Raw genomic sequence first — 44,218 nt, 5'->3', positions numbered from 1 at the left:
CGGCGTAGGTAACTTCTACGTCAAGCGCATCTCGTCCATCGACTACACCGACCTTCCGGACACCACGACCCAGACTCTCGGCAACGACCTTGCGGTCATCACGACCGCCGCGACCGTTGCAAAGAATACGGCGTTTGGAGACGGCACGGTTCCGCCATCTTTGGCTGGGGCCAAGCTTGCTTCATTCGTTGTCCAAGGTGGAGTAGCGGAAGATGCGCGAATTTCAAGCGTGAAGCTTGATTTCGTTGGTGCTGACGACGCAACATCCGTTTCTAACCTTGTTCTTAAGGTGAACGACGTACAGCAGGGCATCGCGGTAGGCGCCCCGACAATGACGGGCAATACCTACTCGGTGAACATTAATGTTCCGAAATCCACACCGGTTATTGTCGACGTCTTTGGCGATGTGAAGGCTGATGCGGTGAAGGAAACCACTACTGCACAGCTTCGCATTCCGGCAGCGGGTCTTACGATGATTGGGCTTTCAACGTCCAACTCGATCACCCCGCCGACAAATGCGGAGGCTCTCCAGACGGTAACCTTTGGCGCAGGAACCCTTAAGATCACCAAAGACTCGTCAAGCCCGGTTGAGCAGATTCTCACTCCGGCAAACGGCGTTCTTATGGGAACCTGGAAGTTTGAAGCCAAGAATGAAGACTTGAGTCTTAAGAAAGTAACCTTCACGGTTCTTCGCGGCGATGGTCTTCCGGCTTCGAACGCACCAACTGGCAACTTCGGACAGCTATCCCTCAAAGATGGCTCAACGACTCTTGCTACAGGTTCGTTGGTAAACCAGAGCGTGGTCTTCAGCGGATTTAACCTGACGATTCCTGCCTCGGGTAGTAAGAATCTCTCGCTCTACTCGGATCTTACTTCATCGGGCACGCAATCCCCTGGTTCTATCGCCATGTGGACCATTGCAACCGATACCACCCCGACCGATATTGACGTGACCGGCTCTGCCGGACAGCTCACGAAAGCCAATATCGACGGCGGCACGAACTCGGCAGGAGCATCTGGCGCTGAATCGACGTTTGCCACCTCCACCCGCTTCCTGTATCACAACTCGAAGCCCGTGGTTGCAGCAGCGTCCAACACGCCTTCCGGCTCCAAGACCCCACAGTCTACCGACACGCTCTTCATCTTCACCATTACCAACTCGGGTACGCGTGATATGAGGATCTCGTCGCTCTCTGTGACGGTCTCTGTCTCGGGTAACATGACCAACGGCGCTTCAGTGGTCTCCGACATCGACCTCTACGACGGTACACAGAAGATCGGCGACAACGGAAAGAACTTCAGTGGCGCAGACACCTTCACCTTCCTTGGTGGCGCTTCCGGTACGAAGGAGTTCGTGTTCAACACTTCCAACGACACCACGAACAACTCGTTTGACAACTTCGTCATCTCGGCAGGCGCGTCGAAGACCTTCACCCTGAAGGCCGACACGTCCAATGTCCGCGCAGGTCTGACCACCAGCCTTGCGACCGTCTCAACGAAGGTCAACGGGACGACCGGATTCAGCACCGGAACGACGTGGAACGAGGGTGACGTGGAGTACTACTACACACCGGTGTTCGCAACCGAACAAGGCCCGTTCTCGAGTTCCGACTCGTACCCGGTCAACGGAGGCACGCTGACGTACTAGGAAAATAGTGTTATCATTAAAAATAAAGGGTAGTAACCCTTTGTTTTCAGCGCTCGCTCGGAAGTACAAAAGAGTACTTTTGTACTTCTCTCGCCTCGCTTGAAAATAATAAATCATGGTAACCTCGGTGACTTTCTGTTGCGGTAATACAGCAGAGAGCTTGCACCGAGGTGGCCAATATAATGTATGAGTCACGCTATCACCGATCCGCCTATTGCGCGGAAGATGTTCGGAGAGACTGGGTACTGGACCTGGGTATGGGTTGCACTACGTCTTTATATTGGCTATGCGTGGGTTACCGCCGGGTGGCATAAAATAGGTGACCCGAAGTGGATGGATGGCGGTTCCGCGCTGAAAGGATTTTGGGAGCGAGCTATCGCAGTACCTCCGGCTCCTGCCAAAGCGCTTATCACTTACGGGTGGTATCGCGATTTCCTTGAAGCGATGCTTGCCGGAGGGCACTACACGTGGTTCGCAAAATTTGTCGCAACAGGAGAACTTCTTATCGGCGTAGCACTTATTATAGGGGCTTTCGTGGGCATTGCGGCGTTCTTTGGCGCTTTCATGAACTTCAATTTTATGCTTGCGGGAAGCGCATCAACAAACCCCGTTCTGTTTTTTGGCGGGATATTGCTTATTCTTGCATGGAAAACCGCAGGGCATTGGGGGCTTGATCGGTGGTTCTTGCCTCGTTTGGGGACTCCATGGAACCGTAACGTCACTGAAGCAGGTCAGACTTTTCAACGAGGAAATGGTTCATCTTGAACGCGGGTCACGGCATACGGATGTACAAAAATAGGCCTGCAGATCAGATGCAGGCCTATTTGTATGCGCGCGTCCCGGATGTATGGTTTTCCACGAGTGCTTTGTATTCCATTGCTATATGTATTGCCGAATTGCTTTTTTGGAGATATGCTACGCATTGATTCTTATGTGCTTTACTGTTCCGCTGCGTGTTATAAAAAAGGATGGCAAGTGGGCGCTCCTGGATGATGGCCGCAAGGTTTTGCTGCACATGACGCCCAAGGTCCGCATTGGCGGCTGGGTGCTGGCGCAGGCTAATCTTGCGGTTGCAACCATCACGAAGCGCGAAGCGCTATCCATACGGAAGCTCATTAGAATTACTTCTAAAAAAATCACCGTATGACCCCACAAATAAAAACAGGTATTGCGCTTGCGCTCACAACAGCCCTTATTTCTGGTTTTTCGAATTTTTTGAGCAAGATTTCGGTGAGCGTTATGAAAGACGCGGTGCTGTTCACCACGCTCAAAAACATCGTTGTTGCATTAGCGTTCTGCGGCATTGTGCTCATGGCGCCATTTTTACGAAAACGCATACGGCTGCTTACCAAGAACGAATGGATAAAACTTATTGCTATCGGTGCGATTGGCGGCAGCTTGCCATTTGCGCTCTTTTTTACCGGTCTGCAACAAACTTCCGCGCTCAACGCGTCACTCATCCATAAAACGCTTTTCTTATGGGTGGCGCTGCTTGCCGTTCCGTTTTTGCGTGAACGCATCGGTTGGCTGCAGGGCGCGGCGCTGGCATTTTTTGCCATAGGTAATTTATTGGTGGGCGGGTTCCAGGGTTTTCGCTATAATATCGCAGAAGTTCTGATTTTTGGCGCAACACTTCTGTGGGCCATCGAACAGATTATCGCCAAAAAAGCTCTCGCAACGTTGCCACCCATGCTTGTCGCGGGAGCCCGCATGCTATTGGGATCGCTTATTCTTGCCGCATACATTCTTGTGCGCGGCGGAGGAGGCGCAACTTTAACGCTCACGGGCGCTCAATGGATTTGGACGCTGATTCCCGCAGCACTGCTTTTGGGCTACGTGCTTACCTGGTATGCGGCGCTTTCCCGGCTTCCGGCCGTGGCAACCGCAAGCTTGCTTGTGCCGGCAAGCCTTGTTACCAATATGCTCTCCGCGGTCTTTATTACCCATACATCGCCGCCATATGCCGTATACGTTGCGGCAAGTTACGTGCTTGCCATTGTTGCAACTATCTTTGCGCTGAGAAAAACCGCAGCGAACGTACCACGACCCACAACGGCATAATGCTCTATGAATGTTCGAGGACTGCTTACCTGTGCCCGGTATGCATTTGCGCCAAATTACCTCAAGTATTGCGGTCCCGATGAGAATCGGACCATTTTTCAATATTGCGCAGCACAGGACGCCGACGAAGGCCTGCAGCAGCTCTTGGAAGAATTCGGCACGCTCTATCCTTATCTGCGTTTTATCGCACAGATAAACGGTATTGAAGACCCGTTCGATCCGCGCGTGGTGGAGGCGTATTGGGTGGGGAACCGGTTGCTTGAAAGGGTTGGAAAGGCAGAGTTTGCGGGGCATCTGCTCGATACACAGCAGCTTAAAAAGCGGTTGAGTGCCAAATCGCGCGATTGGCTTCTCACAAAAATTCCACAGGGAGCATATCCCATTCATGCGTTTCATGTCCTTAATGTGTTTACACGCACGGGACATCACACCGTGCCCCACACTATTGAAACCATGGACCAATGCCGCATAGGGTGGGGGCGCGTGGCACGCAGAGACGGTGAATTTCTGGCTGTTATGGCGCGTTCTTTGGTGCTCGAGAACGGAAAACTCGCGCTTGGGAAACCCAAGGAGCGTTTGGTGCGGATTGAATATAAAAACACCGGCTTGCCGGTGCGCGCTAACATAGGCCAGTGGGTGTCATTTCACTGGGGGTGGGTATGCGATACGCTCACCGACCGGCAAAGGAGAAACCTTGCACGCTACACGATGCTCAATATGGAGCTTGCGAATAAAACCCTTTAAACCCCTATGAGAATTTATGTATTTGGCAATGCCGATCTGCAGAGCGATTCTCTCCCGCACAAGATCGTGCCGGCGCTTGCAAAACGATTTCCGAACATACAATTTATACCCACCGACCCCAATGAACTTGGGCTTGCGCCCGAAAACCCCTGGTGGATCATGGACACCGTAAAAGGCATTGAGCGCGTAACGCTTTTCAAAGACCCTTCGCGGATACGTGCCACGCGCCGCGTTTCCGTGCACGACTACGATCTTGGCATGCACCTGGCGCTACTTGGCAAGGTGCACAAAAATCTCTCCCTATGCATCATAGGGGTACCTCAGGGCATGAAAGAGGCGCAAGCGATTGAGGAAGTCGGGAAGGTCCTTACCAGTTTCTCCGATGCCGGCTAGCTAAGCCAATTCACCTCCAAAAAATGCGCTGCGCAGCTCATACACGGGTCGTATGCGCGGATGAGTTTTTCTATCTCGTGCGAGAGCGCTGCGTGCTCCATGGTAATATTTTCTTCCACGAGATGCGCGATGTCACGCTCAATGGGAATTTGATTCTGTCCGGTGGGTACGATCACTTCTCCTTCCCGGACTTTTCCGTCAGCGGTAAGGTACAGCTTATGGAATAGTACGCCGCGGGGCGCTTCTACCACGCCAATGCCCACGCTCTCGCGATATACAGGCTTTTGCGGCATCTCCGGGAGAAATTCGGTTTTGAGCACATCAAGCGATTCATCGATCGCCTGGAGAATTTCTATAGCTTGCGCCAGATTCATGTCATGCACGTTGTCCGATGGAAAAATGCTTATGGCCCCATTCGCATCGCGCTTGGTTGCAGGGTGTAGTTTTTCTTTTGCGAGGTTCATGCGAGAGAGAGCTCCCACACGATACATTTCACCCTCAAAAATATATGCAGAAGCCTCGGAGTAGGGAACAACCACGTGCTCCAAGTGTTCCCGCAGGTTTTGCTCGGGTATTACCACGCCTTTTGAATTATGGAGCTCTCCTTCAAGATATCCGTATGTGTCGCTCAAAAGCGCGACATACTGCGTTTTGCGCTCAAAAACGAACCTTCTGTTCATAAAAAGGTCGATAAGCCGCAGCACTGCCGGGCGCACTTTTTGTAACTCTTCAACCACTGCCGGTATGTCTTTTTTCTCGGGTGTGTGCAGGAATCCACCGATAGTAGGGTATGGCGCGTGCACGGAGCGTCCCGCAACGAGCATCGAGAGGTGGTTTCCCGCCGATTTCACCGCAAATGCATCATGTAAGATTTCGTGTTCTTCCGGGTTTTTTTCATCGAACTGCAGAAGCGAGTCGCGGTTGAATAAGTCGGGCATCACGAACAGATATAAGTGCAGTGCGTGGTCGCGAATAATAAGGCCGTTTACAGTAAGTCTCCGAAGCGCCATGGTCTGAGGCGAGGGTATTATGCCAAGCCCATGTTCTATAGCCTCGATGCTGGCCATGAGATGCGCATTGGAACAAGTACCGCAGATGCGCGCGAGTAGCTGCGGCACGCCCATGATCGCCTGTCCGCGGATCGCCTGGGTATAAAAACGTTTATACTCCAGTATTTGAAACTGGGTTTGCACCACCTTGCCGCCGCGTACGGTAATGTCGAGACGGGCATGTCCCTCTACTTTTGTTATCTCTTCCAGCGAAAGATTGAAATCAACCTGATGCATAAATAGTTTTACGGCACAATCCCGAATTCCTTAAGTAACCCCGCAAGCGTCGTCAAAAACACATCATTATTCATAGGGCAGCCGGGAATTTTATGGTCGACGGAAATAATCTCGTCGAGCCTTGCCGCTTTTTGGCGGTAGTTGAACTTTGTGAGAATGGGAGAAATTTCCGCAGTAAGCTGGGGGTTGAAAAAATTGCGCTGTGCGGCAGGCAGTCCCATCACCGCGCAACTGCCAATGGCAACCACTTTTTTTGATTTTTCCCGAATTTCCTGCACACGCCGAGCCTGCTCGTCAGATGAGATAGCGCCCTCAATGAAGGCCACGTCGAGTTCGTCGAGGATATTTTTTGACTGCAATACCCTGGCATGGCGAATATCGAGAAGCGGCAGCCACTCCTCAAAGTGGTCGTTGAGCAGTTCCGTGAACATAATGGTGCTATCCTCGCAGCAGCTGAAACTAAACCACCCGATGCGTAATTTTTTATGTTCTACTTCCATACACGCATCGTAGCACACAAAGCGTTTTTGGGGATAGCGTGGGTGTTGATACAAAATTTCTAAGAAACATCTTCCGATGAGAAGCTCGCCAAGATTTTGGCGGATTTTAATATAAACAAAAAAAACCTCGCGTTGAGCGAGGTTGCGGCGTTATCCGCTATTCTACAAGCCGGACGATGCCCTTTCTTAAAAATCCATAGCCGCCGGCCAGTATCTTCTGGCCAATAACGTACGACATATCGTCGTTATTCTTCCTGAGGCTTCTAAAGAGCTCTGCAATGCGAAGTCTTGCGTCCCGGCAGAACATATCCGCAAGTTCCGTGGGCTCTTTGCCGTGCGCTGCTTCAAGGCTTTTGGCGTAGGAGCAAGATACTGCCATTGCGTAGGACTCGACAAGTATCCAGAAAAAGCGATCGAGCGTGAGTTGTTTTTTCGGAAGTTTATCACGATATTTTCCCGAGAAGATCAAACCCCATCTCGCGCTTTTTCTTGCGCAACTTTCCACGAACCGCATGTGTTCCTCGAGCCGCGCAGGAAGGTTGAGTGCGGGAACGGGAATAGGCTCAAATAGGCCGAGGTAATCCGGAACAAAACCGATCGCAGTCAAAAACTTTTTGAAAGTCCGGCCTTTTTCGAGAAAGATGCGCCCTCGGTCGATCATACGGTCCCACCCTTCGCGCATGAACCATTGGCTCAAAATCTGTGTTGAGCCTTCAAATATCCTGTTGGGTCTTGCGTCCCGCCACATGCGCTCCACCGGCGCAGTTTTTTCTCGGCATGAGAGCGAAGCGTACGTTTCGTACCCTCTGCCGCCGAAAATTTGCATCATGTTGTCCACGATCGTCCAGGCCCGCTCCGATGTAAACACTTTGCATGCGGCAGCGGCAAGTCGGGCGTCTTTGCCTTTGTCGGTGAGCAGCGCGGCGTATTCGGTCATAGCTTCCATGGCAAGGATTTGGGATGCGGCAAACTCGAGCATTTTGGATATCGATTCGTGTTCTCCAATGGAACGACCCCACTGTTGGCGTTTTCCGGCATACCACCTAGAGCAATCCAGCGCCTGCTTGGCAAGCGCCACGCAGTTTGCGGCGATGGCGATTCTGCCGGTGTTTAATGCTTCAAGGGCAATGCGGAATCCCTTGCCCTCTTCGCCGATGCGCTGGGAAGCGTCCACAAAAACGTCCGTAAATACGGGGTTGGAGTTGGAAATACCGCGCATGCCGCTAAATTCGTTTCTTGTTCCGACGGAAACGCCCCGGGCGTTCGTTGGCACAATGAAAATGCCGTAACATTCTGAATTTTGAACTTCTTCGGGGCGATCCACGATACGCGCCACCACTGCCAAGTAGTCTGCAAGAGGGCGGCCATCATCAAGGACGGCATTCGTCGTATACCACTTTTCTCCGCAGATGCGGTATCCGAGGAGCTTGCCGCTTTCATTTCTTATGCGCAAGGCATGAGTTTGCATGCTCGCGGGGTCCGAGCCAACCAGTTCCTCGGTGAACGAAAATCCCGATGTCCACTTTGCAAGACTCGGCAGGTACTTCGCCTTTTGTTCCGATGTGCCGTATTTCAGTATTGCGAACTTGGCGCCGATGGTATTGTCTGCCGAGACAAGGATCATGATGGCGCTTGAGTAGCTTGCCAAAATTTCCATGAAGTGAATGTAACTCGTCTGCGACAGCCCCTTGCCCCCAAGACTTTCCGGAACTTTAAGGGCGAAAAACCCTCTTTGAGACATTTCCTGTATTTGAGGAAAGGGGATTTCCCTATTTTGATCGATGTTCTCCGAGTTGGTTTTACGCAGAAATTCAAGCAGGTCCGCGATGGCAAGTTCTTCCTTTTTTCGGTCTTCCCCCGAACGGTCCGGCCACGGGAAGATCTTCTGCCACTCGACGATTCCGTGGCACAGCTCTGCCAGAAATCCTTCATGCCGCCTTTTTTCTCGATGTTTTTCGGCGATCTTCACGCCCTGTCCCAATGCGTCAAGCGCCGACGATTCTTGTGCGCACATTTTTAATCTCCTTTATATGTTTTAATTGACAACGAACTTAAAAAAGTACTCTATCAAAAATCTTGATAAATGACAAGCCGGTAGCTATGGTTTCTTTAGCGCGCGGGTTGACACGTTTTAATCCTCGCATATACTGCAAGAAGCAAAAAATGGAGGGCGCATGGAACAACAGTTGATGATAGATCCTTGCAAATCGGATACCATCATTATCATCTACCCGGGTTACCGGGGAGATGCGGATGGGTACAACGGCAAGTACAAAAAGATCGCGCAATTTCTGATAGAAAAGGGAATCGGGGCGGTGATACGTTCAAGCAATTTTGCAGTTCCCGGCGTTGACTACGCACAATCTTTGAAAGAGCGGCTTCGGGAAGTTATTGCTTATGCCCTGAAACATGCGCAGGAAATCTCTTTTTCAGAACCCCCGCGTCTATTCCTTGTGGGTCTTTCCGCAGGAGCGGGCGCCGTTGCGGCCCTTGCGTCGGAGTTCCCGAGCGTTGAGAAGATACTGCTTATCGCGCCAGCCGCAGATGTGGGCAAAGATGCAATGCAACACGGACTTTCCGGGTACTCCGGGGAACTCTATATCACGGTCGGAGCAGACGACGCGGTGGCTGGAACCGAATTTCCCAACACCGTATATGACTGGGCGTCGAATACAAAAAACCGGGAGCTTATTATTGTGCAGGACTGCGACCACCAGTTCCGCGGAGAGGAAAACGGAAAGATTTTGAGTAAAGCATTTTTGTGGGCGTTTGCGGGAGACGACACCTATCCAAATCCCGATGATGGTATCAAGCTTTATGAATGATGGATCGGAAAGGGCTTACGCAAAGTTGCGCGATAGCCATTCTCGAGAACCCGCTCCGTGCACGGAGCGTTTTTTTATTTACCCCCACACCTATGGTCTGCTACCGGCGCTCCGCGCCGCAAGAAGAAATTCGTTGGAGAAAAACTGGTCGTCCTCAAAAAGCCATTTCGTTATAAACGCATGTCGTTTTTATTGCAGACCATAGGTGTGGGGGTTTGCGTGTACATATGTTTGTGATAGACTTGCTCTGATGTTGAAGCTTTAAAATACCAAATGCAGAGTTTAAAGAGTTTAATATGTAATTTTATTACTTATTTATGGACATACAAACTGAAAAATTTTCAAGACCCAAGGCGTCGCCCAAAGATGTGTTTATACATCTTCTGATGATTGGCACGCTGTATGCGAGCGCCGTAAGCTTCATCGCGCTTTTGTGGCAATACGTGAACAGGTTCTTTGCCGATGCGCTGGAGGCGCCATACGGAGATTACGGCACAGTCAATGCTATACGCTGGTCGCTCTCGTCGGTCGTCATTCTCTTCCCCGTGTTTTTGTGGGCGATGCGGTTTCTGGAGCGCGATATGCTGGCAAATCCGGAAAAGCGCACGATTGCCATTCGGAAATGGCTTTTGCACCTCACGCTCTTTGTTGCCGGCATCACCATCATCGTTGATCTTATTACCCTGCTCTATAATTATTTGGGCGGGGAGTTGTCGGCGAGATTTTTTCTGAAGATCCTTGTCATTCTTTTTGTTGCGGCGGCTATTTTTACCTATTATATTTGGGAACTTCGGCGCGATACTTCTTTACTGTCAGAAAAGATGCGGTATCTTGCCTGGATGATTGTTGGGGTTGTTGCCGTAGCAAGTGTAGGAGGGTTTTTCATCGCAGGCTCTCCGCAACGCGAGCGCATGAGACGGTTTGATGAGCGCAGAGTAGGGGATCTACAGTCCGTGCAATATCAGATCATTGATTATTGGCAGAGAAAAGAGAAGCTTCCGGAGACGCTTTCAGATCTCAAGAATGATATTTCTGGATTTGTAGCACCCCAAGATCCGGAGACGCAAGTGTCTTATGGGTACCGGCGGACGGGGGATTTGTCGTTCGAGCTTTGCGGAGTTTTCTCGCTTGATGTAATAAGCATTTCTGATTCCCGATATCCCAAAGTCATGTCCGTACCAGCGTATGGGCCTTACGGAGAGACTGGGATGCAGAACTGGGAACACGGGAAAGGAGAGAAGTGTTTTTCGCGCACCATTGACCCGAAACTCTACCCCCCCTATCCGAAAACGGAAAAAATACCGCCACCCATGCGCTGATCCCGTGTATGAAGAAAAATCCCCCGCTCCGTGCACGGAGCGGGGTTTTTGTATTTGGTTTGTATCAGGAATTTTGTGCGTCTCGCGATTCAACCTTTTTCTTGAGTTCATAATATCTGTCGGTGAAATAAGGTGAAAGCATCGATTCACGCAGGTCAAATCCGAACGCCCGCTTGCTTACCACCACTACCGGGGGCGCCTGAACTCGCTTGAAGTAGGACCCAAAAAACTGTCTCCACTGATTCTCCAGGTCCGTGACAAACGCTTGGGCTATCGGAAATAGGCGCCGCAGCGTTCCTTTTTCCAGTTTAAGTTCCGTTTCAAGCGAATCAAGGAGGAAGCACTCCAGAAACCACTCGGGATTCTTCCGGAATTCAGTGAATGCGCGGATCATCTCGTCGTGGTATCCGCGGCGCTCAAGGTTTCCGTAATCGAATGGGTCTTGCTGTGCGTCCGCAAGCTCCGCAGTCGGAATTTTCTCGAAACATTCGCGCGGTATCACCTCTCTGCCGTACACAGCCCGGTTCAAATACTCGGCAAGTTGATATTCTTCTCGTTTCACAAGGTCTCCTAAAATTGCAAGAGCCCCTGCGATGTCGGCGTAGAGCGTGCCATATCCCTGACCACCCTCCACCTTGTTCCAGTTGGCGGAGAATACACCGCCCATGTCCTGTGCCATGGCGGCAAGCACTTCCATGCGGGCGCGGGCCTGGACGTTTTGGTAGGAGAGCGTTCCGGGCTTTGCGCCGGTTGCCTCACATATTGCTTTTACGATGCCATGGATGGGTTTTACCACATAGTGAATCCCGAGATTTTCCGCTACTTGTTTGGCAAGATTCGTGCTGTCCGTCTGGGTAAAGGTAAAGGGCATGTGCACCCCGATGACGTTTTCCGGTCCAAGCACGTCTGTAAAAAGCGCTGCGGAGAGGCTTGAGTCGATGCCGCCGCTTAAGCCAATCAGTACCACTCTCCGTTCGGGCGGAAATGCTTGGAAGAATTCGTGTATCGCGCATCGGATTGCCAAATACATTTCTTTCGTATCATCCTGCGGAAGTTCTGCAAGAGCCGGCATGGACCCAGAAAGCACGACGTCACAAGTTCCCTTCCGATACGGCGGAATCTCAAAGACGATCCGGCCGTCCGGATTGTACAGGGTGGAACTTCCGTCAAAAACTATAAGATTTTTGCCGTTGTTCTGTAGGCCCGTATTATTCACATAGCAGAACCATGCGGGGTTTTTGTCCAGGAGCTTCTTTACGACCCGATGGCGTTTGCGGTTCTTTTGCCAGCCCCAGGGAGAGGCGGAGAGGTTGAAGATAAGTTCTGCGCCGTTTTCCATAAGATATTGCGTGGGGTTGAAAGCGTAGTCTTCGTGCCACATATCCTCGCAGAGTATTATGCCTGCACGAAGTGCGCCGATGCGCGTTTCAACTTCGAAAACCGGGAAAAGGCCATGGATATCGGGCGCGGATTTTTCTGTGCATCGAGCCCGATCCATCTGTTCCATGAGTTTTTTCCGAAGCGAGAAAAAGTACCGGTCGTCATCGAAGAAGCGGTAATTCGGCTGCAGAAATTTATGGGTACGGTGCAGCCATTGCCCATTTCGCGCGACCAGGGCGGCGTTCGACTTACGCAGTCTGCCGTCTTCCCCAACCTTTCCTTCCGTGATGTCCGTGCTTCCAAAGATCGCGGTGATGCGCTTTCCGAGAGTTGCTTGGCAGAAGCGATCGTTCTGGCGGGCAACGTCGCGCAAATATGCTTTGTCGTCGTAGAGATCTCCTTTGAGATATCCATCGACCATCTCGGGAAAGACGATAAAGTCCGCTTCTCTTTCTTCGGCCGCGCGCATTTCCTCGATCATGTAGTCGATGTTATGCCGCGGCTGGCCGGGCAGAACCGGCATTTGGCACATCGCGATTGTAAGTCCCGTAAGGTTTTTCATAAGTTTGCATCCTTTATTTCTTCTCTCCTGCTATTTATTCTGATTTCAACGACCTATAGGACTGTTGCCGAATAACCATTCAGCTGCAATTGAAAAATTTTTGCTGCAAATTCGGCATAGCTCGTTGCCGTATTTTAATCAAATACGCCGCCTCGCTCTTCCGAATTTTCGCTCAAAATTTTTCAATTTCGCTCTGAAAGCCTATTCGGCAACAGTCCTTTTCCTTCTTCAAGCTTCGCAAACGCTTGTGAGCGTGCGGAGCTTGAGAAAAGACCCCACGGCACCGTATATTCGATGCGCGTGGGGATATGATTATGGGTCAGCGAACTTCCGTTATTGGGGCTTCCCGCTCTCGCAGTTCGTGCAGGAAGTGGTATAGCCCGTCGCTGACCGATACCTTATAGGGTGTCGGATTAAGCTGTCGGACATGATCTTCCCGCAACATCCCAATCTGCTCTTTGGCGTACGTGCGGATGGCGTCCAGATCCGGCAAGTTGGGCATGGTGAGTACTCCGCCCCATACGAGCTCGTGTAGCGGTATAACCCGAGAAGGTGTTACATACATGCGCTTGATCTCGTTGAACGGATGCCGGCACAGAACGCGCGCGCCTGCTTCCGGGGGCTTTTCCCCGACACGGATAAGGAGGTCCGTAATAGGTGCTCCGCGCGTATCCAGAAGCCGGTAGGCTTCTTTTCTTCCGGGAATCGTCATTTTTTCCGGGTCTTGGGAAAGTTTGATGCACGGCTCGCCATTCATTTCGACGAGTTTGTAGACGCAGCCTAGGGCAGGCTGTTTCTGGCAAGTGACCAAATGCGTGCCAACCCCAAAGATATTGATCTGGTGGCCCTGTTCCTTCAGGGCATACAGAGTCTCTTCGGTGATGTCGTTCGACGCGGCGATGACAAGGTGTTCGGCAAAATTAACGGAAGCAAGTCCGGTAGCGGCCTCCCCGAACATTCGCCGCGATTCTTTCGACAAATACGCCAGATCTCCTGAATCAAGACGGATGCCGATGGGCTGATATCCCAAAACATACAACGCCCAGGCCACTGCAAGGAAATTCGGAACTCCGGAGCGCAGCGTGTCGTAGGTGTCGACTAAAGCCAGGAAACCCCTTGGAAAAGCCAGCGCGTAGGCGGTGAAGGCGGCAAGCTCCCCTTCGTTCGTTCCGGAAAGCCCGAATATCCCGCAGACGCGCCTATGGGATTCCCGAACGAGATCTACGAAGTTATACGGCTTGCCCGTTACTGCATCCGAAATGAAGCGGTTCTTGATGTTCTCGAACTTTTTTGAAGCAAAAGATGAAACGTAGGCATGGGCATGGGTTCCTTTGACCGGAAGACCGAATAAGGCGCCAGCCAGAACATTGCTTGTTCCGTCAAACCCCCCGATATAGCTTGCCCGGGAGGCTGATATGGCACCATCCGGTCCTTGTGCCCGGCGGAGACCGAACTCGAGTAGTGTTTTGTCCGGGTCCGCAGCAATCCGGAAACGAGCCGCATTTGTTGCCTCAAGACTCGGGTAGTTGGTGAGATTCAACAAGGTCGTTTCCAGAAGCTGGGTTATACCAAGCGGACCTTCAACTCGCATGAGTGGCACGCGCGGGAAGGCAAGCGAACCTTCGCGCAGCGCATAGAGCCTGACTCGAGAGCAATCAACCGTCTTTAGCCATTCGAAGAACTTCTGATCGCAGTCTTTTAGCGCCGGCATTGAACGTAAGTAGGCGATATGCTCATCCGTGAACCGATAACTTCCCAAAAACTTTACAGACTCTTCCAGACCGGAGAAAAGCGCGAATTCTCCGTCAAACGGACAGTTGCGGAAGAAAAGATCAAAAACTGCCTCATCGTCCTGCATGCCGTTCTTCCAATAGGCATACGCCATCGTGACCTGGTATAGGTCGGTCAACAAAGGATTTACCAAATTGTTTGTCGGATTCATGGAAACCTCCTTTTTTCTGCTCTAAAACCTATCTTCCATGCGGCTTACGGCACGCAGGTCTTCGGTAAGTTCTTGACTCCGCTTTTTTGCGCGTTCTTTCAGGAACCACTGTACGAGCGCGAAGGTCTTCAAATCCTGTAAGGGTGTCGTTTCCAGTGTCGAGACCGGCACGAACTTACGCGTGATGCGTTCCCCCTCGCATGCTAACCCGAATTTTTTCTTCGCACGGTCCAACTGACCGGGCCGCAACTCGATAAAAGCAAGCGCTAAGAGCTCCGATGTCCAGCCGGGTGAGACCGCGACCATTTCTTCCTTGTTGAGCATTACGATCTGGTTTTCGGATATGGAAGCACCGAGTTCTTCGGATGCTTCGCGCGCGATGTCTGCCCGGATATCCAGGCCCTCCAAATGCCCCGCGGATACTTCGGTGGTAAGACCGTTGCGGTTTTTCCGGCTTCTCATTGCTTCGCGTATCTGCGAGACAAGCACTACCGCGTCTTGTGCAGGATCGTATACCAAAAATGCAGCGGCATTTTTCTTTTGCACGATCTCGCGCGTGAACCACCTGTGGCCTATTTTGACTTTTTTCACAAAAACCTTGAGCAGTTTCCCCTTGAACACCCGCCGTATTTTAGGCGATTTTCTTTTTTTTCGTTTCATGAATCGCTCCTGTTTCCCATTACTGAGATGGTATATAAAGGTACTTTCTATCCCCGTAAAGGAGATAGAGAACTGTGTCCATGCGTATCAAAATATTCACGCATGGATACAATTCTCTATATCCTAATTTGTATCGGAAAAAATTTCCGGAAGGGGATTACCTATTATAACCCCCTCCGGATGATGTAAAGAACTATGTCGTCAGAGCCGCTTTGCAGAGCGCTTCACCGAGCCCGAATGCTTCCTGAAATTTAGGATTAAAGCGTATCCAGTCTTGGGGGATAGCTTCTGCTCCGCAGTTTGCGCCTATCAAGGCGCCCACGATGGACGCGTTGGAATCCGTATCCCCGCCCGCGTTTATCGCCTCAAGCACCCCGCTTTTGAAGTTCGTGGGATTCAGCAGAAACGTCCCGATAGCAAAGGGCCCTGATTCAAGCGCGAAGCATGCCGTACCTATTTCTTTCCGGAGCGCTTCCCTATCATACACAAGTGCATCTCCGTCCACAGAGAGCCTTCCCAGTCGCCACGAGAGCGGATCATCCGAAAATTGGGAAACGCCGTACATAAGACCATCCTCGATATGTGTGATCTCCTGGGCAAGGTCGCCAAGCAAACCATCCACATGCCAGTCGTATTTTGATGGGGACACGCCGGGGGACGGGACTGGGTCATGTAATACCGTCGCAATGATACGTGCAACCGCATATGCGGCAAGCGAGGCTCTCGGGTCCGGATGCGTCATGCGCCCTAATTGCATCACCTGCATAAAAAGCGGTTCCCGTTTGAATCCGTCGGAGAAAGGTCCGTGCGTAACGGCATGAAAGAGCGCAAGTCCCGATACTTTCATAATGACGCCATTGCCGCTTCCCTTCCCCGGCTTCATGTCCGGCGCGGGTGTTAAGGGATCGCGGCCTTCTTTGAGGCTTTGCAGTCCCGATCTTGTTGCGCGACCCATTCCGAATATCGGTCCTTCAAATGCGGCTAGATGCTCTCTTGCAGAGTCCCCAAGATCGAACCCCTTGCATCGGATGAGCGAGCGCACAACAACATCGGTAAAAATCGTATCATCCGATATTTCGCCAAGCGCCAAGTCCCTCATCTCCTCGAAACGGCGGTTTTTGGAGTTTTGGAATCCGGTTACGCCCTTGCCGCCGGTCTCTTCCATGATCTGGTCTCGGGCGTACATCTCCCACGGGACGCCCATGGCGTCCCCGATTCTGACACCGAGAAGACATCCTTGGATTCTTGAAAGCAGAGTTGGTTTGTTCATGCGGCTCCTTTCTGTTGGGCAAGCTCCCACTCACTTCGCAACAATGACATGTGCACCATGTCGTGCCACTCTTCGTTACCATTCTTGTCCGTCAGCAGGTAGTGGCTACGCAGTACCCCGTCTTTCCGGAAACCGAGTGCCGTATAACGCTTTTGTGCCCGCTTATTCTCGACAAAAACGTTGAGATGCAGTTTACGAAACCTCGTATCTCCAGAATAATTGAGTGAGACATTGAACACGAATCGAACGAAAGATCGAAGAGCCTCGCTCGCATATCCATTGCCCCAGTTTTCCTTGGAGAAGAGGGAGATACCCAGCCGCGCGTTGCGGTTTACCATGTCCATGTCGTGCATACCTATGGAACCGATAAGCCTTTCGTCTTCTTTGCGGAATATGATGTAGAGCAAGTCCGATGGGCTCTCCATTATTTTTTCCAAATACTTTCGTTCTCGCTTGAGCGTTAGCGATTTCCTGAAGAATGAAAAGTTCTGCAGGTCGGACGCATGAATAGCGTTTACGATGTCTTTCGCATCATCTGGAACCGCCGGACGCAGAAGCAAGCGCTCCGATTCGATATTCACCGTTCCTGATCTTCTGCTCATGTCTGTTACCTCCCTCGCCGCTCTCAAAACGGCTTATTCGACAACTGTAGACTTTGTAGTAAAGGTACTGCTGTCTCGTTTATCCCGTTAGAACATCTCCATAAATGGTTGACGGGAGTGTTATATTCCGATCAACTGATTGTGAAGTACCCGTTCTAGCGGGGTCTCCAAGACAGAGATTTTGAGCGATGCGTGCTCGCTCAAGGTCTCTGGTTTGGAAAAAGATCCGGATAGGAGTTGTCTTAAAACAACTCCTATCCGCGTTGCGCCTCCTATTTCCTGCGCCGCTCTCTGAATGCCTCGTTGGGCAGAAAGAGAATGATCGCTTTCTCGGCGGATGGTTCGATATCGAGCGACGTGACTCCGTCGACTTCTTCATTGTCCGCAATGCCCACCACGGGATACTGGAAATCCATATGGATGCGCTGTTCCCTGATGACATGCCGGAGCGAGGAACTCATAAGCACGATGCCCGTCAGCGCCCAATTGTTATGACCTTCGCTGCTCTCGAGGGGCAAAATCGCCCCACCTGCGGCGTTCGTGTAGGCGGTACTGCCCTGGGGAGATGCGACGATGATGCCGTCTCCCTCCGCCTCGAACACCCCGTCAAATTCCGTCCGAATGGTCATTCTGGCCACGCCGCTATACTTTCTCGATTTCACGTACACGTCGTTGAACGCCAGACGTTTCATATCCCCGGCCTGCGTATGAAATGTTACGGCGATCAAGGACAGTGCGATGGGGACGCAATCGGAAAGTTTTCGCGGAATGTTGTTTGGATTCCTGATCTCATTGAGTAGGTAGTTTTTCGTTCCACGTCCGATGCCAAAGAACGGTTTTCCGAATTTTTGCAATTCGTGGATAGCGTCAAGCAGCGTTCCATCCCCGCCCGCAATCACCAGGACGTCGGCGTCTTTTGGGTCTTGAGCGAGCACGTCATTCTTCCAGAATTCTATCCACCCCTTCACATCGTCTGCTCTGCGATCAAGCGGATTTTTCGGAAAGTAAAAATGGTATTTCATAGCCTCTCCTTCCAGCCGTAAAGACCATGCCTTTTGATGTATGCGGCAACGCCAGGCGCCACCAGTTCCTCAAACGGCTTGCCGAATGCGATGCGTTGCCTGATCTGCGAGCTTGAACCAGAATGTTCCGGTTCGAATATGCGATGGCGCGGAGGCAGATCATCCGAATCGAATGGATAGTTCTGTCGTACGATAATCGCGAAATTACATACTTCCCAAAGAGCTTTTCCATTCACCCACTCTCTTTGTATGACCGATTCTCCATGTCTTCCGCCGCAAATAAGATCGGTGCCCGCAACATGCCACACTGCGCCTTCTCTGTGGAATCTTTCATCAAGGTCCCAGGTGGGGGTGAATATATGTCTCTCCAGGTCCGACAGATCAATACGGACGGGGAGTTCCTCAAAGGCGAGGCGCACCATTACGGCACGGTCCTCATTGCTTACCTCGTCCAAAGAGGGCTTGTCGCGTCGAGCAGAACCGCAGGGAAAGATGATTACCTCGTCGAAGTAGGGAATAAGGGTACGGACGATCTCAACGTGGTGCTTTCCAGGAGGATGCAAACTTCCGCCAAACAATACAATATTTTTTGGCATATGTCTCCTAAGATATGTTAAAAAGGTACGCTGTCTCGCTTGATTTGAGACAGAGAATCAAAGCCGATGCCTTCCATCAGTTACAATTCTCTATTTCAAAAAAAGTCCGGAGAGGAGTGTGATACGTTGTTCACCCTCCTCTCCCCTTGATTCCAAAGAACATCAGAATATGAGGTCGTTTGCCAAGATAGCCCCACGCGAGGCCATGAAGTAGAGCCCCATGTAGTGTGTGAGCTCCCGCGGATGCGCCGCAAATTCCGGAAGTCCGACTGCGATAGCCGTCTTAATCGGTAAGTCGTATGTCGCACATGCCGGAACAAGTACAACAATGTTCTTGAGCGTCGGCATGAGTCCGTAATCGCGGCAAGGAAAACGGTGATTGCGTGCCGAGAGCATGGTGACCACGAAGTCAAGAACGCAGATGTCCGTGCAGATGCCGGTAATCACGAGCGTCTCAATGTGCTCTCGGTTTACGAAATCCGCTACCACATTGCTTCCATCCTCCCGAATGCCCCCAACGAATCCATTGATGCAATCCTTCTGCAGGTGATTGGAGCTATAGCTGTAAAGCCATTGCAGTCCCGGGACAAGGATTTCCTCACCCGTTCCGCGTTCACAATGCGGCGGATAGGGTGGCTCGGGAACGCCGGGCTCATGCGTATCTTCAAAGGCAAGGATCGGAAGATCTCTTTTTCCGAATCCTTCCCTTGCCACCGCAACGGTTTTCGACACCATTACATCGATAGACGCGTCTGCAATCTGCGGCGCAAGGTTTCCCGCGCCGACCGTACAGAAGCCATTCACCTCGTCGATGATGACAAGGCCCGCACATTTACCCGCCAAGTCGTACTGCGGGACGATATTAAGCGGGACAGCTTCTTTAAGCCGTTCCATGATGTACGAATCCATACAGTCTCCATTTCTCAAAAAATTTAAGGTACTGGCCAAAATTCCACAATAAAGCGACTAAAAAATATAGCAAGTTCTCCTTTAAAAGTCAAATTCAAACACCTTCTTAATATAGGTATTAAATTACAAAGAACTATACTACAGAATCTCAAGAATCTTCGGTTTTCGGGAGATAAAACGATATAACATTGCCGGGCGGTATGCGCCACGTACGGCGTATGCTCCTACGCTCTTCACAAGCCCTATTATCAAAATTTTTTTTCTGAAATTCCGCTTATCAAGTTTTTTTCCCAAGATGGCTTCATACACCCGCTGAAGTTCGGTAAGAGTGAATTTTTTTGGAAGGAGAGACCAAGCGATATTCGTATATTCTAACTTCCACACCAAGCGTTTTTTTGCGTATGCAACGATTTGATCGTGGTCATAGGCAAGTCTCGGAAGGCGCGAGAAATCCCACCAGCGCACATCGGCATATTTTGGAATGGTGCGGAGCGTTACGTCTCGGGAGGGGATGAGCGCAAGATATGCCGTGGAGGTGACGCGGCCGAAAGGGTCGCGGCGGGGCTTACCGAACGTATAGAGCTGTTCAAGGTATACGTTGGATAATGTCGTTTCTTCTTTTAAAATACGCAACGCCGCATCGTCCAGATTCTCGCTGTTGCGGATAAGCCCGCCCGGGAGCGCCCACATGTCCTCGAAGGGCTTCTTTCTCATCTGAATAAGCAGAACGAGAAGCTTATTGCCCTGGACGGTGAAAATACAATTGTCCACAGCGACGCATATGCGCTGCGTTGCATGAAGCGCATGCGCGGTATTATGAAAATTGGCTTTCTTATGGGGCATTTGAGTAGTGGGAATCTACTTAGTGTATTATATACACATACTATTCTTGCCAAGAAATTTCGTCAAGAGCCAAAAAAAGAGCAGGCTGTCCACCCGCTCAAGCCGCCTGGAGTTTTCCGGAATTCACAGATCCCGAGTTAGAGCTTTACAATTAACGGTCCGTAAGCTTTTCCTGCTTCTCTTTATCGAGAATTTACCCCGTTCTCTCCCTCAGAGCGTTTTATATATAATTTCTTTAGGGAGACGAGTCCTTGCAAATATGCCGCGAACGTCCACGAGCGTTCCCCGGCCATTCCGGAAGAGTTTTATTATTTTTGCTCCGGATAGCCCCATGAATTCCCGATGGGCGACAGTTACAATTACGCCATCATACAGAGCCTTGACGGGAATTTTTTTCAGAAACGTGCCGTCAAATTGTTCGTGTGCGAGTGCGGCGGGGGTTACATGCGGGTCGTATGTATCAACAAGGTATCCTCGGCGCTTGAGCGATCGTATCAAATACTTTGCGGGGGAGTTGCGCGTATCCGGCACATTTTCCTTGAACGTCAAACCCAACACCAGAATTTTTGTTTTTTGCTTAGCCCGCTTTTGATGGGTGTTGTTATTTGCTTGTCGCAGGCCTTCTTCCAAAAAGGTCGCGACGTATTCCGGCATCGCATCATTTATTTGGCGCCCGGCAAGTATCACCTTAGGATTGTAGCCGACGCGGTGCGCGAGCGCGGTAAGGTAGTAGGGATCTACGGGGATACAGTGTCCTCCAACGAGTCCCGGTGCATATCTGCCAAAATTCCACTTGGTAAAAGCCGCATCCAGCACGTCGCGCATGGGAATGCCAAGTCGCCGAAATAGCATGGCAAGTTCGTTCATAAGGGCGATATTTAAATCACGTTGGGTGTTTTCAATGACTTTTGCGGCTTCGGCGGCGCGGATGGATGCGGCTTCAAAAACACCGGCTTTGCAGATCTCGCGATAGAGTTGCGCTACTCTTTTTCGCACGGAAGCGTTCATGCCCGCCACCACTTTTATAATATTCTCAAGTGTATGTTCTGTGTCTCCGGGATTGATGCGTTCGGGAGAATAGGCGATGAAAAAGCCTTTCCCGCACCGCATGCCGGATTTTTTTTCAAGGATCGGCACGCAGTATTCTTCCGTAAGTCCGGGCCACACGGTGGATTCATAAATCACCACTGCCCCGCGGCGCATGTTCTTGCCCGCGATTTCCGACGCAGAATGCACCGGGCGCAGATCCGGTTCTTTGCTCTCATGTACGGGCGTTGGCACCGCGATAATGACAAAGCTTGCCTTCTTCAGCTGTGAGGCGTCGGCGGTGTAGGCAAGCGTTTTTTGCTTCAGTTTCCGCGCATCAACCTCTTTGGTGCGATCTTTTCCGTCCTTCAATTCCTCGACCCGCTTCTTATCAATGTCAAAGCCGATGACTTCAAACCCAGCATTGGCAAACGCTACGGCAAGCGGCAAGCCTACGTAGCCAAGGCCCACAACCGATACGACCGGCTTGATTGTAGATTTATTTCTCATAATGACGCAACCCTATTTTATTCCACAATTCGAAAATAGCATAGGCCGCAAATAGAATAAGATATGGATCCATGACGGGAAAGCGGTACCGGTGATAGGGGACCGTGAGAACGTGCATGGCGGTGAACGCAAAAAAGAGCAGTAGGAAGAGCAACGGCATCGTCCATCCGAATTTTCGCGCGTAGCGGTAGAGACCCCAGATGCCGAGCACAAAAAACGAGGTCGTCATTGCCGCATGGAGCATGCGAACAAAAGCCGAGGATGAATTTACGAAGGGACTGAACCAGTAGAGAAGTTTTTGCCATGCAATCTTGGCGATGAGCAGAGGATGGTCTCGAATTTCAGTGAAAAATATCTTATATCCGATGCGAGCAAATGCTTCTTCGTCAAGATCCTTATAGGGCGCGAGAATATCACGGTCGGAGATGCCCAGTGGCTCGAGTATGGTTTTATCCCATGCTTCGGCAAGACCCCCTCCGCTTTTGTTAGAAAAGGTAAGCGCATGGAATTGCACGTAGTTGCGCGCAACCCACATGCCGGTGAGTGCTACAAAAAGGAGCAAGCCCGGAAGGAGCTTTGCTATTCGGGAATTGTCCGCCACCCACCACGCCCAGCCTATGAGCAGTGGCGCAAAATATAACGCCGTAGGGCGGGTAAGCGCAGCCAGGGCCAAGATTCCCATCGCCAGCGTAAGATCGCTTGTTTTCTGAGATCTGTAAAATCGTACCGCGAACCAGAACATCGCCAGGATAAGAGCGGTAAATATCGTCTCGGTGAGTATGACCAGATTATACACGGCAAATCTCGGATGAAGGGCGAGCGCGAGCGTACCCAGATGCGCTCCCCATATGTTTTGCAGGACTGCGCGCGCAAAGAACCAAAAAAGCGCAAGCGCGGTGATCGCTATGCCGATCTGCACAATGCGTACCGCGGATAGATTTTGATTTCCAAATAGTTTATATACGCCGGCCAGAAAGAATACGTATAACGGCGGACGGATCGAAGTAGCCTGTCCGTGCAGTGTAAAACCTTGTCCATCCGCAAGGTTTACGGCAATGGCACTATATTCTGCAGCATCGCCACCCTCTCCCGAGTACCAAGGGGCAGCATAAAAATCAATCGGAGCAATACGAGAAAGTCCCAAAAGCCGCACGGTCAGCGCAAGAGCAAGTATGCCAATAAGAATTAATTGATGTCGCTTCATCCCGTTAGAAATAGGACGCGGACGCAGAATGTCTCGCATCACAAATTATTATTACTAAAGTTTTTTTGAATCCCGTTAGAGATAGGCCGCGGCCTCCCGCAGATACGACTATATGATGATACGTTGATAATTGTTTCATATTATGATATGTGCGCCTTTCAGAATTTGCGGTCGCGATCTCTAACGGGATGAACGAAATTCGTATGTAAGCTATACGCGTCCACGATTTCTAACGGGATCATAATTTCTTCCCAACGCAGATAACCGAAATGCCAAATGGTACGCTCAGGGCGCGCTCAATGCGCTTGAGCATGGGAACAAGAAATTCAAGAATTTTCACGGCCCCTTCTCCGGGTTCGTCTTTTTTAAGGATCGTATACGTCCATAGCCAGCCCAAGGCTCCCAGCGCATTAAAGTATTGCGCGTGTACCACCGAAAAACCGGCGCTTGCAAGCAATGCACGCGCAGATTTTTTTGTGTATCTTCGGTGATGTCCGACTGCGTGGTCGTAGGGGCTCATCAGCCATTCAAAAGCGGGCACAAGCATAACGAAATGTCCGCCGGGTTCCAGAATAGTAAAGATGTTTTTGACGGCTTCCGGGTCGTCTGCAATATGTTCTAAAACATTGAAAGCAATGACCGTGTCAAGCCGGTCCTTTGCAAGACGCTGTGTGGTGAGCGGGTCCATGATGTCTCCCGAATCTGCGCGAAAATTCTTATTTGCGGCAAATCGTTTTTGAATATGCTCAAGGTATGACGGCTCGATATCGATCCCATGCACGTAGGTGCGGTCGAGAAAATTTACCGTCACGTTTCCGTGGCCGCATCCAATGTCAAGAATGCGCCTGCCAACCCAGGGGGACACAATCTCGGCAAACCACCGGTAATATCGTACTGCGCCCGAAAGCTGTTCAAAGTTTTTGAGTTGAGGATTTTCCGTCATCTTTCCAGTATAGTGACTTTTTCAGATTATACCAACCCGGTTAGAAATGGCGTCCCGTTAGAAATTTACAATCACCCAGACCATATATAGTGAAAGTAGAAATAATCAGTAAGTTTAATGTCTATAGTCTCGTGAAGTTATATTTCTAACGGGACTATTTTTAACGGGGCAAACAGCGTATTCTTGCGAGCACGAGTGGCAATCGATGCAATTTTCGCCTATCAACCTTTGACACTATAAATTAATATGGTATGCTCAAAACTGGTTTGAGAGGGGATATCATCACATCGGAAAATTCATGAAAAATCAATCTTCGCATATCACCGTTATCGGCGCCGGGTATGTCGGGCTCATCACTGCCGTGGCTTTTGCCAAGTTCGGGCACCGCGTCACCTGCATTGATATTGATGGGAAAAAGATCGCGAAGCTTCGCCGAGGCGTCGTTCCCATACACGAACCCGGGGTTAAAGAATTGCTGAAAAAGGGCCTCGCCGAGAAGCATCTTTTTTTTACGACGCACTATGAAGATGCGTTTGCGGTGCATCATCCCCAATTCGTTTTTTTGTGCGTCGGAACTCCGCCAAGAAGAAATGGTTCCGCCGATCTCTCCTATCTTGAGGATGCCGCTCGTGCTATTGCCCGGCACATGACGCGGCCAACGGCCATCATTATCAAAAGCACGGTTCCGGTCGGAACCGGGCGGCAGATCCAGCGCGTCATGAGCCGTTTTACAAAGATGCCGTGCACGCTTGTTTCAAATCCCGAATTCTTGCGGGAAGGAAAGGCGCTCTACGATTTCATGTATCCTGATAAGATTGTGATAGGTTCCGACGACAAGAAAACGTTGGACGAGGTGAGCAGGCTCTATGCCGTTTTCAAAAAACCCATCTTTAAGACAACGCTGGAAACATCCGAACTTGCCAAATACGCCCAGAACGCGTTTCTCGCGACCGAGATATCGTTCGTCAATACACTTGCCGAACTTGCCGAACGCTGCAATGCCGATGTGCGCACTATTGTAGCATCGCTCAAGCTTGATAAGCGCATCGGTCCCAATGCGTATTTGGCTCCCGGTCCGGGTTACGGGGGTTCGTGTTTTCCCAAGGACGTTAAGGCACTCATTCACTTCGGAAAAAAGGCCGGCGTGCATGCTCCCGTGCTTCTGGAGTCCGTTGAACGGGTCAACAATAAACGTCCAGGCGCTATGATAAAGAAGGCAGAGTCTATGCTCGGATCTTGCAAGGGCAAGCGTGTGACGTTTTTGGGGATCGCATTCAAGGCAGGAACGGACGACGTGCGATTTTCTCCGGCCGTTGCTCTTGCACGGGCTTTCATATCTCGCGGCGCAAAACTTTCGATATACGATCCCATGGCGCTTGGCGGAGCACAGAAAGTTCTCGGTACCCAAGTCTCGTATGCCCGAAACGCATACGGCGCCTTAAAGTCAAGCGAGCTTCTGGTCCTCGCTACCGAATGGCCGGAGTTTGGTCGGCTTGAATTTGGGCACATCAAGCGCATTATGAAAACGCCGAATATTCTTGACGTCCGGAATTTTCTTCCTGCGGAAAAATTACAGAATCTCGGCTTCAACTATTTGGGGGTCGGCATTCCCTATCTGCGGGGGATGCACGCGTCATGGCTAAAAATACTTGCCAAAGATGCGCGCAAACTGAAAAAATTAAGCACGCATGAACTCCGACAGCTTAAAGAAGGACTTGAGGTTTTGGGCGAACAAAGCCAACTTATCCCGGAATTGCAGGAAGTATAAAGACAAAATCAAAAATCAAAAGTCAAAAATCAAAATTAAGGAGTGAAAGTTTTTCCTGCAAGAAAAACTTTCACGATATTCCAAAATTTTGCATTTTGAGTTTTGCATTTTGAATTTGCATCATGCGCTACCTCGTTACCGGCGGAGCCGGATTTATCGGATCAAATCTTGTGCGTCAACTTCTCGCGGACGGCCACGAGGTGGTTGTTTTGGATAATTACGCGGCGGGGAAAAAACCCGAGCGGTTTTGCGAGGGAGCGGAATATGTTGAAGGAGATATTCGTGACACAGAAATACTTGATAAGGTATGCGTCGGCATTGACGGCATTTTTCATCTTGCCGCCCTGCCGCGTATAACACTTTCGCTCGAGCATCCATGGGAGACGCATGATGTGAACGTGAATGGCACCAAACGCGTTCTTATGGCGGCCGCCAAGCATCATGTAAAACGCTTTATTTTCGCATCATCCTCGTCTACCTATGGCGGCTCGGACGGCACGCTCTATAAAGAAGACGGAGTGATAAAGACCCCTATTAGCCCCTATGCCCTACATAAATACGTTGGCGAACATTATTGCCGAATTTTCTCGGAACATTATGGCCTGGAGACCGTGAGCCTCATTTTTTTTAATGTATACGGACCATATCTTGATCTGGATGGAGCTTACGCACTGGTGATCGGAAAGTTCTTAAAGCAGATGAAAAATGGGCAGCCGCTCACCATTTGCGGAGATGGGAGATACTACAGAGACTATACTCACGTGTCCGATATTGTCCGTGCGAATGTACTCGCCATGCAGTCACAAAACATAGGGAAGGGTGAGAAGTTCAATATCGGATACGGCAAGCCGCGGACGGTTCTTGAGCTCGCCGGCCTGTTTGGAGGCCCATATGTATTTATCCCTGAACGTCCGGGAGATGTTCGTTTTTCTGGCGCGAACAACACGAAAGCAAAGGAAGTGCTCGGCTGGGAGCCGAAAGTTAGTCTGGAGGAGGGTATCGCGCAGTTGAAAAAAGATTGGGGAATTAAGTAAAATTTTTTTAGGCCAACTCAAGAAAGCTCCCGGCATATGCCGGGAGCTTTTCTAGGACACAGCGTATAAAACATTTTTCAGCGGTCAATACGAGGCGCGATAAATCCTATCGCAAAGACGAGAATGGCAGTAAAGATGCCCACAAGCCCTCCCAGTTCCCAGACGGCGTTCTGCCGGAGATACCCCGACAGAAGGAAAAGAATGGCAAGTCCTGCGGTACAGATGCCAAGCAGCAGAAAAAGTTTGACGGGATTATAGCGGGCGATAGTTTCGGTGAGAATTTGCATCGTCTGCAAGGCATCTCGAACATGCCTTACCTTGGATTTGCCGATGCGCGCATGATACGGAATGGGCATATACGCGACCAAATGCCCCCGGCTCATGAAGATAAGCGTAAGCGAGGTGGTGAAGGAAAAACCCAAACACGTTTCCATAAGATATTTTTTGGCAAGCGCGATGTTGAATACCCGAAGACCGGAGTTGATGTCGGGTATGCCTCTGCCTGCGGTGTATTCCGCAAGCCATCGGAACACCTTGCGAGAAAAACTTTTTACAAGGCTTCCCTCATAGAATTTTCCTTGCCGAGCTCCTACCACCATGGCAAATCCACGGTCATACTCTTTGAGAAGTTTTGGAAATTCTTCAACCGGATATGTTCCGTCCGCGTCGGTGATGGCAATAATGCCGTAGTGGGCTTCCAAAATCCCTCGGCGCAGGGACAGGCCATAGCCTCCATTGAGGGGGTTTGTGATAACTATAGCGCCTGCGTTTTTTGCCAGCGCTCCCGTTTCATCCGACGAACCGTCATCAACCACAATGACTTCGAACGGACGGTCTAAGCCGCGGAAAACAGCATAGACGCGCTTGAGCGTGTCGGTGATCGCGCCCTGTTCGTTATAGGCAGGAATGATGACGCTTACGCCTTCGTTAGACATATTGAGATAGTATGATGGAGTTAATGGATTGGTCAATTATTATCTCATCGTTCCTGGGCAACTCCCTATTTGTAAGAGACAAGGTAAGTTGCCCGCGATAAGCTCCCCCGGAGCTTATCGCCCCTTCCTGCGAAGAATGATGCTCAACGTTTTCAATGCAATTGCAACATCGAGGAAGAACGATCTGTTTTTGATGTAAAAAAGATCGTATTCCAGTTTTTCATAACTCTCCTCCACGCTCTGCAGAGGGTTATTTATCTGCGCCCACCCGGAAAGGCCGGGCCGTACCAAATGCCGCAAATTATAGAATGGGATGTCTTTTTCAAGTTTTTCTACGAACTCGGGCCGCTCGGGCCGGGGCCCGATGAATGAAAGATCTCCTAAAAGCACGTTCCAAAGTTGCGGCAATTCGTCCAGGCGCGTACTGCGCAGGAACGAACCGAACATGGTCACTCTCGGGTCGTTCTCGCGCGTCCACTGGGGTCCGCCCGCCTCCGCATGTTCTATCATGCTCTGGAATTTGAGAAGCCGGAACATGCTTCCGCCTCTTCCCAGGCGTGTATGCGTGTACAGCACTCGCCGCCCGTCTTCCAGTTTAATGCCCAAAGCGACAAGCGCCATGAGCGGCAAGGTAAAAACACCAAGCACAATAGCCCCCGCGATATCAAAGGCGCGCTTGAGCTGTTCATAGAACTGTTTCTCTCCCTCGCTTAGGTTTTCCAGGAACCACGATTCAGAAACTTCCGAAAGAGGAACTTTATGAAAGACCCGTTCAATGAACGTGGGTAGCGCTTGAAATGTGACGTGGCGAGAAAGAAGCGAGAAAAACGAGAGCGCGTGTTGCGTCGTGCGGTCCGGGCGCTCGCTAAAGATTACCCGGGCAATGCGCAACCCGCCTTCTGTTGGCGGCCCGCCTGGTTGGCGCTCGGCATGCTGCATTTCTTTTTCAAACATCTGAACCGAAAGGACGGGAATATGGGCAAGGTCTTGCGGCAGGATATATGTCTCATCGGTCACGAAGCAGGAAACGCGGTATCCCCATGCGGGCTTTTTTGCAAATTCCCTGGCAAGTTCAATATGCGCCTGAGAGGCTCCTGCAAGAGCGATGTCCTGCATGAGTTTTTTTGCGAGCGCCCGGTTAAAAAGAAAACGCCAGGCGCAGAAAAGCAGGCCGGAAAGGGCAATATCGACAAAAAGAACGGTGCGCGGCGCGATGGAAACGTACGGATTGAAGTAAAAGAACGCGATGGCAATGAGCGTGTTGAGCGTAAACGCGTGCGCCGCAAGATTTAAAAATGAAACGGAGCTGTCCCAGTACCGCAGGTCGTAGAGGCTATAGATATAGAAGACAATGAGCCAGATGAAAAAAAGCCCGCCGAAGGGGATAAAGTGAATGTAATAGAGCTCCGGGTCTCCCATGCGTCCCTGGTGGCGAATTGCCATGGCGGCAAGTAACGCAAGGCAAAATACGACAAGGTCCCCTGCCACGAGCAGTATTTTTTTGAATATCTCGGAAGAGCCCATAGGGTTTGATTATCCCATATTTTCCTTTATTTGCCTACCCCAGTCATCCTATCCACACATGGTGTTGTGTCACGAGCCAGAAAGCCTATACTGGGTAGTATAGATGTTGTTTATGGATATCAATCTTCTTCAAAAAGACCATCCTGGTCAAGGTGCGCTTAAGGCAAAGCTTCCGCTTATTGCCATCGCGGGATGGGTGGTAGTTCTTGTCATTGTTATCGCGCTCGCGCTTCCCGAACGGGAAAAACCAGGAATACCGGTTCTGCGACCCGCAGTGCTTGAGACACGAGAAGATAAGCTTCCCAGCCAGTTTCCGGCAGAACTTCCGCTTGAAAAAAGCGAGCCGGGGTTTGAACTTACGCAAAGCACAGGGTCACTCGACTATCTCGCAAAAACCGCAGGTTACGTCGTCGCGTTCAAGTCGCCCTGGTCAAAAGACGAAGCCGTCAGGCGCTACGGAGATTATCTTAAAGACAACGGTTATAGGAAAGATTTTCAGAATCAGGTAAATGGAAACACCGTTTTTCTCCAAGGATCCAGTGACCAAGAGTCCGTCTCGGTGACCATTACGGAAGAGCGGCCTGTGGTGCCGGCGGACATTTCTGAAGCGGCTGCGGCAGGCCTTGCCAAAAACTTTCCTCCGGCCGTGCGTATCGCTATTTCGTACGCAAAGCAGTAGCATGAAATGACTTCCGCCATGCCAGAAAATAATTTCCCACCAGAAAATTTTATCCCGCCGGGAAATTTTGGCGCTCGTTTTTTTTTGAAGGCTCTGTTGTTCCTGATGTTGACCGTCTCGGCTTCGTTCATCTTTCCCGCATCGCTATCAGCCCAATTCTGCCCCGTCTTCGGCCAGCCTTGCGGTTGCGTTTCTTGCGGATGCGGAACTTATGATTTGTCCTGCGCGTGTATAGGCATGCCCACCATAACATCGTGCAATACCGACACCAACTGTGGCGGATATTCCTGTGATGGAGGTCCGTGCCAAAGCTCAACCAACTGTACGCTCACGGGAATGATATGCAGCGGGGGAGTGTGCGTGCCGCCGCCGGTTTGCGGGGATGGCACCTGCAACGGCTCGGAAACCTGTTCGAACTGTGTTGATTGCTATTCCCCACTTAATGGGAATTTTTGTAATTGCAATGCGTGCACGGACAGCGCATCTACATGTTCCGGAACCCGTAATTCTTGCGGAGTATGTTCGGGTCCGTTACTCCCTCTGTTCCCCAATCCGGCCTGCTACGGCACGGCATGTTATAAGTATAGTTCTTGTGAAAGTACTTGTGCGTATGGAACGGCTGGCTGTCTTACAGCCCGCACCTCCGGAACATCCGGGTGCGATTCCAGCAACAGCTGTACCAGTGCAACATGCAGCGCTACACCGCCGTCAAATCTTTCCCCGTACAATACCAATTGCAATGCCGATGGACAGGCATGCACCTACGGGCTATACAACTGTCTTTCCGCATGCGTGGAAACGCAGGAGACGGCAGACATCTCGGTGGCCTTTGATGGGTTTGCCGGAAGCGCCACATTTCCTTGGACGGCCCGAAACCTCCGCGGCTCATGTTCCGGAACCGGGGCGACAACATGTGGTCCCGTGCCGGTCAGTGCAGGAGGGAGTACGCCGGATGCGTCAAGCACGTATTCGCTCGATTCTTACTTCGGCATTACGCCAACGTACTCGGTGACGCACTCTTTAACTTGTAATTCTGCCGGACCTATTTCCCGCGGTACGGCAAGTTTTTCAACTGTCCATTACCACGTAGGCACGGTGTCGGTGCAGGTGCAGTTGGGAAGCGTCGTGTCGTGGAGCCTTACCGGTCCCGGGGGATATGTATATGCTGGAGCCGGCACGCTTACGCTTGATAATGTTCCTTACACGGGTGCTGCAGGAGAAATTACCGTTGTTGGGAATCCCGGAACGTTCATATGTGTGTCCCTTTCATCCATTTCTCCAGGAAACTGCACGGCATTCTCCGGCGGCGCGGGAGAGAACTTCGGCGTTGGCGGCTCATACGGACTTCCGGTGCGGTTGAGCGTTCCTATTCTGCACCATGTCACGCAACCCGTATATATTTATTCGCAAACTGCGCCGACACCGGCCATCTCATTAACTGTGCCATCGCCATCAAAGCTTTATCAAAGCTCGCCCTCCGTAACGCTTACCGGCGGCACGCCGCGGGCGTATGTTCTTACAACCATACAAAAATCCGGCCCCGGGGGTACTGCCGAAGGCAATGTTGACGACTGTGCCGGTCTTACGACTCTCGCGCCCTATAACACCACGATACTCACCAACAGCAGCGGTAATTACAGCGGTTCGCTTTTTGTCTTTGGCGATGCAGGGCCGGTGCTTAACCAAAATGCCATTGGCTGCTGGAAGCTGGGCATTGCGGTAAATAACGTGCCGTCATCCCCTTCATTTCTCCCAGCAGGAGGTATTAAAGTTTATGCCGGGATACTTGCCATCAAACCCGTCGTAAATAATGGCGCCAAATCCGGCGGTGTTGCGGTCATTGAACCTATGGCCACGCGTCCCACGGCGACATGGACATATCCTACGGGACTTGCGACAGAAAATTGCGGGGCATCGCCTTGCACGGGGTTTAGCATTCCGGCGGGAAGTGCGGGGTATGTTGCGGACCCGCTCAAGCAGTCAGGTTCCAGTGCCCCAAATCATGATATTGTGTTCCCCGCAGTAAATCTTACCCCGCCCTATTTCCCGCCCTACAACAATGCGGCAATGTTAAATTGGGTGAATAAGTGCAACGATACATCGCTCACCGTTTCAAAAAAAGAAGCAAAGCAGGGCATGCCGGCTACCGGGTGCGCAGCGCCTGACAGGGGGAACCTCCAATACAACTGGCAACTGATCAATACGCGCATACGGGTGCGGGCCACCGTCAATGGAGGTCCGTTCATAGGCACTCCGCCGGGAACGACCGGCGGCACATCGTCGGGAAACGGGAATGGTAGTGTTGCATTCCCCACCACCCCAATTCCCGGACGGTATACGATCACGGGACCGGATACGCGGACCGGAACTACCGCCGAAGGCCTGCATTGGGGAGTAAGATACTAATAGGCATGCAAATTTCAAATTTCAAAGCTCAAATGTCAAATCAAATCCAAAATCCAAATGACAAAAAGAAGTTCGATCTTGGTGAACGTACAGCAAAATTCGGAGAACTCATCATTCGCTTTGCTGGTACCCTGCCCGAGACCCCGATCATTCGCCCGCTCATAAGCCAGCTTGTACGATCCGGAACAAGCGTTGGGGCGAACTACATGGAAGCTGATGGCGCGGAATCCAAAAAAGACTTTCGGCACAAAATCGGCCTTTGCAAGAAGGAGTCAAAGGAGACGATGCATTGGCTCCGCATGATCGCGGAGGCAGATCAGAAGGAGAAGGACGCATGCAGGAAGCTTTGGCAAGAAGCGCACGAGTTATCACTTATATTTTCTTCCATTTATAAAAAGAAATAATTTGGGCTTTGAGCTTTGACATTGATTTGATATTTGGATTTTGAAATTTGGACTTGTATGCAATAATAAAGCGGAGGGGTGAGCCCTCCGCATGGATGGAATGTTCGTTGATGTTTCGGTTTCAGAAGGTGAACCCGATGCCCGCCTCCGCAAAGCCGCCATTCAGGTACCCGGCGGCGGTTCGTATCACAAGGTGCTTCGTGGGGTAGAAGTTAACCCCACCGATGCCTCCCAAAAGGAATGTTTTCACATCCGTTGTGACGGATGGGAGATCGAACTGAAAGTCCGGGCGCAACCTGGCAAACTCCGGGTGGAGGTACGTCTGATAGTTTTGGACGATCTTCGCCAGTCCCACGCCGCCGCGGAACCCCAAGAACGGCCGAACGCGGCTGTCGTCCTTTCCGAAGTTGTAGTAGAGCGTCCCGGTAAGCTTTTTCATGTCGCTTACCCGCGCTGTGCGGTCGGTCGACGCAAGCTCGACGCCAGGCATTTCTACCAGTACCAGGTTGCCTTCTGCGTCGAGATACTGGAAGGCATCACGGAGCACAACATGGTGCACACTTTGTCTTTCGAACTTCAAGGTCGAGAAACCGGCACCGAAAGAAACCCTACTTCTCGGCTTAAAAACAATTTCGCCGCCCGGGTTGATGCCCGTTTTCAGGGAGAACGACTGAAGGTCGCTTCCGCCGAATTTGGGAGCAAAGTCACTTCGGAACGTTCCGGTCACCAAAACCGCCGCGTTGTTCTGGGCATGGTCGTTGGTTTGGGCGAAAGCGACATCCGAGGTGAACAAAACAACAGACAAAAACGTGAAAACCACAAGCGAAAACCTTGATTTCATGATAGTATCTCCTTGTCAAAGATTTTGACTATACAGCGGATTTTGCTCGATGTGTAGCCAAGAACTCATACTACCATAATAACTGTAAATTTGTCAAGCGCCCACACTCCATATATGAGAAACTCCGAACAAATTAAAAAAATCCTTGTTTTGTTGGCAATCGCTTCGCTGTTCATTGGAGCTGGCCTTTTGTTGTATCGCGCAACGAAGCAGGGACAGACAGTGTATCCGGAAAGCACAAATCTTACCCGATCGCAAGAGAGGCCGGTTTATGGGGTTTCCGAATCGGGGAAGCTTGTTGTAGAGGCCGATCGACCACCCGTGCCGGAAGCTGTGTTTTCAGAATCGGGCGCCCTGCCCGCCAGCTTCCCGAATGATCTTGTAGTTGAGAATGATGTTATTTTTACCCAAAGCTATCGCCAGGATTTTGCCGCCGAACACTACACCTATCTTTTTGTGGAATACTACTCCCGGGATTCTTTCAAAAAAAACATAAATTATTTTTCAGAATATCTCAAGAGCCGTTCGTGGAATATCATTCGTTCCACCGACGAAGAGGGGATTTTTGTGGCAGAAGCCGTGCGGAACGAGGACGGCGTGAAAATCGTTCTTACCGATATGCCCCAAGGCGTTAACGTACAGCTCTCTTACTACGTATATGGCGCAGCCATACTCAACAAACCGCAATAACGAGGCAAGAAATATTTTCGCATGCCGAACTGCCCTTGCGGCGGGTTTTACGGCATTGGCTTTCTTTTGGATTGCAGTGGTGCCAACAAGTGCGCTTGCGCAAAGTGCCGGGAGTGTAGAAAACGTTGGGGTAGGAAAAGTGCTTACGGAGATCGGCTACGGGTCGGATGACCACGGAAGCTGGATGTATGTGCAGACCTGTGAAATGAACGTTGATGGCTCCACCGATAACTGTTCGGGATGGAAGAACGGACAAAACTCTTGCAACACCCAGTTATCTGGCTCATCATCAGGATATTGTCCCGACGACCAGGTGCTCGTCGGCTGGTCATGGTCGGGAGACACGGGCGGCGGCGGAGCGGGGGATAGATGCGGTAATGATAGTAATCCCGGGAACGAATGTTATTACCAGGGATATCAGTCGGTAAACCCTGCTACGAATCTCCGCACGACGCCACAATCGGGGTGGGGCGCCCCCAATGACGGGACATGCTCTGAACGCGACTACGGCGTAGGAGACCTAAAAAACTTCAACAGGGTTGTTGCCAATGATGCCACTCATCCGTACCTTATGCCAAGCGCCATATATTTTCAGATGGGCGACGATGCCGGGGTGGACGCAGTCTATGTTGCCTGCCGCCGTTTTGCGGCGATTCCCGCCCCCACGCTGCAAAATCCTCCAAGCCATGTCTGTATCGCCGGGAGTCCCATGACGGCAAACGTGACGCTTACCTGGGATAATCGCGGGACAAACCGTTATCAAATTAAGATCACCGATGTTGCGGCAGGAACCAGTTCGATCCAAGATCGCCCTACGCTAAACTCCAATGTAGGAGAGCCGGTGACGGCGATAGTACTTGGCCTTAAGCCGGGGGTTTCTTACCAATTCAAAGTAAAAGGATATTATGATGGCGTGGGACCTGATTCCCGGAATATCACCGCTGGTGGCGCTTGCACGGAATATGAGAATATTTGCGTCTCGTATATGTATGGTGACTTTGGACCGTGTATGCAGTGGGAAAATCAGTGTGTCGCCTATGCCGCCGATACGGATGTTTCCCGCTGGTCAAATATCGTCACCTATACCGCTGCCTGCTCTCCGCTTATCTGCGCCGGCACTATTTCGCTCGCACCTGGCGGAGCAGGCCCGCTGTACACATGTCCCGGCCAGGCAGGAAGCACCACTCTTACATGGAACTCCACAAACTGCGCGAAGCGAGAGATCTTCAGGAGAAAAAACGGTGGATCGTGGACCTCTGTAACCAGTGATACCAATGATCCTACGGTAAATCCGCAACCCACAGGCAGTACCATCTCGGCGCTATCTACTTCCCCGGATTCAAATTATGAATTTGAACTGCGCGGAACGAGTGTGCCATCGGGTGCTGCACTTTGGCCGCTCGATATTGAAACGGTGAACATCACGGACCGGGTATGCCTAGCAAGCGAAGAGTGCTCCGGCGCATATCCGGGCGCGATTTGCTATTCCAGTTCACTTAGTAATAACGCGGTTGGGAATACCGCATGCGTGGGACAGACAATCACCTGGACGGGAACATCAAATCCCTCCGGGAATCCCGCGTATTGGCACACAACGGGTCCTGTTACCGAGAACGATATTTTTGCCGGCAACACGCCCGTTACTCAAAATAAAACTTATACGGTGGCTGAAATAGGAAACTACGCGCGGTATATCCATGTGCAAGTGTCAGGTACGCATTCGGGTCCTAAGTACAGCACGTCGAATACGGTCAATTTGAACGTGGTGGATGGTTGTTTCATCGGTGGAGCGTGCTATGCAAATTGCGCCCTAGAACCTCCAAGCGGGCCCCGGGTATGCGACACGGCTATTTCCCGAAGCGCATGGACCACTCTGCCGGGGTCCGGTCTCTGCGTCAACTCGAATTATACGATTTCCTTTTCCGGGCCCGGACCCGAATCGGCTCCCGGAAAACAGACATGGTTGAAACAGGCAAGCGGCGTGGCTTCTCTTGCGAGTGGAGGCGCGGGCCCTGTCTGCTCGTCCGCATCTTCGCCGCCGAGTGCAACCTGCGCTATGGGGCTCGGGAGCGAGATCCTTTATACGCTCAATTTTTATGACCCCTTCACGATTTCGGCGATAACATGCGTGGGGCCGGATGCCCCAACCATCGCCGATAATTGCGCGGTGCTTCCGGGCCAGCCTGCAACATTTTCCGTAACGCTGAATAACGGAACGAATGGTTTTACCGGGGTCGTGGATCTTTCGGCGGTTGCGTTTGGGATTTTCATTCCCACATCCTGGCCGGGTGGAGCGCAATGCAACTTCACTGCGCCGAATCAGAATTGTGTAAGGACTTTTCAGATCACGCCAGACCCGTCGTCTGTCGCGGCGGATTACCAGCTTTTTGTGCGTGCAAGTATTCCGGGGTCGGCCACTGTTGACTCAAGCTCTCGGACGTTTAAGGTATGGAATTTTGACTTTGAGATCCTGCCGGCCTTTCAGACGGCCAACTACATGCAAACGATCTCCTATACCGTAAATTCTTCCGGAGTAAACGGGTTCACCAAAGGCCTTGCCTTTGACGGTGTTTCCATCATACCTGCCGGTTCTTCGTTCGTTCCTGCCACAAATCCGCTTTTCACGCTTCCTGCAACACCGGGAAGTGGAACATTTCAAGTTCTTGCCAACGGCATATGCGGAGTCTCTTATACGCTCACGGTGCGCGGGAGAACGACTGCCAGCACCATCATACAAAAAGACCATACCGCAGAATTTGATATTCTGGGCGGCGGAGGCGGCGCGCCGGTCTTAAGCCTGTTTGGCCCTCCAACCTGCTCTGTCGCTACGCCACCCAAACGCACGATCTCCCTTGCGTGGAGTTATCCCCCAGTAAACCCCGTCACGCTTCAGCGTTCGGTGGATAATTTCGCAAGCATTGAAAAAAGCTATCCCATAGCTTCGGGCGTCATAACCTGCGTGGATGAAGATGGAAGCGCATGCGGAGTCGGAACGGGCAGCGGCCTTGCGGCCCGTGCTTCCAGCGGCCAGTCGTATTCTTATCGTCTTGTCGGCCCTGCGTGCGGTGCAGTGTCCGTTACTTCCAATATTGTCTCAGCACCCTCTCCCGATTGCGTGCCTTCGGTTTTAGCAAATTCCGCAACTTCTACGATCACCTCCTGGTGTTCGAGCGGCGGAGGATCGGGTTCTGTAACTCCGGGCGTAGGAGGAAATGTCAGATGGGATTTCTGTGATCCAGATGCGCCGAATTGGTCGGACTGCGCTGCAGGCCAGACAGCTCCCACCTACGCTTTCGATTCGCAGTCGCATTATTGCGTCCAGATATCTTCCGATCCGAATTTTCCCGCAGCGGCCGGATTTAACGCGGACGATGCGAGCTTTGCCGGTGTAGACACGTGCGGGAACGCAACAACTTGCGGCGCCTTGCCGGGCGGGGTGACCGGTTGTATAAGCGGCGCCAAGACGGGCTCCACAAAAACCTGTTCATGGGGGAGTGCGGCCTCCTGCATGTCCGGGACGTTGACATACAATCAGCGCTACTATTATCGCGTAAAAGTTAGAGATGCCGATGCGTGGGGCGGGGCGCCAGGACCGCAGTGGTCGCAAAACTGGAGTTGCACTGCGCCGAATTGTCCGTCGTTCATGCAAGACCACTATATTGGCGACGTCACCCTGACCCCGGTGACGGTTCGTGCCGGCGTAAATACAAGGTTTAGTGCTACTGCCTCACTATATAACGACGATGCTTCAAGTCCCTTTCCGCGCGCGCTGTACTATCCCGCATCCGAGGTTAATACCTGGACGTTCAGGTTCTGCGATACCGGATCGGATGTGAATGCGTGCAGTCCTTCCGCATTGCAATCGAGTACCGGGACCACTCCCACGCTGGCTCCTCCTTCTGCGTATTCCGCCGGGGGCTGGCCGGTGTACTGCACTTCAACCGACACGGCGCTGTGCCCGGTCGGCGCAAACCGTTCGGTTTCGAATCGTGGAGATTATACCTCGAGCGGCGTGAAGCATACCTATCCCAACGAGGAATTATTCGGAATCGGAGTAACAATACTGGATAACGAAGGGCATGCCTGCGTCTACAAAAATACCGTGCAAGTGAAACAGCGCGTTCCGCTGTGGTATGAGATAGTGCCGAGACAATAACAAAAATATCTAATACCTAATGTCAAATATCAAATGAAATACATCGGCGGCCTTAAAGCCGCCGATTAAGCTTTATTAGGAATTTGATATTAGATATTCTATGTTTGCCGTGATATGATAGCGCAATGTCGAAGGCCATTGTTTCGCATCTCAAACGCATTGACCCCCACACCTATAGCGTGTTGACCCCCACACTCATTCTCGGTAGACAGAGGTAAGGACTTGCTTTAAGAGAAGCATTCGTCTATGCGTAAATCTGATTCTTCATACCCATCAGCATGCCGCTTTCGCGGCATGAACCGAGAATGAGTCGTGGGGGTTGACGGCGCGGAGCGCCGCGAACAGCACCTGTGGCAAGATAAGAATTTTCGTAGAAACATAACTTGTAGTACACGCATATATGTCCCGCATACGCACTATAGGTGTGGGGGTTGACTGGGTCTTGCTTGGCTCATGCATCGCGCTTGTTGGCTTCTCCCTCCCTTCTTTGTGGGCGCTGGGTAAAAATCAGGCGATCCCTGCTGCGCTTTTTTGGAAGCAATTATTTTATGGAACTGCGGGCATAGGCATTGCACTTCTCGTCTCGCACTTTAATGTCCGTATTTTTCAAAAACACGGCAATGTCGCACTTCTTGGATATGCGTTATCTTTGGCGGCTCTTGGAGGGATTTTTTTATTCGGAGAGACCGTCCATGGCACCAGGGCCTGGTATCACATTGGTCTATTTAGGATAGCCCCGGTCGAGTTCGTTAAAATCGCCCTTCTTATTCTCCTTGCAAAATTTTTTTCCGATCGGCACCGGGATCTGTACACCATCCGCCATATCGGCATATCACTGCTATACACCCTTCTACTTGTCTTGCTGATTGTTGCTCAGCCCGACGCGGGCAGTGCCCTGGTGGTCATCGGTTTGTGGCTGGGCGTCGTTCTTTTTACGGGAATCCGCGCCCGGTGGGTGGCCATGCTGTGCCTAGGCGCGGTGCTGGCTCTGGGTCTTTTGTGGGCATACGGCTTGAAGTCCTACCAGCGCGATCGTATCACGGCTTTTTTGGATTCCCAGCGCGAAGCGCAAGGCAGCGGTTATAACGTTCTGCAGGCAAAAGCGGCTGTCGGGTCAGGAGGATTTTTCGGAAAAAGTCTGGGAGAAGGCTCGCAAAGCGCGCGAAGGTTTTTGCCGGCAGCTCCCACGGACTTTATGTTTGCTGCGATTGCCGAAGAAGGAGGTCTTGTACGGGTGCTCGCGCTTTTTATGTTTTTTGGTCTTTTGTGGTACCGCGCCATCTCGATCGGTATTCGCGCCGGCCATAATTTCGGACGCATATTCGCGTTCGGATATGCGTGGCTTCTCGCCATTCATTTTTTCGTGAATGTCGGCATGAATCTGGGAGCGTTTCCAGTTGTCGGAATATCCCTTCCTTTTGTCTCGTACGGCGGATCGCACATGCTTGCCACCTTCCTGGGACTGGGAATTCTTCTTGGCATAGGACGAGAAACGGAAAAGGATCGGGGTATCATCATCGCCTAAGCGAAGAGATTCGATATCAATTCAAGTGGAAATTAAGAGAGTGCTTTTGTTTTTCCGAACAAGCACGGCAAGGCCCCCACTTGACAACTTTTTCTCACCCTGTATACTAAACTCTTGAAGAATTTCAGAATGTAAAATTATCCGCGCGTTTGGCGCCGGAGTCCCTCTTTTTTGTATATTTAAGCTAAAAAGTAGCTATTTCCCCTTGGCTACCTTTCCGTCGCAATTCCTGAAATAAGTTTTCCACAGACCCTAAAACCATCGTGTGTCATAGGGTGCTTTTTTTGATGTTTTGTCCCCGCCAAGGCGGGGCTACAAAACGAAACCCCGCCCTCTATGCGGATAGATATGTGTAGGCAATGGCTGGCTTGGTGAGGAAGCGGGAAGAACTTCCAAGGCTATCCCGGCAGCTTAGAGGGCGGGGTACTCAATGTGATGGCTAAATTTTTATGCCTCGCATTGGACTCGGCTTAAAATTTAGATCACATTGGCATGCCTCTTCCCTACAAATATTTTTCAAAATATCGCGCGCCCGTAATCGAACCTCCGCATCTCGTTGAGCTGCAGATTGATTCGTATCGCTGGTTTCTGGAACGCGGACTGCAGGAACTTTTCGACGAGGTCTCTCCGGTGAAAGATTACACCGGCAAAAGCCTGGAATTGATCTTTTCGGATTATTATCTGGATGAACCCAAGTACGACGAGAAAAGCGCCAAGCACTACAATCTTTCGTACGAAGCGCCTCTGCGCGCGCGCATGCGACTTGCTAACAATCAAACGGGGGAGATGAAGGAGCAGGAAATTTTCATGGGAGATTTTCCGCTCATGACCCCTCGCGGAACATTTATTGTAAACGGCGTGGAACGCGTTGTGGTTTCTCAGCTTATCCGTTCTCCGGGAGTGTTTTTTACGGAAGAGCGCATCCGCGGGCGCAAGACGCACGGGGCAAAGATCATTCCTAACCGCGGTGCGTGGCTCGAATTTGATACCGACATTGACGGGATTATTTCCGTAAAGGTGGATCGTAAGCGCAAGATGCCCGTTACAACCCTTCTTCGGGCGTTTGGCCTGGGGACGGATGACCAGATCCGTGCGCGCTTTAAGGATTTGGATGCAGCCAGCGAACGGTATTTGGAACAGACGCTCAAGAAAGACTCGGCACACACCTCCGATGAAGGGCTTCTTGAAGTTTACAAGCGCATTCGTCCGGGAGATCTTGCCACCGTTGATAATGCGCGAGGCCTTATTGAAGGCATGTTTTTCAATTTTGAACGGTATGACCTTGGCAAGGTCGGGCGGTTCAAAATGAATAAGAAACTTGGGGTAGCCATGCCCGAGCTTACCAAGAAAAACCGCGTTTTAGCTTTGGATGATCTTGCGCGTATTCTTCTGCACATCATTGAGCTCAATAACGACCCGGATGCCTCCGGGGACGACATCGACCATTTGGGCAATCGAAGGGTGCGTGCGGTTGGGGAACTTCTGCAAAACCGGCTTCGTGTGGGGTTGGCGCGCATGGAGCGCATCATCCGCGATCGCATGTCGACGCTCGATATTACCACCCTTACCCCGTCTCAACTCATAAACGCGCGGCCTTTCATGGCGACCCTGAAGGAGTTCTTCATGTCAAGCCAGCTTTCACAGTTCATGGACCAGGTAAACCCCTTGGCCGAACTTGAGCATAAGCGCCGGATCTCGGCAATGGGACCGGGAGGGCTGACGCGTGAGCGCGCTGGATTTGAAGTTCGCGACGTACACCCGAGCCACTACGGGAGGATCTGTCCCATCGAGACGCCCGAGGGACCTAACATCGGCTTGGTCGGGCATCTTTCCACCTATGCGAGGGTCAACGATTACGGCTTTATCGAGACACCCTATCGCATCGTGAAAAATAAAAAGGCTACTGACGTAATACAGCTTTTTGACGCTGCCGAGGAACAAACACACGTAATCGCTCATGGCGGCGTTCCCCTTGCCGACAATCTCGCATTTACCACCGAGATGATAGAAGCCCGGGTTCACGGAGAACCGAGCGAAATTGAGGCCGAAAAAGTAACGCTCATGGACGTTTCTCCCCAGCAGTCCATTTCAATAGCGACCAGCCTCATTCCTTTCTTGGAGCATGACGATGCGAATAGAGCCTTGATGGGATCAAACATGCAACGTCAGGCGGTTTCCTGCATCAAGCCGCAAGCGCCATTAGTCTCAACAGGGGTTGAGCGGAAGGCGGCGCTTGATTCGGGCCAGATGGTGATCGCCGAAGAAGACGGCGAGGTCATCGAGTCCGATGCTTCTCACATCACCATACGGCTTTCCCATAAATCTGAAGCGCAAACTTCTTCCCGGCGCAGAGTGCAGGAATTGAAAAAAGGAGATTCCCACGTCTATCCTCTGCACACATTCACGCGTTCAAACCAGTATACCTGTATCACCCAGCGGCCGCGGGTTGTGCCGGGAACTAAGGTTAAGAAGGGAGACGTTCTCGCCGATGGCGCATCAACCGAGGACGGAGATCTGGCGCTAGGACAGAATTTGCTCGTGGCATTCATGCCGTGGAGAGGATGGAATTTCGAAGATGCCATTATTCTTTCTCAACGCCTCGTGAAGGATGATCGGTTCACTTCCATTCACATTGAGGATTATTCATGCGATGTCCGTGACACGAAGCTTGGTCCGGAAGTTACTACCCCCGATATTCCGAATGTCGGCGAAGAGAAATTAAAGGATCTTGACGAAGAAGGCGTTATACGGATAGGAGCAGAGGTTCGCGCAGGCGATATTCTGGTAGGCAAGATTTCCCCAAAGGGCGAGGTGGACCTTACGCCGGAGGAGCGTCTTTTGCGCGCGATATTCGGCGAGAAAGCGCGGGATGTGAAAGACACGTCTCTTACGCTCCCCCACGGTAAACGAGGGCGAGTTATCGGTATCAAGTATTTTTCTCGGGACCGTGGCGATAAGCTGCCCTCGGGCGTCATTAAAACCATCCAGGTGGAGATTGCGCAGTTGCGCAAGATTTCCGTTGGTGACAAATTGGCCGGGAGACACGGCAACAAAGGCGTGATCTCGCGCGTTCTGCCCGAGGAAGATATGCCGTATCTTGAGGACGGCAGGCCCGTGGATGTTATTTTGAATCCCTTGGGCGTCGCATCGCGCATGAACATCGGCCAGATTTTGGAGACGCACTTGGGATGGGCGGCCGGTACCCTGGGGTATCGCGCGATATCTCCGGCGCTTGCCGGTGTGGAAGAAAGGGAAATCAAAGAAGAGCTTAAAAGGGCCGGACTTCCGGAAGACGGGAAAGTGAAGCTTTATGACGGCATGACGGGAGATTCCTTTGACCAAAAAGTTGCGGTAGGCATCATCTACGTCATGAAATTGGGTCACCTTGTTGAAGATAAGATACACATGCGCTCAACCGGCCCCTATTCGCTCATTACCCAGCAACCGCTTGGCGGCAAGGCGCAGTTTGGCGGACAACGATTTGGCGAGATGGAGGTATGGGCGCTTGAAGGATACGGAGCATCCTACACTCTGCAAGAAATGCTCACGATAAAATCCGACGATGTGGTGGGGCGCGCGAATGCCTACGACTCCATTATTCGCGGAGAAGAGATCCACGCTCCGAATGTTCCCGCTTCCTTTTTCGTGTTGGTAAACGAACTCAAAGCCCTTGGAATTTCTGTTGATTTGATCGGTAAGAAAGAAGTGCCGCTGGAAAAAGACACCGAGATAATTGAAACCGCGATTTCATAAATTTTACATTTTGATTTTTGCATTTTGAATTTTTTACTATGCCTATCCCCGCTTTCACCATCACCAAAGTAGCGGATTTCGAAGCGATACGTCTTAAGATCGCTTCACCCGATGAGATTCTTGCATGGTCTCATGGTGAGGTTCAAAAACCCGAAACCATCAACTACCGCACCCAGCGTCCCGAAAAAGACGGGCTTTTTGACGAGCGGATTTTCGGTCCCACCAAAGACTGGGAATGTTACTGCGGAAAGTATCGGC

The 44,218-nt window shown here is 51.3% G+C and carries 37 protein-coding genes; 18 read left to right on the top strand and 19 right to left on the bottom strand.

From position 1 onward, the window contains the following. The 6 genes from Q7S09_01855 to Q7S09_01830 all read left to right on the top strand — a co-directional run. A partial coding sequence (locus Q7S09_01855) for a hypothetical protein (GenBank protein MDO8557920.1) occupies nt 1–1,648 on the top strand: 1,648 nt, incomplete at its 5' end. 186 nt (nt 1,649–1,834) lie between these two features. After that, nucleotides 1,835–2,413: a DoxX family protein gene (locus Q7S09_01850; GenBank protein MDO8557919.1), complete on the top strand. Its 579-nt coding sequence runs from the start codon at nt 1,835–1,837 to the stop codon at nt 2,411–2,413. A gap of 166 nt (nt 2,414–2,579) precedes the next feature. After that, nucleotides 2,580–2,795: a HypC/HybG/HupF family hydrogenase formation chaperone gene (locus Q7S09_01845; protein MDO8557918.1), complete on the top strand. Its 216-nt coding sequence runs from the start codon at nt 2,580–2,582 to the stop codon at nt 2,793–2,795. Then, nucleotides 2,792–3,709, top strand: a complete 918-nt coding sequence (locus tag Q7S09_01840; GenBank protein ID MDO8557917.1) for a DMT family transporter — start codon at nt 2,792–2,794, stop codon at nt 3,707–3,709. Before Q7S09_01845 ends, Q7S09_01840 begins: the two co-directional genes overlap by 4 nt. Before the next feature lie 6 nt (nt 3,710–3,715). Further along, nucleotides 3,716–4,453: a DUF6390 family protein gene (locus Q7S09_01835; protein ID MDO8557916.1), complete on the top strand. Its 738-nt coding sequence runs from the start codon at nt 3,716–3,718 to the stop codon at nt 4,451–4,453. A gap of 6 nt (nt 4,454–4,459) precedes the next feature. After that, the gene (locus Q7S09_01830) at nt 4,460–4,846 is read left to right on the top strand and encodes a hypothetical protein (protein MDO8557915.1); all 387 of its coding nucleotides are present in this window, start codon (nt 4,460–4,462) and stop codon (nt 4,844–4,846) included. Here Q7S09_01830 and Q7S09_01825 read toward each other — a convergent pair. The 3 genes from Q7S09_01825 to Q7S09_01815 all read right to left on the bottom strand — a co-directional run bounded on the left by Q7S09_01825 (nt 4,843) and on the right by Q7S09_01815 (nt 8,646). Continuing rightward, on the bottom strand, nt 4,843–6,132 hold the full coding sequence (locus tag Q7S09_01825) for a nickel-dependent hydrogenase large subunit (protein MDO8557914.1): 1,290 nt from the start codon (nt 6,130–6,132) through the stop codon (nt 4,843–4,845). The genes Q7S09_01830 and Q7S09_01825 overlap by 4 nt on opposite strands. An 8-nt stretch (nt 6,133–6,140) precedes the next feature. After that, nucleotides 6,141–6,632 carry a hypothetical protein gene (locus Q7S09_01820; GenBank protein ID MDO8557913.1) on the bottom strand — a complete coding sequence of 164 codons (492 nt, stop codon included), beginning with the start codon at nt 6,630–6,632 and terminating at the stop codon, nt 6,141–6,143. 157 nt (nt 6,633–6,789) lie between these two features. Next, the gene (locus tag Q7S09_01815; protein ID MDO8557912.1) at nt 6,790–8,646 is read right to left on the bottom strand and encodes an acyl-CoA dehydrogenase family protein; all 1,857 of its coding nucleotides are present in this window, start codon (nt 8,644–8,646) and stop codon (nt 6,790–6,792) included. Nucleotides 8,647–8,806: 160 nt separating this feature from the next. On the opposite strand from Q7S09_01815, the gene Q7S09_01810 reads away from it, so the two are divergent. Continuing rightward, nucleotides 8,807–9,457: a hypothetical protein gene (locus Q7S09_01810; protein ID MDO8557911.1), complete on the top strand. Its 651-nt coding sequence runs from the start codon at nt 8,807–8,809 to the stop codon at nt 9,455–9,457. 317 nt (nt 9,458–9,774) lie between these two features. Beyond that, nucleotides 9,775–10,776: a DUF5671 domain-containing protein gene (locus Q7S09_01805; GenBank protein MDO8557910.1), complete on the top strand. Its 1,002-nt coding sequence runs from the start codon at nt 9,775–9,777 to the stop codon at nt 10,774–10,776. Nucleotides 10,777–10,840: 64 nt separating this feature from the next. Here Q7S09_01805 and nadE read toward each other — a convergent pair whose 3' ends face one another. From nadE to Q7S09_01745, 12 genes are all read right to left on the bottom strand, one after another. Beyond that, on the bottom strand, nt 10,841–12,718 hold the full coding sequence (gene nadE / locus Q7S09_01800) for an NAD(+) synthase (protein ID MDO8557909.1): 1,878 nt from the start codon (nt 12,716–12,718) through the stop codon (nt 10,841–10,843). A gap of 319 nt (nt 12,719–13,037) precedes the next feature. After that, on the bottom strand, nt 13,038–14,660 hold the full coding sequence (gene pncB, locus Q7S09_01795) for a nicotinate phosphoribosyltransferase (GenBank protein ID MDO8557908.1): 1,623 nt from the start codon (nt 14,658–14,660) through the stop codon (nt 13,038–13,040). A gap of 21 nt (nt 14,661–14,681) precedes the next feature. Further along, nucleotides 14,682–15,320: a hypothetical protein gene (locus tag Q7S09_01790; GenBank protein ID MDO8557907.1), complete on the bottom strand. Its 639-nt coding sequence runs from the start codon at nt 15,318–15,320 to the stop codon at nt 14,682–14,684. A 193-nt stretch (nt 15,321–15,513) separates the two neighbouring features. Beyond that, nucleotides 15,514–16,590, bottom strand: a complete 1,077-nt coding sequence (locus Q7S09_01785; protein MDO8557906.1) for an ADP-ribosylglycohydrolase family protein — start codon at nt 16,588–16,590, stop codon at nt 15,514–15,516. Then, a complete protein-coding gene (locus Q7S09_01780; protein MDO8557905.1) occupies nt 16,587–17,192 on the bottom strand; it encodes a GNAT family protein in 606 nt (201 codons plus the stop codon). The genes Q7S09_01785 and Q7S09_01780 overlap by 4 nt, the downstream gene beginning before the upstream one ends. 272 nt (nt 17,193–17,464) lie before the next feature. Then, a complete protein-coding gene (locus tag Q7S09_01775; GenBank protein MDO8557904.1) occupies nt 17,465–18,214 on the bottom strand; it encodes an NAD(+)/NADH kinase in 750 nt (249 codons plus the stop codon). Continuing rightward, nucleotides 18,211–18,810: a hypothetical protein gene (locus Q7S09_01770; GenBank protein MDO8557903.1), complete on the bottom strand. Its 600-nt coding sequence runs from the start codon at nt 18,808–18,810 to the stop codon at nt 18,211–18,213. Before Q7S09_01770 ends, Q7S09_01775 begins: the two co-directional genes overlap by 4 nt. Before the next feature lie 162 nt (nt 18,811–18,972). Next, nucleotides 18,973–19,719 (bottom strand): isochorismatase family protein, encoded by a 747-nt coding sequence (locus Q7S09_01765; protein MDO8557902.1) that lies wholly within the window; start codon nt 19,717–19,719, stop codon nt 18,973–18,975. Between the two features lie 138 nt (nt 19,720–19,857). Then, nucleotides 19,858–20,562, bottom strand: coding sequence for an NUDIX domain-containing protein (locus Q7S09_01760; protein ID MDO8557901.1), 705 nt, complete (start codon nt 20,560–20,562; stop codon nt 19,858–19,860). A gap of 210 nt (nt 20,563–20,772) precedes the next feature. Then, nucleotides 20,773–22,098 carry a nucleotide sugar dehydrogenase gene (locus Q7S09_01755; protein MDO8557900.1) on the bottom strand — a complete coding sequence of 442 codons (1,326 nt, stop codon included), beginning with the start codon at nt 22,096–22,098 and terminating at the stop codon, nt 20,773–20,775. Beyond that, the gene (locus Q7S09_01750; protein ID MDO8557899.1) at nt 22,088–23,302 is read right to left on the bottom strand and encodes a glycosyltransferase family 39 protein; all 1,215 of its coding nucleotides are present in this window, start codon (nt 23,300–23,302) and stop codon (nt 22,088–22,090) included. The genes Q7S09_01755 and Q7S09_01750 overlap by 11 nt, the downstream gene beginning before the upstream one ends. Before the next feature lie 238 nt (nt 23,303–23,540). After that, nucleotides 23,541–24,245 carry a class I SAM-dependent methyltransferase gene (locus Q7S09_01745; protein ID MDO8557898.1) on the bottom strand — a complete coding sequence of 235 codons (705 nt, stop codon included), beginning with the start codon at nt 24,243–24,245 and terminating at the stop codon, nt 23,541–23,543. 298 nt (nt 24,246–24,543) lie between these two features. Between Q7S09_01745 and Q7S09_01740 the strand changes: the two genes are divergently transcribed. Both Q7S09_01740 and Q7S09_01735 read left to right on the top strand, forming a co-directional pair. Continuing rightward, nucleotides 24,544–26,013: a UDP-glucose/GDP-mannose dehydrogenase family protein gene (locus Q7S09_01740; GenBank protein MDO8557897.1), complete on the top strand. Its 1,470-nt coding sequence runs from the start codon at nt 24,544–24,546 to the stop codon at nt 26,011–26,013. A gap of 122 nt (nt 26,014–26,135) precedes the next feature. After that, nucleotides 26,136–27,047, top strand: a complete 912-nt coding sequence (locus Q7S09_01735; protein MDO8557896.1) for an NAD-dependent epimerase/dehydratase family protein — start codon at nt 26,136–26,138, stop codon at nt 27,045–27,047. A gap of 77 nt (nt 27,048–27,124) precedes the next feature. On the opposite strand, the gene Q7S09_01730 is transcribed toward Q7S09_01735, so the two are convergent. Beyond that, nucleotides 27,125–27,982: a glycosyltransferase family 2 protein gene (locus Q7S09_01730; protein MDO8557895.1), complete on the bottom strand. Its 858-nt coding sequence runs from the start codon at nt 27,980–27,982 to the stop codon at nt 27,125–27,127. Nucleotides 27,983–28,096: 114 nt separating this feature from the next. Beyond that, on the bottom strand, nt 28,097–29,506 hold the full coding sequence (locus Q7S09_01725; GenBank protein ID MDO8557894.1) for a sugar transferase: 1,410 nt from the start codon (nt 29,504–29,506) through the stop codon (nt 28,097–28,099). A gap of 112 nt (nt 29,507–29,618) precedes the next feature. Here Q7S09_01725 and Q7S09_01720 point away from each other — a divergent pair, with 112 nt between their 5' ends. After that, on the top strand, nt 29,619–30,185 hold the full coding sequence (locus Q7S09_01720) for a hypothetical protein (GenBank protein ID MDO8557893.1): 567 nt from the start codon (nt 29,619–29,621) through the stop codon (nt 30,183–30,185). A gap of 209 nt (nt 30,186–30,394) precedes the next feature. Here Q7S09_01720 and Q7S09_01715 read toward each other — a convergent pair whose 3' ends face one another. Then, nucleotides 30,395–30,574, bottom strand: a complete 180-nt coding sequence (locus Q7S09_01715; protein MDO8557892.1) for a hypothetical protein — start codon at nt 30,572–30,574, stop codon at nt 30,395–30,397. Between the two features lie 403 nt (nt 30,575–30,977). Between Q7S09_01715 and Q7S09_01710 the strand changes: the two genes are divergently transcribed. Both Q7S09_01710 and Q7S09_01705 read left to right on the top strand, forming a co-directional pair. Further along, a complete protein-coding gene (locus Q7S09_01710; GenBank protein ID MDO8557891.1) occupies nt 30,978–32,591 on the top strand; it encodes a hypothetical protein in 1,614 nt (537 codons plus the stop codon). A gap of 32 nt (nt 32,592–32,623) precedes the next feature. Next, complete coding sequence (locus Q7S09_01705; GenBank protein ID MDO8557890.1) at nt 32,624–32,995, top strand: four helix bundle protein; 372 nt, start codon at nt 32,624–32,626, stop codon at nt 32,993–32,995. A gap of 121 nt (nt 32,996–33,116) precedes the next feature. Here the strand turns inward: Q7S09_01705 and Q7S09_01700 are convergent, their stop codons facing one another. Next, complete coding sequence (locus tag Q7S09_01700; GenBank protein MDO8557889.1) at nt 33,117–33,836, bottom strand: hypothetical protein; 720 nt, start codon at nt 33,834–33,836, stop codon at nt 33,117–33,119. Between the two features lie 114 nt (nt 33,837–33,950). On the opposite strand from Q7S09_01700, the gene Q7S09_01695 reads away from it, so the two are divergent. The 5 genes from Q7S09_01695 to Q7S09_01675 all read left to right on the top strand — a co-directional run. After that, nucleotides 33,951–34,526, top strand: coding sequence for a hypothetical protein (locus tag Q7S09_01695; protein MDO8557888.1), 576 nt, complete (start codon nt 33,951–33,953; stop codon nt 34,524–34,526). Then, a complete protein-coding gene (locus tag Q7S09_01690) occupies nt 34,495–38,682 on the top strand; it encodes a fibronectin type III domain-containing protein (protein ID MDO8557887.1) in 4,188 nt (1,395 codons plus the stop codon). Before Q7S09_01695 ends, Q7S09_01690 begins: the two co-directional genes overlap by 32 nt. 400 nt (nt 38,683–39,082) lie before the next feature. Then, complete coding sequence (locus Q7S09_01685) at nt 39,083–40,207, top strand: FtsW/RodA/SpoVE family cell cycle protein (GenBank protein MDO8557886.1); 1,125 nt, start codon at nt 39,083–39,085, stop codon at nt 40,205–40,207. A gap of 492 nt (nt 40,208–40,699) precedes the next feature. Next, nucleotides 40,700–43,960 (top strand): DNA-directed RNA polymerase subunit beta, encoded by a 3,261-nt coding sequence (rpoB, locus tag Q7S09_01680; GenBank protein ID MDO8557885.1) that lies wholly within the window; start codon nt 40,700–40,702, stop codon nt 43,958–43,960. Between the two features lie 38 nt (nt 43,961–43,998). Further along, the coding region (locus tag Q7S09_01675; GenBank protein MDO8557884.1) for a hypothetical protein at nt 43,999–44,218 on the top strand (220 nt) is incomplete at its 3' end.

This window comes from bacterium, assembly GCA_030649025.1.
In the GTDB taxonomy this organism is placed as follows: Bacteria; Patescibacteriota; Minisyncoccia; order JAUYLV01; family JAUYLV01; genus JAUSGO01.
The sequence above is the reverse complement of the archived record's forward strand: the minus strand, read 5'-3'. Positions and strand labels throughout refer to the sequence as shown.

Coding starts and splice junctions, on each gene's coding strand:
- Q7S09_01850 (MDO8557919.1), top strand. CDS start 1,835: ATGAGTCACGCTATCACCGATCCGCCTATTGCGCGGAAGATGTTCGGA.
- Q7S09_01845 (MDO8557918.1), top strand. CDS start 2,580: ATGTGCTTTACTGTTCCGCTGCGTGTTATAAAAAAGGATGGCAAGTGG.
- Q7S09_01840 (MDO8557917.1), top strand. CDS start 2,792: ATGACCCCACAAATAAAAACAGGTATTGCGCTTGCGCTCACAACAGCC.
- Q7S09_01835 (MDO8557916.1), top strand. CDS start 3,716: ATGAATGTTCGAGGACTGCTTACCTGTGCCCGGTATGCATTTGCGCCA.
- Q7S09_01830 (MDO8557915.1), top strand. CDS start 4,460: ATGAGAATTTATGTATTTGGCAATGCCGATCTGCAGAGCGATTCTCTC.
- Q7S09_01825 (MDO8557914.1), bottom strand. CDS start 6,132: ATGCATCAGGTTGATTTCAATCTTTCGCTGGAAGAGATAACAAAAGTA.
- Q7S09_01820 (MDO8557913.1), bottom strand. CDS start 6,632: ATGGAAGTAGAACATAAAAAATTACGCATCGGGTGGTTTAGTTTCAGC.
- Q7S09_01815 (MDO8557912.1), bottom strand. CDS start 8,646: ATGTGCGCACAAGAATCGTCGGCGCTTGACGCATTGGGACAGGGCGTG.
- Q7S09_01810 (MDO8557911.1), top strand. CDS start 8,807: ATGGAACAACAGTTGATGATAGATCCTTGCAAATCGGATACCATCATT.
- Q7S09_01805 (MDO8557910.1), top strand. CDS start 9,775: ATGGACATACAAACTGAAAAATTTTCAAGACCCAAGGCGTCGCCCAAA.
- nadE (MDO8557909.1), bottom strand. CDS start 12,718: ATGAAAAACCTTACGGGACTTACAATCGCGATGTGCCAAATGCCGGTT.
- pncB (MDO8557908.1), bottom strand. CDS start 14,660: ATGAATCCGACAAACAATTTGGTAAATCCTTTGTTGACCGACCTATAC.
- Q7S09_01790 (MDO8557907.1), bottom strand. CDS start 15,320: ATGAAACGAAAAAAAAGAAAATCGCCTAAAATACGGCGGGTGTTCAAG.
- Q7S09_01785 (MDO8557906.1), bottom strand. CDS start 16,590: ATGAACAAACCAACTCTGCTTTCAAGAATCCAAGGATGTCTTCTCGGT.
- Q7S09_01780 (MDO8557905.1), bottom strand. CDS start 17,192: ATGAGCAGAAGATCAGGAACGGTGAATATCGAATCGGAGCGCTTGCTT.
- Q7S09_01775 (MDO8557904.1), bottom strand. CDS start 18,214: ATGAAATACCATTTTTACTTTCCGAAAAATCCGCTTGATCGCAGAGCA.
- Q7S09_01770 (MDO8557903.1), bottom strand. CDS start 18,810: ATGCCAAAAAATATTGTATTGTTTGGCGGAAGTTTGCATCCTCCTGGA.
- Q7S09_01765 (MDO8557902.1), bottom strand. CDS start 19,719: ATGGATTCGTACATCATGGAACGGCTTAAAGAAGCTGTCCCGCTTAAT.
- Q7S09_01760 (MDO8557901.1), bottom strand. CDS start 20,562: ATGCCCCATAAGAAAGCCAATTTTCATAATACCGCGCATGCGCTTCAT.
- Q7S09_01755 (MDO8557900.1), bottom strand. CDS start 22,098: ATGAGAAATAAATCTACAATCAAGCCGGTCGTATCGGTTGTGGGCCTT.
- Q7S09_01750 (MDO8557899.1), bottom strand. CDS start 23,302: ATGAAGCGACATCAATTAATTCTTATTGGCATACTTGCTCTTGCGCTG.
- Q7S09_01745 (MDO8557898.1), bottom strand. CDS start 24,245: ATGACGGAAAATCCTCAACTCAAAAACTTTGAACAGCTTTCGGGCGCA.
- Q7S09_01740 (MDO8557897.1), top strand. CDS start 24,544: ATGAAAAATCAATCTTCGCATATCACCGTTATCGGCGCCGGGTATGTC.
- Q7S09_01735 (MDO8557896.1), top strand. CDS start 26,136: ATGCGCTACCTCGTTACCGGCGGAGCCGGATTTATCGGATCAAATCTT.
- Q7S09_01730 (MDO8557895.1), bottom strand. CDS start 27,982: ATGTCTAACGAAGGCGTAAGCGTCATCATTCCTGCCTATAACGAACAG.
- Q7S09_01725 (MDO8557894.1), bottom strand. CDS start 29,506: ATGGGCTCTTCCGAGATATTCAAAAAAATACTGCTCGTGGCAGGGGAC.
- Q7S09_01720 (MDO8557893.1), top strand. CDS start 29,619: ATGGATATCAATCTTCTTCAAAAAGACCATCCTGGTCAAGGTGCGCTT.
- Q7S09_01705 (MDO8557890.1), top strand. CDS start 32,624: ATGTCAAATCAAATCCAAAATCCAAATGACAAAAAGAAGTTCGATCTT.
- Q7S09_01700 (MDO8557889.1), bottom strand. CDS start 33,836: ATGAAATCAAGGTTTTCGCTTGTGGTTTTCACGTTTTTGTCTGTTGTT.
- Q7S09_01695 (MDO8557888.1), top strand. CDS start 33,951: ATGAGAAACTCCGAACAAATTAAAAAAATCCTTGTTTTGTTGGCAATC.
- Q7S09_01690 (MDO8557887.1), top strand. CDS start 34,495: ATGGCGCAGCCATACTCAACAAACCGCAATAACGAGGCAAGAAATATT.
- Q7S09_01685 (MDO8557886.1), top strand. CDS start 39,083: ATGTCCCGCATACGCACTATAGGTGTGGGGGTTGACTGGGTCTTGCTT.
- rpoB (MDO8557885.1), top strand. CDS start 40,700: ATGCCTCTTCCCTACAAATATTTTTCAAAATATCGCGCGCCCGTAATC.